A 55,972-nucleotide genomic window follows, 5' to 3' on the forward strand; every position below is an offset into this window, starting at 1 on the left:
CCGATTCCCAGCGTGCGCTGGACTGCCGACAGCCTCACGCTCGACACCACCGCCTTCGTCGCGGGCGACGGCGATGCATCGGCGCTGGTGCTGCGCTACACCCTCACTAACCGCACGCCGCAACCGCAGCGGCTGACCCTGGCCCTGCTCGCGCGCCCGTTCCAGGTGAACCCGCCGACGCAGTTCCTCAACACGCCCGGCGGCATCCATCGCATCCACGATCTGGCCTGGGACGGCAAGGCGCTGACCGTCAACGGCGACACGCAAGTGCATGCGCTGCAACCGGCCGACGCCTTCGTCGCCAGCAAGTACGAGGCCGGTTCGCTGCCCGAACTGTTGGCGCAGGGCGAACGACCGCGCGTGGAGCGGCTGCACAGCGCAGCCGGTTTCATGCAAGGCGCGTTGCTCTATGCGATCGACCTGCCGGCGCATGGCAGCCGCACCCTTGGACTGGCGATTCCACGATCGTCGCGGTCATGGTCCGCCCCGCACGACCCGGCGTCGTGGCTTCGCCAACAGCTGCAAGGCACGGCTGCCGCGTGGCGTGCCAAGCTCAACCGCGTGACGCTGCAACTGCCTGCCGCGCAGCGTGCCATCGCCGATACCGCGCGCAGCGCGCTGGCGCAGATGCTGATGTCGCGCGAGGGTCCTGCGCTGCAGCCGGGCACGCGCTCGTACGCGCGCAGCTGGGTCCGCGACGGCGCGATGATGACCGAAGGTCTCGCGCGCAGCGGTCATGCGGATGTCGCCGCGGAATTCGTGCGCTGGTATGTGCCGCACCAATTCAGCAACGGCAAGGTGCCGTGCTGCGTCGACGCGCGCGGTTCCGATCCGGTGCCCGAGAACGACAGCCATGGCGAGCTGATCTTCGCCATCGCCGAGCTGTGGCGGTACACGCACGATCGTGCCGCCCTGGAACGGCAATGGCCGGCCGTCCAGCGCGCCATCGCCTACATGGACAAGCTGCGCGAGCGCGAGCGCGGTCCCGCCAATCAGACCGCCGAACGTCGCGCGCTCTACGGCCTGATGCCGGCCTCGATCAGCCACGAGGGCTACTCGGCCAAGCCGATGCATTCGTATTGGGACGACTTCTGGGCACTGAAGGGCTACGACGATGCCGTGACGCTGGCCAAGGCACTGGGCCAGGATGCGGAAGCCGCGCGCATCGCCGCTTCGCGCGACGTGTTCCGCGGCGATCTCAAGGCCTCGATCGATGCGGCGGTGAAGCAGCACCGCATCGACTACCTGCCAGGCGCCGCCGAACTCGGCGATTTCGATGCCACGTCCACCACCATCGCGCTGTCGCCAGGCGACGGCCAGACCTGGCTGCCGCCCGCATTGCTCGAACGCACCTTCGAGCGCTATTGGGAAGGCTTCGTGGAACGGCGCGACGGCAAGCGCGAGTGGGACGACTACACCCCGTACGAACTGCGCACCATCGCCAGTTTCGTGCGCCTGGGCTGGCGCGACCGCGTCGGCGAGCTGCTGGCGTTCTTCTTCGCCGATCGGCGGCCGGCGGCCTGGAATCAGTGGGCCGAGGTCGTGGGCCGCGATCCGCGCAAGCCGCGTTTCGTGGGCGACATGCCGCACGCGTGGATCGCCTCCGACTACCTGCGCTCGGCCTACGACTTGTTCGCCTACGAACGCCCGCGCGACGAGGCATTGGTGCTGGCGGCGGGTATCCCGGCGGACTGGCTCAAGGGCGAGGGCGTGGGTATCCGCAGGCTGCGTACGCCGTATGGCGAGCTGAGCTACGGGTTGCGCGAGCGCGACGGCTCGCTGGTGCTGAGCGTGGAGAAGGGTCTCGACATCCCGCCCGGTGGTCTCGTGCTGCCCTGGCCTTATGCAGGCGAACCGACGGGCGATGCCATGGTGAATGGCAGGCCGCAGGCGTGGCGGGACGGCGAGCTGGTCATTCGCGTGCTGCCGGCAACCGTGAGCATGCAGACGATGCGCTGATCGATATCGGCGAAGGGATCACCAGGCCTTCCGAAGCAAGGGTCTGTTGCGCTCTGTAGATTCCCCTCGCCCCAACCCTCTCCCCGGAGGGGAGAGGGGGCAGGCGCTTAGAAATGGCCGGCGCGGAAATCCGCGATGGCCTGGTGGATCTCTTCCGGCGTGTTCATCACGAACGGCCCGTAGCGCGCCACGCTCTCGCCCAGCGGTTTGCCGGCCACCAGCAGCACGCGGGCGGGCGCCTCGCGGCCACCGATGCGCACCGTGTCGCCCTTGGACAGCACCGCCAGTTCACTGCGGCGAAGCACATCGCCCGCCACCTGCGCATCGCTGCCGTCGAACACGTAGGCGAACGCGCTGTGGCCTTCCGGCAACGGCACTTCCAGCTGCGCGCCCGGCTGCACGGCGATGTCCAGATACACCGGCTCGGTGGCGACACCGGCGACCGGGCCGCTCGCGCCGAACAGGTCGCCGGCCACGATCTTCACCTCCACGCCGTCCTGTGGACGGACGGTGGGGATGCGCTCCGGCGCGATGTCCTGGTAGCGCGGCGCGGTCATCTTGTCCTTGGCCGGCAGATTCACCCACAGCTGGAAACCCCACATCAGGCCGTTTTCCTGCTGCGGCATTTCCGAGTGCAGGATGCCGCGGCCAGCGGTCATCCACTGCACGCTGCCAGGACCGAGGTCGCCCCGGTTGCCGTGGTTGTCGCCGTGACGCATGTGGCCGGCGAGCATGTAGGTCACGGTCTCGAAGCCGCGGTGCGGATGCTCGGGGAAGCCGGCGAGGTAGTCATCGGCGCTGTCGGAACGGAACTCGTCCAGCAGCAGGAACGGATCGACCATGTCCAGGCCAGGCTGGCCGATGATGCGCTTGAGCTTGACGCCCGCGCCGTCGGAAGTGTCGGTGCCGCGGATGCGGCGGAGGATCCTGCGTTCGTTCATGGTCGGCTCCTTGGGGAGGAATGCGCTCCATGATGGTTGCCGCCCGCGCGGCCTCCAAGCCGCGCGCTGCGAACGGATTGTTTCCTTAGTCTGCCCTGCCCGAGGCTCGTTCAGTGCAGCCAGTGGCCGCTGCGATGCCTCGGCGGCTGCCCGCTGCTGTCCGCGTCGCCGTCGCTATGGCCGGTCTGCACCATCGCTTCGACCTCGGCTTCGGTCGCCGGATGCTGCTGCCAGTACTGGGCGAGCGCACTGAGCACCGCCGGAATCTGGGCCAGGCACTCGTCGTATTCCTCGTCGCTGAGCTTCTCGAAGTCGGCCTCGGCGCTGAGGATGCCTTCGTCCACAGCCAGCGCCATCACCGGACCGAGCTGCTCCATCAGCGACGGATCGTCGGCCAGGCGCTTTTCCCACAGGCCGGCGCGCAGGTCGATGGCGCGGCTGAAGCCCTCGCACCAGCCCGCCGCGGAGAGCACCGGGCCGGTCTCGGTATCGATCTCGCCGAGGATCGGCTCGTAGGCGTCCACCTCCAGCTCCGCGACGATGGAATCGTTGAGCTTGGCCAGCAGCGCCAGCACGCGGTTGCCTTCGTCCTCGTCGGCGAACGGCTCGTGCAGCACTTCCGGCAGCCATTCGTCCGGCAGCACCTGCAGCGGGCCGACGGCCAGCGCGGAAAGCATGCCGTGCACGCCGTCCAGCAGCAGGTCGCCGTCGCCGGCGTGGGCACGCAAGTAGCGGTCCAGTTCGTCGAGTTCTTCGTCGGTCAGCGAACTGGGCCAGTCGGTCTTCGAAGTATTCATCAGATATCCAGATCCAGCGTCACCGGGGTGTGATCCGAGGGCCTTTCCCAGCGACGCGGCGTGCGGTCGATGGCGGCCGCCTTCGCTGCGGATTTGAGCACGTCGCTGACCAGGATCAGATCGATGCGCAAACCCATGTTGCGCCGGAATGCGGCTTGACGGTAGTCCCACCAGCTGAAGTGTCCGCTCTCCTGCTCGAACAGACGGAAGCTGTCGTGCAGCCCCAGGTCGGTGATGGCCTTGAGCGCGGCGCGCTCGGGCGGCGAGCACAGCACGTCCTCGCCCCAGGCAACCGGGTCGTAGACGTCGCGGTCGTCCGGCGCAATGTTGAAATCGCCCAGCACCACCAGGCGCGGATAGCGCTTCATTTCCTCTTCGAGGAAGTCACGCACCTTGGCCAGCCAGTCGAGCTTGTAGGCGTACTTCTCATCGCCCACCGCCTTGCCGTTGACCACGTACAAGTCCACCACGCGCACGCCGCCGACCGTGGCGGCGAGAATGCGTCGCTGCGGATCGGCCAGGTTCGGGATGTCGGTGACCACGTCCGCCGGCTCCTCGCGCGCGAGGATGGCGACGCCGTTGTAAGTCTTCTGTCCCGAGTACACCGTGCGGTAGCCGGCGGCGGCCAGTTCGTCCACCGGAAATTTGGCGTCCTCCAGCTTGGTTTCCTGCAGGGCGACTACGTCCGGCCTGGCCTCGGCGACCCATTCCGTAAGCTGCGGCAGGCGGACCTTGAGCGAGTTGACGTTCCAGGAGGCGATTTTCATGGACGGCATTGTAGGGGCATGCCGCCGCTTCGGCACTCGGGTGTGCATGGGAGAGGCCGGTTTGCGACCGGCCTCCCGCTTCGTCCCGCCGATCCTTGCGACAGCGGAACGAAGCGGCCGATGTTCAGACCAGGCCGTGGCTGCGCAGCAGCGCTTCGGGTTCGGGCTTGCGCCCACGGAAAGCGACGAAGCTCTCGAGCGCCGGGCGGCTCGCGCCGACGGCGAGAACCTCCTGGCGGAAGCGCTCGCCGGTGGCGCGGTCGATCACGCTGCCGCCGGTCCTGGCGACATCTTCGAAGGCGCCGAACGCATCGGCGCTCAGCAGTTCCGCCCACAGATAGCTGTAGTAACCGGCGGCATAGCCGCCAGCAAAGATGTGCGTGAAGCTGTTGGGGAAGCGTTGCCAGATCGGCGGATGCAGCACCGCCACCTCGCGCCGTACCTGCTCGAGCATTGCCAGCGGGCGCGCGCCTTGCGCCGGGTCGTATTCCAGGTGCAGGCGGAAATCGAACATGGCGAATTCCAGCTGCCGCACCAGGAACAACCCGGCATGGAAGTGTCGCGCCGCCAGCATGCGCTGGAACAACTCCTCCGGCAGGCGCTCGCCGGTCTGCCAGTGACGCGCGAACAGATCCAGCGCTTCGCGGTTCCAGCCGAAGTTCTCCATGAACTGGCTGGGCAGCTCCACCGCATCCCATTCCACCCCATCGATGCCGCCGATGGACGGCAGCTCGATCCCGGTGAGCAGATGGTGCAGGCCGTGGCCGAATTCGTGGAACAAGGTCAGCACGTCGTCGTGCGTGAGCAGGGCAGGGCGGCCCTCGGTGGGCGGCGCGAAATTGCAGGTGAGGAAGGCCACCGGCAACTGCTCGCCGCTTCCATCGGCCGCGCTGACGTCACGGAAGCGCGCCTGGCATACGTCCATCCACGCGCCACCACGCTTGCCGGCGCGCGCGTAGAGATCGACGTAGGCGCCGGCGAACACGCGGCCATCGGCATCGCGCACGTCGTAATAGCGCACGTCCGGATGCCACACGTCCACGCCGTCGCGCGGCGCCACGGTGATGCCGTAAAGCTTCTGTACCAGGCCGAACAGGCCGTCGATCACCGCCGGCAGCGGGAAGTACGGCTTGAGCTGCTCCTCGTCGAGGTCGTAATTCTTCTGGCGCAGCTTTTCCGAGGCGTAGGCGACGTCCCACGACTCCAGGTTGTCCAGCTTCAGTTCCTTGGCGGCGAACTCACGCAACGTGGCCAGTTCCTCGCGCGCAACCGGGCGGGCGCGCTCGGCCAGGTCGTGCAGGAACTCCATCACTTCGGTGGGCGAGGCGGCCATCTTGGTGGCCAGCGATTCCTCCGCCATGTTGGCGAAACCCAGCAGCTGCGCCGCTTCGTGGCGCAAGGCCATGATGCGGTCGATGCGCGGGCCGTTGTCGAACTTGCCGGCATGCGGACCCTGGTCGGAGGCGCGGGTCTGGTAGGCCCAATACACGCGTTCGCGCAGGCCGCGGTTGTCGGCATAGCTCAGCACTGCCTGCACGCTGGGCTGCTTGAGCGTGACCAGGTAGCCATCGAGATTCTGCTCGCGCGCGTACTGGCGCAGCACGGCGCGACCGGATTCGGGAATGCCGGCCAGGTCGCGCTCGTCGGTGATGTGCTGGTGCCAGGCGTCGGTCGCATCGAGCACGGCGTTGGAGAACTCGGTGGACAGCTTGCTCAGCTCCACGCCGATCTCGCGGTAGCGCGAGCGCGCCGGCTCTTCCAGGGCCACGCCGGACAGCCGGAAATCGCGCAGGGCATGCTCGACCAGGGCACGCTCGGGACGCGGCAGCGCGCCGAATGAAGGCGCGTCGGCCAGCGCCTGCACCGCTTGGTACAAGGCGCGATTCTGGCCCAGCTCGATGGCGTGCTCGGTGAGTTTCTCTTCCGCCGGGCCGTAGGCCTCGCGCAGGGCCTCGCTGTCGGCCACCGAATGCAGATGGCTGACCGGCGCCCAGGCACGGGCGACGCGTTGTTCGAGTCGCTCCTGGCTGAGCATGACGCCGTTGAAGTCGCGCGGCCCACCCTCCGCGGTGAGCTTGTCGATGGCTTCGCGGTACTCCGCCAGCAGGGTATCGATGGCCGGGCCAACATGTTCCGGTCGGATGCGCGAGAACGCCGGTAGCGGGCCGGCGGCGAGCAAGGGGTTGTCTTGCGCCGGTTCGCGGCGCGCCTGGTCGTCCCGGGCGATGGTTTCGTGGGCCATGGTGTCTCTCCTTGGGAGCGCCAGCGTGGCGACGGGCCCGGGCGAAATCAAGCCAGTCGAGGCACCCGATTTACGCGGGAGTGTCATACAGCGCGCCCTACCATCACGTTTATGCGACAGCCCGATTTCACCGACCTGCTCCGTCAAAGCCACGTGTTCGGCCATCTCGGCGCCGAGGCGCTGACGGCGCTGGCGGAGCGGCTGGTCTGGTTCGGCCTGCCCGGCGGAAGGCCGCTGTACAAGGCGGGCGAGACGGCCGATGCGATGTACCTGCTGGTCAGCGGCAGCTTGGGCCTGTTCGAAGGATCGGCTCGCCTGCTGCACCTGATCTCGGCCGGCGACAGCGTGGGCGAGATCGGCCTGATCAGCGGCGAGGCTCGCCAGCTCACCGTGCGTGCCCTGCGCGATTGCGAACTGCTGCGGCTGGACCGCGCGGACTTCGAGCGGATGATCGGCCATCACCCGCAGGCCATGCTGGGCGTGGCGCGCGTGGCGGTCGAGCGGTTGCAACGGCGCCTGCGCGGCGAGGACACGCCAGGGTCCGCACGCACCTTCGCCCTGCTGCCGGTCACCGCGGATGTGCCGGCGCGCGCGCTCGCCATGCAGTTGGCCATGGCACTGGAGGCCTACGGCAGCTGCGCGGTGATCGACGGCGAACTGGGCGCCGGGCGCGGCAGCGACTGGTTCGCCGCACGCGAGGCGCAGGCGCGCTTCGTGATCTATCTGGATACGCAAGACGACCCGTTGTGGCGCCAGCGCTGCCTGCGCCAGGCCGACGTGCTGCTGCTGCCCGCCCAGGCGGCCCAGCCGGCACGCCCCTGGCCGGAAGCCGCGCCACTGCATCCCACACGCGCTGGTCACCGGCCGCGCCATCTCATCCTGCTGCACGCCGGGCGCCAGCCCAGCCTGGGGGCGGCGCAGCGCTGGCGCGCGCAGTTCAGCGGCGAACTCCAGCATCACCATATCGGTGGCCAGGCGGATATCGCCCGGCTGGCGCGACTGGTCAGCGGCCACGCACGTGGACTGGTGCTCGCCGGCGGCGGAGCGCGTGGACTGGCGCACCTCGGCGCGCTGCGCGCCTTCAAGGAGGCCGGTCACAGCTTCGATTGCGTGGGCGGCACCAGCATCGGCGCGATCATCGGCGCCGGTGTGGCAGCAGGCTGGGAGCTGGAGGAAATGACCGAGATCTACCGCCGTGCTTTCGTCGAAGGACGCCCGCTGTCGGACTGGACCCTGCCGGTAGTCGCGCTGACCCGAGGCCATCGCGCCGCCGCGATGCTGCGTCGCGCGTTCGGCGCGCTGGAGATCGAAGACCTGGAGCTGCCGTTCTTCTGCATCGCTACCTGCCTTTCCGGCGGCGGCATGACGGTACAGCGGCACGGCCCGTTATGGCTGTGGTTGCGCGCATCCAGCGCGATCCCCGGCGTGTTGCCGCCGGTGCTGCATCAAGGGCGCGTGTTCGTCGACGGTGCGCTGATGAACAACCTGCCCACGGACGTGATGGCGGCGGATGGCGTCGATCACATCACCGCGGTCGACATCCGCGCCGAGATCTCTTTGCTTACCACCGTCGAGGAACACGCCACGCCGCCGTGGTGGCAAGTATTGCTGCAGGAGCAGGCGATCCAGCGGCCGGGTCTGGTCTCTACGCTGGTGCGCGCAGGCATGGTCAATGGCGAAGCGCCGAGCCTGCATCGCCGCGACCGCGCCGACCTGCTGGTCACGCCGCCGCTGGAACACATCGGCATGCTCGACTGGAAAGGCTGGCAGCGTGCGATCGAAGCGGGCTACCGGCACACTGTGCAGGTGCTGGAAGGGCGGCGCGGATAAGCGCCGCTTTGTCTGCTTTACTCCGGCTTTGCGTGCGAGGCTTCGATCAGCGTTTTCAGGTAGGCCTCCCACTCCACGAAGCGGATCACCGAGTGATTTCGCTTCGTCGGATGCGGCCGCGATGCCGCTTTCACGCTTTCGGGCAGGTCGTCCCGCAACCACAGTTCCTCGATCTTCACGGTCGCGCACGGCTCGCTGTCCAAATCCTCGAGCCACATGTGTCCGCGCCACGGATATTCATTGAAGACGTCGGACCTCTTCCCGACGAAAAGCAGCGCGCGGTCTCCCGGCTCCAGACCGATGTTGCCCCAGGTCGTCGGCCCCCGATAGAACTCGATCGTCGCGCCGAGATGATCCGGCGTGATGCCTCTGCGGCACGAGTAAATGCGCTCGACCTTCGCGCGAAGGAGATGGGGCGATGGCGAGTCGATGACCGACACGATCACCAGGTCGTGCATGTTCGCCGCCACGGAAAAAAGGGGCTTGGGTGTCTCCATACGATCGATGCTCCTGAGTTCCTTCCCTGGCCGACGGCGCGCCAGACATCGCCGTCACTTTGCCGCGGAATCGAGCTGCTATTGAATCAGCTGCGGCGGACTGCAGCTAGTAAAAGAGATGCGGCAACCGGCATCCGTGGTTTCACATGCCTTTGTGCTCGCCTGAATAGCGTTTTCTTCCGTGCTGGCCCAATCCATATGGAATCCCTTGTCCCCCGTGACGATGGCGCTGCAGCTATTGGAGTAAGAGATCGCCAGCCGGCATTGGTTGCCGCCCCTGGCAACGCAACTTTCCAGAGCGGCGCGCTTCGCTTCGTCCCGATCCGTCATGCCGGTGGATGATCCGAAGATCTTCTTTATCTCGTCGGTGGCGATCGCACCCCAGCGTGATTCCCAGCACGGCCCGAGAGGAGTGGATGCGTGATGTCTTTGGGGATCTGCTTCGGCGTGAACGAGTTCGGCAAGTGTCGCCAAGCTCAGTAGAGCTGCGAGGAGATATAGCGGTCTCAAAAATGGTTCCTGTGCCGTGCGCAGTGTTGGATGAGGATGGTGTGCCGCAGCCGATTCACGCTTGGGCAGTCCGTACGCATGCTTTGAGATCGTCGTAGGTGATCCGGCGACGAAGCGATTTATCACTGAATGCGTTGCGCCGGACTGCAAGTCGTGAAGTACACGTGGCAATTGGTATCTTCCTTCTTGCAGGTTTTCATGCCAGCACTGATCGCCTCATCAAGCGTCGCGCCATCGGTTGAGTTATGGAGGTTGTCACCTGCAATGACGGCAGCGCAGCCGTTGGAGTAAGAAACTTCAAGCTTGCAGTTCTTTCCGCCCTTCGATGAACAGTCCTCAAGAGCGGATATCTCGGCTTGTCGTCGAGTGAGCATGCCGGTAACTATGCCAACACTCCCAACAATGCCATCAATGGCTATCGCTCCCCATCGGGATGCCCACTGGGGCGTTGGTAGTGAAGGAGTTTGTGATTGCTTTTGGTTGTATCCGGGAATGGGTGCACAACCAGATACTCCATTGCCGTTTAGGGGGTAGTAACCATTAGGACAACTACCACCTTCCGCATAAACGTCTCCCCCAATTATCGCCAAGCCAAGCAAACTAGCCGCTAAAGTAAGTTGCTTCATTTGTGCATCCTTCCTTCATGTCCCGGGCCGCTTGACGATATCTTTGTTTGCAGTATTCGTGGCTTGAGCGTGACTACCTTTGGCAGCTTGAACGCTGCCCAATACATTCCCGCCACCACTCTTGTTTCCACCAGTAGGCTGTCCGGTCTCATACCCTGTGGTGGAACGTCCACCGCCGTAAGTTCCTGGCGCTTGCCCATATGGCCCCTGTTGCGATGGCGCACCACCTGCACCCGCCAACTGCGAGAACGAATAGAAACTCCCCAGCGGTCCGTTGAAGAATGCCGCCGCCATCATTGGCGTAGTGATCAGAAGCATCGTCATCATTAGACCCACGCCACCCTGCTGGAACGCCATCGTGCTGAAGCCTTGCGAATCAACGCCGGTCATCTTATTGATCGCCGTGGTCGCCCATATCGCCGTGGCCACTCGTTCGGTCAAATCCAGCACGATCGATGTCATGCCGCTCAGCACCGCCAGCGAGAACATCGTGCCGATGCCGTAGGTGATCCAGCGGCGGAAGAAATCCTTGGTCTGGTCGAACAGCAAGCTGAGGATGAAGAGCGGGCCCAAGCCCACGGTCAAGGCAAGGCCCACCTGGTACATCAACAGCAAGACGCCCGCCGTCATGGCCGGGGCGGATATGCCGAGCCAGATCATCAATGACGAGCACGCTTTCTCATCAAGCAGCTCATCGGCTCCAATAGATATTTGCGCCGCCATCGGCATCTAGTTAGCAACGCAAAAATGAAGTTAGTTACTTCGCGCATGACATCTTCACAATGCGCGGACAAATCACTGGATGCGTACAGCAGGACTGCAGTTGGTGTAGTAGACATGACAATTCTTGTCCACCGCATTGCACGCTTTCGTCGTATTCTTAACAGCCTCGTCCAAAGTACGGCCGGTCTTGATGCTATAGCCGGCATCCCCTACTGACATGGCTACGCAGCTATTGTCGTAGGAGACGTCGATCTCGCATTGCTCTCCACCTCTTGCCTTGCAATCTTTCATCGCACCCTCTTGCGCACCTGGCTTATTGGGCATATTGGATGTCGCGCCAAGCACGCCTCGAGCACCGTCTGTCGCAATAGCTCCCCAACGCGACTCCCAGCGTGGCTGTATGGCAGATTCCGATAGCGACTTCTGTTGGTTATAGCCTGGAATCGGCCCGCAACTGCTGACGCTCGTCCCACTGTAGGGAACTTGACCTGGAGGGCACCCGTTTTCCGCGTGGACGCCGCCTAGAAACGCCATCAGGACTAATACGCGTGCGATCTGGATTCGTGATTTCATAAAGATGCTTGATTTCATACCCTGTACTGTTTGATCGAATCTTTATTGGCCTGATCCGCTTGAGCACCAACGGCTTGTGAACTGTGCACGCCACTTCCAAACCCAATTTGCGATTTATGACTAGGTCCGCTGTTATTTGGAGTACTGGATAACGGGCCATAGCTTCCTGGCGGCTGTCCTTGTGGACCTGCACTATTGCTGCTGCCGCCGCCATTCACCGCAGAAAAATGCATGAAGCTTCCAAGCGGTCCGTTGAAGAATGCTGCGGCCATGGCCGGGGTAGTAATCAACAGCAACGTCATCATCAGACCCACGCCCCCTTGCTGAAACGCCATCGTGCTGAAGCCCTGCGAATGGATGCCGGTCATCCGGCTGATCGCCGACGTGGCCCACATGGCCGTGGCTACACGCTCCGTCAGTTCCAGCACGATCGAGGTCATGCCGCTCAGTACTGCCAGCGAGAACATCGTGCCGATGCCGTAAGTGATCCCGCCCTGGACCAAATTTCAAGCATTCTTGAGAGTTAAGCCGGACCTCGATTTCTTCGAGATCATTTCGGACAATTACTGGATTCGCACCGGGTAGCTGCAGCTTGTGAAATAAACCCGGCAGTTCTTATCTTCCCTTTGACAAGTTCTCATGCCTATCTCTATCGCTTCTTGTTCTGTAGCAGCTCGATCGACATTAAATCGATTATCGCCAGCGATCATCGCACCGCAACCATTGGCATACGAAACAGCAAACCGACAGCTTTCACCCCCCTTTGATTTGCAGTCCGCAAGAGCAGCCTCTTTCGCATGGGCCTCCCTCGACAAACCTGACGATGATCCGACAACGCCGTTTACTTCGTCTGTCGCGATAGCGCCCCAGCGCGACCGCCATTGTGTTTGAGCCGAAGGTGGTGTTTGTAGTCTCTGGTTATAACCCGGGATCGGAGCGCATCCCGATACTCCGTAACCATTAACTGGGTAATAGCCGTTTGGGCAGCTCCCTCCCTCCGCGTATATCGATGCGCAATTAACGCTCAATGCAACCCACAAAGCTAACCTCTTCATTTACGTATACTCACGTTACGCCGCTTGATGGCATCTTTATTCTGAGATTCGGCAATCTGAGAATGATCAGGTCGGGTATGGCCCGCATGATTTCGAAATCCGCTCATACCGCCGCCACTACCGCTACCTGAGCTGCCACGATCTGTCTGTGGTGTGTGGCTCCCATCATAAGTTCCTGGCGCTTGCCCATATGGCCCCTGTTGCGATGACGCCCCACTCGCACCCGCCAACTGCGAGAACGAATAGAAACTCCCCAGCGGTCCGTTGAAGAATGCCGCCGCCATCATTGGCGTGGAGATCAACAGCAACGTCATCATCAGACCCACGCCCCCTTGCTGAAACGCCATCGTGCTGAAGCCCTGCGAATGGATGCCAGTCATCTGACTGATCGCCGACGTAGCCCACATGGCCGTGGCTACACGCTCCGTCAGTTCCAGCACGATCGAGGTCATGCCGCTCAGCACCGCCAGCGAGAACATCGTGCCGATGCCGTAGGTGATCCAGCGGCGGAAGAAATCCTTGGTCTGGTCGAACAGCAGGCTGAGGATGAAGAGCGGGCCCAAGCCCACGGTCAAGGCGAGGCCGACCTGGTACATCAACAGCAAAACGCCTGCCGTCATGGCCGGCGCAGAGATGCCTACCCTGGCCATCAGCGACGCGCGCGCTTTTTCATCAGCCAGCTCCGTATCGCCCTGGGGCACCTGCACCGCATCGATGGCGCTGCTCGCCAGCGAGACTTTGAGGAGATTGCGATCGATCTGCGCCGTGGGCGATGAATCCGAGCCCGTGACGATCTGGCTGATTTCCTGCGGGAGCTGTTTGTAGAGAAAGTCGTAAAGGTCGATGCCGCCGAGAGACATGGTCTTCGCGGCCACGACGATGAGGGCGATCCGCATCATATGGATCACGGCTTCCATCATCGAATCCTTCGATTGCCCGGTGACCATACGGTAGCCGCGAAACAGCACCCACAGCGTCATCATCAGATAGGCGATGTTGGTGACCCATTCGGTGGCGTGATGCATGCCCTGCACCCCGAATTGTTCGATCTTGTAGGTCAGGTATTTGTAGATCAGGGCGTAGTAGGCCGATTCCATGTCCATGGGGGTTCCTTGGCGGTCTGTGCGGCGATCCGGTCCTTCGCCGGGTTGAACGACAGACGAGGGCTGTCACTTGTCGATATTGAGCGCCGCACCAAAAGCAATGACGGACATCGCATCACCGACCAGCGACTGGCTGCCCTTCAACGCGACTTTTCCCAGCATGGACTGCTGCGCTTGCAAGGTAGCGATGGCGGCATCATTGGCACGCAGTTGCTGTTCGATGTTGCTCATTTCGATACGTAGCGTTGCCTGAAGCTGATCGGCTTGATACCTCACCATGTCGCGATTGCCGAGCGCGTGGGCCGCCTCCTTGGCGAGCTGGTCCGCTTTGCTCGTGACCTGCTGCAGGCCCGCGAAGTAGGTGTTCATGCGATTGAGCATGTTGACGACCTTGTTGTACTTGTCGATCTGCAACAGGGTGATGCGCTGGCAGATCTTCGTCTGCGCGGTTCGGATGTCTTCCTTCATCTCGGCAACGTTCAATCCCACCAGATTCGATGCCACACCCGGTACATCGGTCGCGCCAGAGCAAGCCTGCTGTACCAACGCAGAAGCATCGGTGATGGGCTGGAGCTGGTTGTTTATCGTTGCCACGTTGAGATTGAGGCTACGCAGATTGGTCAGCATGGCGGTGTACTGCTCCACCATCTGCGTGTACTGATCGACCATCTTTGCCAATTGCAGCGCCTGGTTCTTTTCGTTGCTGACGATGGCAGCAGTGTCGGTGACCAATACCTGCGCATCGACGGGCCCTGCCGCCAGGCCTGTGATCAGAAACAGAGAGCGCGCGACGGAATACAAACGATTAGGGATCATGATCGAATCCTTTCTTCAACATGAGATGGCGCATGCCCGGCTTGTCGGCGGGCCAAAATCGGTCTGTGACGTAAAGCGACGCACGATAGTGAGCGCAGGATTGCGGGAGAACGCAGCTCATCCGAGAAGTACTGACGCGGCGACGAAGGCACCTGTCCAGCCCGAGACCAGGTAGACACCGGTCACGGCGAAGTGCACCAGAGACTCCTTCAGAACCTTACTTAGTCGTCCGCGCACGTATCTGTACCGAGGCATGAATACGGCGTCATGGAGCAGCTGCCAGATCGGCGGCGATTCGCCGCGTTCCAATGCGTCCAGTCGCAGCCACCGATAGGTGAAGAAGCGGGTCCCTATGACCGCTCCTGCCAAAAGCGGCATCAGTGGATCGAACTGCTGAGCGATGAGCATGAACAAAGCCATCGCGCTGTCATCGCCCCGGACCGTCTCGCCGCCGAGGTAGCGCAGATAGATGACGCCGACGATGCCGACGACGAACCAGTAGCCCGCGCATGAGATCAGGATGGCCAACCTTCGGGAGCGCAGGGAGACCGGCGGCGGAGCCGTGAGGGATGGACGGCCGGCGAGAATGTGCTTCATCGCCGGGCTCCCGGGGTACGGGACGAGTCCTTGGCGCTGCGGCGTGGCGAGTGATGCATGACGACCCTTCCTTGTGGCGTTCCATCAATCCCGGTGGTGAGCCTGGTCCGGCCCTTTCGGCATCCGGCGTGCTGCCCTGCCTGTGCCACCCGTTTTGTGGCATCGACGCCCTCACAGGCGTCGATGCTTGGGCAGGGAGGTGCATGTCAGCATGCGGGTGACCGCCGATATACGGGAAAAAGTCGGAAAAGAAGGCTCACGAACCAACGATGTCGATGGGCAACGAAACGCAACCCATATGTGGCAAATCGGCGGGACCGCCGTCGCCCTTGCCTGACCCGGTGGCCGCGCGGCTACGGGGAGGGATAGCCCGCGCCTTGTATCTCAAAGCCCCTCGCGCTCCGGCTATCGGCAACCGTTACCATGCGCATATGAATCATCTCCGCACCTACCGGGGCATCGCCCCCACTCTCGGCCAGCGCGTCTACGTCGACCCCGCAGCGACCGTGATCGGCGCCGTGGAGCTGGCCGACGACGTCTCTATCTGGCCTGGCGCCGTACTTCGCGGCGACGTGCATCGCATCCGCATCGGCGCACGCAGTAATGTGCAGGACGGCGCGATCGTGCATGTCACCCACGACGGTCCCTATTCGCCGGGCGGGTTCCCCACGCTGGTAGGTGAAGGCGTCACCATCGGTCATGCCGCCGTGATCCACGCCTGCACCATCGAGGATTACTGCCTGATCGGCATGCATGCCACCGTGCTCGATGGCGCAACGGTAAAGAAGTACGGCTTCGTCGCCGCCGGTGCGGTGATCCCGCCGGGCAAGGTGGTGGGCGAGCGCGAGCTGTGGGTGGGTAATCCGGCGAAGTTCGTGCGTCTGCTCAGCGATCGGCAGATCGAGCAATTGCATTACTCCGCCGATCACTACGTGCGTCTGAAGGATGAGTACCTCACCGCCGGATGAGCGCGCTGCGCGTCCTGTTCCTGTGCAGCCGCAACCGCCTGCGCAGCCCGACCGCCGAAGCGGTCTTCCGCGCCTGGCCGCAGCTGGAAGTGGATTCGGCCGGCCTGGCGCCGGACGCGGAGACGCCGCTCTCGAGCGAACATCTCGCCTGGGCCGAATTGATCCTGGTGATGGAAAGCACACATAAGCGCCGACTTCAGCAGCGCTTCGCCGGCCAACTCAAAGGCAAGCGCGTCGCCGTGCTGGGGATTCCCGACGACTACGACTTCATGCAGCCCGAATTGATCGAGCTGCTGTTGCGCAAGGCCGGGCCGATGCTTCGCCAGGGGTAGATCGACCGGGGTGGATCGAGATGACCCCGGTCCTGTTGGCGCTTACGGTGTTGCGGATGACGACGACCCGGCCACCTTCTGCGACTGAATCGCCGCGGCGCGCGCTTCATCCTCGCGGACCTGCAGCTGACGCTGTGCGTCGAGCTTGCCCCCGAGCAAGGCGAGCTTGTAGTTGGTGCCGTCGAACTCGCGCAGCAAGGCTAGCTCGCGTTGCGCTTCGTCGAGGCTGTTGTCGTTGATCGCCCGCTCGACGTCGTCGGCGGCCGGCTCGAAGAGATCGCGCAGCCCGTCCGTCGCGGCCGCATTGTTCGGCTCCAGCTGCAGCGCACTGAGATAGAACTCGTAGGCATTGGCGCCGGCCGGCGCGACCAGGCGTTTTTCGTCCACGGCGGCCTTCGCCAAGCCCAGCATGATGCCGATGCCGCTGTCCTGTCCGCTGCTGCTGGACGTCGTCGCCGGTCCCGTAGCCGAGGTGCCCGTTCCATCCTTGGCGGGTGCGTGCAGCAGCGCGTAGGCCGCGATGGCTGCGGCCGCGAGCAGCACGATGGAAACGACGAGCGGACCGCGCCAGGACGACGCGGTAGAAAGCACACGGGACATGACACCTGGCCGATGGGATGGAGCGTCGCCGTACACGCGCGTTTCACGCGGTACGGCGGCGCGCCACGGTAGCCGTGGCAGATGTCAGTGATGTGACGTCGTTCGCAGACGCTTTGTGGCGATCAGCCGAAGCGACCGCCGACGATGCGTCCGTCCTTGTCCAGCTCCGCAAAGTAGCGGCTGTTGTTGCTGCGGAACTCCATGGTGGTGGGCGTACCGGGCATCACCAGCTGTACGTCCGGGTACTTCGCCTTGAATTGCTCGGGCGTGGGGCGCGTTGCGATGAACGCGTCGAAGCCGGCCATGTCGGTGACGAAACCGGCCACTGGCTTCGCATCCGATCGAGCCGTCTCGGTGCATGCCGAGGTGGCGACGGCGGCGGCGAGCAGGAACAGGGCGAGCGTAGCCTTGCGCATGACGGGTCTCCTCGATGGAACGGTCGGACGATTATGCGCCCCGCGCGCCCGAGTCACGATCAGAGCCGGAAATCGATGCGCTGGCGCACTTCCATCGATGCCGGCGTGCCGCTGCGCGTACCCGGCGTGAACTGCCAACGCTCCACCGCGCTCAGCGCGGCGCGGTCGAACACGTTGCGCGGATCCGCATCGATCACGCTGGCGTGGCTTACCGAGCCGTCCGCTTCCACCACGAAGCGCACGTCGACCCAGCCTTGTCGGCGGGTCCGTCGCGCATCCGCGGGATAGTACGGCTCGATGCGACGCGTGAGCACCGGCGCGGTGCTGGTGGTAGCGGTGGCCGAAGCGATGGGTGGTGCCGCATTCACATGCGGCGCCGCGGCTTGCGCATCGGCCGGAGCCGGTGGTCGGCTGGCTGGCGGTGGTGATGGCGGTGCCGGAACGTTGGCCACCGCAGCCGGTGGCGGAACCGCCGGCGTCTGATGCGGCTGCGCCTTTGCTCCTGCCTGCGCCAGCTGTGCCTCGCGACGCTGCTGGTCTTCGATGACCTGCACCTGCGCCTGTAGCTTCGCGCGCAAGATAGTGAGCGTGTAGTTGGTGGGGTCGGCGCGGGAGAGCAGGTCGATCTGCCGCTGCGCTTCGGTGGCGTTGCCTTGTCCGATGGTCTGTTCGGCCGCCGTGGCCGCGAATGGGAACAGCTCGCGCAGTGCATCCTGTGCGGCGCGGTTGTCCGGCTGTTGCTTGAGGACCTGCAGATACCATTCCACGGCATTGTCGTCAGCTGGCGCGAGCAGGCGTTGCTGCGCGACCGCGGCGCGCGCGCGCAGCAATAGTTGACTGGCGCCACCGGGCGCACCGTCGCGCTGAATCTCGCCGTTGTCGCTGACCACTGCCACGGCGCCCGCCGGCACGTCCCGGTTGGCCTTCAGTACCCTGGCGACCACGCCACCCGCGCCGGCCAGCAGCACGAGCAGGATCAGCAGGACATAACGGGTCGCACCTTCCGTGCGGCGGGTGGGCGGAGCTGGCATGGCGGCGTGGCGTGGGGTGTCGCGGGGCGCGCCAGCTTAGGGAGGCGATGTTGCGGAGATGTTGCTCGGAAGCCTGCCTTTGGCGAGGCCAGGCTTCCGAGCGCGGTGGCTTACCAGCCTACCTGCAGGTTGCGGCTGTCCGGCGAACCATCCGGATGCGCGATCCACAGCACGCGGTTCTGCCCGTTAGCACAACCGGTACCGGCGGCGTAGCTGGCGAGCGCGCCGGTGTCGGTCGTCAAGTCGACGCGATGGCAGCTGCCCAGACTGTCGCGGAAGCTGAAGCTCTGCGCGCTGTGCTGGCCGGTATGCCCGGTGACCGCGCCGCTGGCATTGAACTGCAGCGTGTCGCCGCTATCGATAGTGTTGCTCAGATCCGCCGCGTACACGGTCAGCCCCAGCCAGCGCTGATCGCCATGGCTGGTGTAGCCCTGATGCACGGTAGTGGCCACGTTGAAGCTGCCGTCGCTCTGCACCTGCTGGTTGTAGTCCACATGCAGCGGATAGGCCGCGCGCTGATTCACCTGCACGGTCAGCAGCGGCCCGATGCGACTCTGGCTGGCGCTGTCCACCTGGGTAAGCTGGTCGCTGATCTGGTGGAAGGTGCTCGCGTCGATCAAGAAGCTCTGCGTGTCGGCGAAGCCGACCGTCTGCGTCACCGTGCTCACGACGCGTCCTTTGGACGTGGTGGCATAACCCTCGATCACGAACTGGCGCTTCAGCTCGGTGGTGACGTCGCCGCTGACATTGCCGTTCGCATCGGTGACCAGCGTGCTGCCGATCGCTGGTGTCGGCGCCTGGCCGGCGAGCGTGTTGCGCGTGATGCCGCCGGTCACCTGCTGCGCGTGGCGATCGCGGTACACCAGCAGGGCCGCGGTGGCAGAGAAATAACCGTGTGCGCCGGCGACGTTGACCGCCACCTCGTGCGGCTTGCCGTCGCTCAGCACGCCGGCGAACGGCGTAAGGTCGACCCGGTACGGCATGAAGTTGAGCGTCTGCACACCGGGCGTGGGGCGCCACAGGTACGGATCGATGCCACCGGTGTAGATCCACGGGTACACCGGCGCGACACCCGCCGGCTGGCCGTCGATGCTCACTTCGGTTTCGCGGAAATTGCCGCCGCCGCATTCCTGCGTCTGCGCAGCGTACTGGTCGGGCACGCAGGTGTACCAGAATTCGTCGCCACCCTGGCTCTGCGCGAACACGTCCAGATAGGCGCGCACCACGTTGCGTGGCAGCGTCAACGTCTTCGCCAGCTTGTCGCTCGGGGTATTGAGTGTCGCCGTGCCACCGACCGGATCGGCGCCGAGTGGATAGACCGCATCCGGTACCGGCGCCGACGGCGCCACCAGCGAGGCGGGATAGAACAAGAGGCGCGCACTGCCGTGGATCACGCCGGTGTAGGTGCTGTTGACCACGTTGCCGATCACGGCCTGGCCCTGGCCGGCGCTACGCAGCAGCACGTCGTAGTCGGTCAGGTCGCGCTCGACGTGCCAGCTCGGCGAGACCGCGGCGGAAGGCTCCTGCGTGGTGCCAAAGTACAAATTCACGCCGCCCAGCCACAGCGTGGCGGTGCGGTCGTACTGGCGTCCGGCGGTCACCGAGAAATCGGCTTCCAGCACCACTTTCGACCAGCGGCCCTGGCAACCGGCCGGTGGCGCGTAACTGTAAGGCCGTGCATTGAAGTCGTCGAAGGTGACGTCATTGAACAGCTGCACGACGCATGGCGTGCCCGGCGGCCGCGGCACGGTGGGATCGGCCACCACGACGCCGCGCGCGCCGATCGGCGGATCGCCAGCGGCGGCATGCAACGGCACGGAAACAACGGCACAGCTCAATGCAGCGAACCACCCGGCGATAGCCGGGCCAAGACGCAAGAACCCCTTGGACGACATGATGCTCACTCCCCGCAAGATGTAGCCCCCCTGTGCCGCGAAAACTAGCACGGCGTAAAGGCGCAGGTACTTGCAGGAAGCGCACTTAGACGTCCAAATAGATTTAGACGTCTAAGGCGAAGGCGTGCCGCAAGGAACCGCTGTTTCAGGCCATGGCGGCCGCGGCGCGGATCACTCCGTCGGGATGACGGTGCTCGATACCTTCAGCGCCTTGCCGTTGATCAGGAAGGTGTCCGTCTCCCTGCTCACGCCGCCTGCGTCTCCGTAAGCGATGTGGAGCTGCACGACGTTCTTACCTGCCGCCACGCTGTGGCCCCGGATGTCGCTGTCGGCCACCGGCGTGCCGATCACTGGCGCCCAATACGGCGAGGGGTCGTCCGCCTGTCCGGCGCCGCCCATGACCGTCCGCATGAACGGGGACCACGTGGCCCGCTCCGTCGGATGCGCCGTATAGACGAAGGGCAAGCCCTTGATGCTGCGCAAATGCTCCGCCACGTCGCCGTCGTAATGGTATTTGGCGATAATGCCTTCGACCGTGAGCGGCTGCAGATCGCTTACTTCCAGGCAGCACAGCGCGGTCAGGCTGCTGCCTCCGTTGTCCTGCAACCCCGTGAAGCGGGTCGGTGCGGCCAGGCGGATGTTGGTGAAGATGAAATCCGGCTTGGCCACGACGGCGCCATCGACGTCACCCGGTGCGGTGGCGGCCAGTCGGTCCCAGAAACCGACCACTGGCGGACCATCGGCCTGGGCGATGCCCGCAATGGCGAGCAGGGTGCAAGACAGCAGCAGCTTGATGCGAAAAGACATGGTCACTCCGTGTGAATGGCAATAAGTGGGTTCCGATCCGCTAAGGCCGCGTCTGCCGCTCCAGCGCTTCCAGAAAACGCATCGCATGCCCGCGGCTCTCACCGCACATGGCGGGGCCCGGCCGCAGCGATGCGCATACCGCCGGTCGCTCCGGCTGTCCGAAGATCGCGCAGCGGTTGTCCGATGTCAGTTGCACGCAGCGCGTCCCCGCAGGCTTGCCGTCCGGCATGCCCGGGATCGGCGAACTGATCGAAGGCGCGATGCAGCATGCACCGCAGCCGGTACGGCAAATCAGGCTCATGCTTCAGTAACGCTGGCGCAGCTCGTCGTGCACCGGGTCGGTGTCCGGCCGCTTGCCATGCCACAGCTCGAACGCGTCGGCGGCGGTTTCCACCAGCATGCCGAGGCCATCGAAGGCGTAAAGCGCGTTGGCCGCGCGCGCCCAGGCGAGGAAGCCGACGGCGGCCTTGCCATACGAGAGGTCATAGCAGGTGGCGCGGTTGCCGACGAAGCCGAATGGAAGGTCCAGCGGCTTGCCCAGCACGCCGGCGGACGTGGCGTTGATGATCAGGTCGAAGCTGCCGATGTCGTCCAGATCTTCCCAGTAGCGGGTATGCGCGCGCGCCGGCTCGCCGATGGCGTCGGCCAGCGCATCGGCCGTTTCCGGCGTGCGATTGACGATGGTCAGCGACTTCACGCCGGCATCCAGCAGGGACCAGGCCACGCCGCGCGCCGCGCCGCCCGCGCCCAGCAGCAGCGCATCGTGGCCGCGCAGGTCCATGCTGTGGCGCTCGGTAAGGTCGCGCACGAGGCCGGCGCCGTCCGTGTTGTGCGCGGCGAGGCGCCCGCCCGGCAACGGCGTCAGCACGTTGGCGGTGCCGGCGCGCATAGCCGCTTCGCTGCGTTCATCCGCCATGGCGAAGGCTGCTGCCTTGTGCGGCAGAGTGACGTTGGCGCCGCGGCCGCCCTCGGCGAAGAAACGGTGGACGCTGGCCTCGAACTCGGCCGGTGCGGCGTCGATGGTGCGGTACTCGAGCGCGATGCCGAACTGGCGGCCGAACGCCTGATGGATCTGCGGGGACAGCGAATGGGCGATCGGATGGCCGAAAACGGCGAACAGCTCTGCGCTCATTAAAGACATGCTCCTTCGTGGATGACGCGCTGGGCGGAGGCCGGTGCGCGAGCACCCGCCATTTTAATGCGCCCGACCGGACGGTGCCGGCGAGGTCGCAGGTTTTGAGATGAGCCCCCGGCAAGCTGCACCCATCGACCTTCACCGACCCGATGGACGGATCTCCCATGCGCAAGCCAGCCCACGATCACACTCGCCATCACCGCCTGGTCGCGGGCGCCTTGCTGTGGCTGCTGGCCGGCGCTGCGCTGCTGCTGACCACCCTGGTGCCCGCGCACACCGACCTGCTCGGCTGGACGCCAGCGTTCTGGCTGCTGGGCGCCCCGCTCGCGCTGCTGCTGGTGCTGGAGCCGGGCCTGCCGCGCGAGCTGCTCGCGCTGGCGCGCCGCCGGCGGCCGCGTGCCAGCCAGGCCATCTGGCACTGAGTTCTTCGACGACTTCCGCTTGGCAGTGGAGCTTCAGCGCGCGGGATGCGCGTTCTAGGGGAGTCCCGATGGCGGCCAGGAAGGCCATGCATCCATCGGGCGGCGCCAGGGAAGGCGCGACGGGTTCCGGCCGGTCCAGCGGATGGACGGCCGGAATCGCCCGCCTTGGTCAGTCGGCGATGCCCAGCCGCCTGCGCTCCAGCCGTCGCAGGAACTCCTGCATGATGCGCAGGTACAGGTCCTCGCCCAGGTAGGCGTCCTCGACGCCGGCATCGATCGACGGGTTGTCGTTTACTTCGATCACCACCGGCCGACCGTCCACCTGCTTGATGTCCACGCCATAGAGGCCGTCGCCGATCGGTTGCGTGGCCTTGAGCGCAAGCTTGACCACGTCGCTGGGCGCATCGCGCACGGGGATGGTCTCGAAGCCGCCGGATTTGTCCGTGCCCTTGGCGCCATGGTTGTAGATCTGCCAGTGGCCACGCGACATGTAGTACTTGCAGGCGTACAGCGCCTCGCGGTTGAGCACGCCGATGCGCCAGTCGAACTCCGTGTAGAGGAACTCCTGCGCCAGCAGCAGCGCGCTGTGCTGGAACAGCTCGGCGGTCGCCTTCTCCAGCGCCGCCTCGCTCTCCACCTTGACCACGCCGCGCGAGAAGGAGCCGTCCGGAATCTTCAGCACCAGCGGGTAGCCCAGGCGCGCGGCGACTTCCTTCAGGCCCTTGCTGTCGTCGCGGTACAGGATCTCGGTCTTGGGCACCGCGAGCTTGCGCGACACCATCAGATCGTTGAGGTAGATCTTGTTGGTACAGCGCAGGATCGAACTGGGATCGTCGATCACCACCATCCCTTCCTTCTCCGCGCGGTGGGCGAAGCGGTAGGTGTGGTTGTCGCTGGCGGTGGTTTCGCGGATGAACAGGCCGTCGTACTCGGCCAGGCGCTGGTAATCGTTCTTGCCGATCGGGTCGACCTCGATGCCCAGTTCCTTGCCGGCGTTGATGAAGGACTTGAGCGCCTTCTTGTTCGACGGCGGCATCGTCTCGTTGGGATCGACCAGCATGGCGATGTCGTAGCGATAGCGCTTGCGCGCGCGCGGCTTGCGCCACAGCTTCTTGGAGAAGCGGTCCAGGGCCTCGGCGAAAGCGTCTTCCTGGGCGTCGTCCAGGGTATGCAGGCCCACCGGCTTGATCGAGCTGACCTGCCACACGCGGTCGCGCTCGAACTCGATGCGCAGCAGCGGGCAGGGGAACAGTTCGAACACTTGGCGCGCCAGGTCCTGCAGCGCCGTATAGGCCGTCTCGCCGAAGTAGACAAGGATGCCGAAATCGGTGGTGTCCCGTCCGCCCGCAGGCAAGAAGTGGGTGAGCTTCTGGTTGAGGTCCTCGATGTCCAGGCCGTACAGCGAGCGGCGGCGCAGGTCGTTCACCGTGCGCACCGATGGCATCACCTTGTGCCCGCGCGCCTCGCCCAGCAGGGACACGTAATAGCCGGTGCCGAGGTATTTGTAGTTGCGGCACAGGTTGATGACGTGCGTGCGTTCGTCGTCGCCGGAGATGGGCTCGCGCAGGTAGTCCATCGCCGTGACCACGTCCACGGAGGGGTAGTAGGAGCTCCAGTCGGAAGCTTTCTCGACGACGATGACGAGCCGGGTCATGGCACCAAATGAGGGGGATCGGACGGGACAAAGTGTCGTCTCGTCGAGGCAACGGGGCGGCACGCAGCGCGCAGTTTGGCACATGCAAGAAGCTGCACAAGGGAAAGGTCTTAAGCGGGATTAAACGTCGCCCGGGAAGGCGTGACGCTTCGGACGTTGCGGGCGGCCGCCAGCAGGACTACAGTGCCGCGCTTCGCGTTGTCCCACCCCTCGTATTCACCGCTGCCGCCGCGTTCCACGCCGCACCGGACTGCCGCCGATGACCCCCATGCCCGCGACCGCCGCCGTGCGTGTGCGCCGTGCCGAGCTATCCGACCTGGACGACCTGGTCGCGCTGGAGGAGCAGAGCTTCGCCGGCGACCGCCTCAGTCGTGCCCAGTACCGCCGCCACCTCGACAGCGAGAGCGCGCTGGTGCTGGTGGCCAGCGCCAACCATCGGCGCTTCCTGGGCACCGCGGTGGTGTTTTTCCGCAAGGGCAGCCAGGTGGCGCGTCTGTATTCCATCGCCACGCATGCCGAGGCGCGCGGCAAGGGCGTCGGTTCGGCGCTCATGGATGCGGCCGAACAGGCCGCGCGCCGTCGCCGCTGCACGTCGCTGCGCCTGGAAGTGCGCACCGACAACGAAGGCGCGATCCGCCTGTACGAGCGGTTGGGCTACGCCCGCATCGGCCGCTATGCGGGCTACTACGAAGACGGCGCTGACGCCTGGCGCTACGAGAAGGCCCTGGACTGACGCGCTCGCCGCTCAACCGCCGAACGGCTGCCCCATGCGTCGCTCGGTGGTTTCGTCCGGGCGCGCTACCAGGGCGCCGGTGCGCATCAGGCTGACGCTGTAGTGGCCTTCGTCCACCAGCGGCAGGAAGGCCCCGCTGCCGAAGACCGTGTCCACGCCGGGCAGCCACTGAGGGTGGTGCCGCTGCAGATCGCGCAGATCGTACGGGCCGGCCTCGTCGAAACTCACCACCGTGCGCGGCGCCTGCGCCTCCTGCTGCGCGTCGTCATAACGACCGGTCAGGCGGTCCAGGCGATACAGCGGCGGCAGGCCGGCCAGCAGTGCCGGGGTCTTCCACTTCAGCACGATGGCTTCGACGCGCCACGCGTCGCCCGCCAGTTCCACCCGGCGCGAACCGCCGTCCGGCCAATGCAGGGTGAGCGCCCAGCGCTGCGGCGAGAGGATTCGCGCGTCGATGTCGACCACCGGCGTCTCTTCCGACAGCAGGCGGTAGCCGCGCAGGCTCCAACCGGCGCCGGCGAGGAGCAGGGCGAGCGCGAATCCGACCAGCAGCAACACCGCCCGCAACGCAGCGGCGATGCGCTGCCCTGCCTGCAGCCGTCCGCGCAGCGCCACCAGCTGCACCAGGGTGAACATCAGCGCGATGACGGCAAGCGCCAGCAGGATCGTGCTGGGCAGGCGCAGCAGCGTGGTCCAGTCCATCGTCGTTCGGTCTCTCGATGCCGCGGCGCGGCCAATGTCCGCATGATAAGCGCTGGCGCGCGCTGGCCGGCGCGGCATGAAGCCGAGAGTCCGACGAAAGGCGGTGCGCCGTGAGCCTGACGCGGCTCGCTATACTGCGGCGGTCTCCGTAGGAAGCCATACCCATGCGCCGATCCATCCTGCTGCTTCCGCTGTGCGCCGCCATGGCCATGCTGGCCGGCTGCGGCAACAAGGGCCCGCTGTTCATGCCGCCCCCGAAGCCGACCACCCCGCCCGCCACCCTGCCTCCCGCGCCCGCGCCGGCCGCCACCGCGGCGGCGCCGGCCGCGCACTGAGGCGCATCTTTCGCATGACATTGCGCTTCTCCAAGATGCACGGCATCGGCAACGACTTCGCCATGCTCGATGCCCGCCCCGCGCGTCTCGCGCTGGAAGCGGACGCGATCCGCGCAATGGCCGACCGCCACCGTGGCATCGGCTTCGACCAGCTGATCAGCATCGAGCCGCCGCGCGACCCGTCCTGCCGCTTCTACTACGGCATCTGGAATGCCGACGGTTCGCCCTCCGGCCAGTGCGGTAATGGCGTGCGCTGCGTCGCCGCGTGGCTGCATCGCGCTGGCGCGCTGGCGCTGGGCGAGACCGTGAGGCTGGAGAGCCCATCAGGTCCGGTCACGGTCAGGCTGCTGGCCGCTGATCGCGTCACGGTGGACATGGGCGAGCCGGACTTCCTGCCGGCACACATCCCGCTCGAGGCGGAACAAGCGGCCAAGCTTTACCGCTTCGAGGCGGACGGCGCGACGGTGGAGCTCGGCGCAGTATCGATGGGCAATCCGCACGCGGTGGTGGTGGTCCCCGATCTGGCCGCGCCCGCGCTGGCGCGACTCGGCCCGCTGCTGACCACGCATGCACGCTTTCCGCAGGGCGCCAACGCCGGTTTCGCGCAGGTCATCGACCGCGGCCATCTGCGCCTGCGCGTGCACGAGCGCGGCAGCGGCTGGACCGAGGCCTGCGGCACCGGCGCCTGCGCCGCGATGGCGGTGCTGCGCCAGCGCGGCGATGTGGACGACCGCGTGCAGATCGACTTGCCCGGCGGCCGCCTGCAGATCGATTGGGCCGGCCCCGGCCACACGTTATGGATGACTGGACCGGCGGCGTTTGCGTACGAAGGCGAATGGCTGGGCGCGGCGCATTGAAGCGTCGCTTCCGTCATCGCACACTCCGGACCGGGCTCCGCTCCCGACCCCACGGTTGACGAGGTACCGCGCATGACCGACACCGCTCTGGACGACAACCTGCAAGCCAAGGACGTGGCCGCTTACCTGCGCCAGCATCCGGGCTTCCTCAACGAATTTCCGGAACTGGCCGCCCAACTGGAAGTGCCGCGCGAGCAAGGCCAAGTCGCTTCGCTGGCGGTGTACCAGCTGCAGAATCTGCGCGAGAAGAACGCCGAACTGGAGCGCCGCCTGGCCGAACTGGCGGTCGTCGCCGCGGACAACGAGCGGTTGATGCAGCGTATCCACGATCTCAACGTCGCCGTGCTGCGCGCCAATACGCCGGCCATCGCCGCGCGCAGCGTGGTCGCGCGGCTGGCCGAGGATTTCCAGACCGACCAGGTGCGCCTGCTCCTGTTCGGCTCGGTGGATCTGCCACCGGCCGATTGGCTGGTACGCGTGCCCGGCGGGCGCGACGAGCTGCCGGAGTTCGCGGAGTTCCTCGCCAAGCACGAGCCTTTGTCGGGAAGGCTTTCCGCTGAGCGGCTCTACCGGCTGTTCGGCGATCGTGCGCCGGAGGTCCAGTCCACCGCGCTGATGCCGCTGGGCGAACTGGGCGTGCTGGCAATCGGCAGCCGCGACGGCGACCGCTTTCAGCCGGGCATGGGCACCGTGTTTCTGAAGATGATCGCCGCGACCGTGACGGCCGCGCTGCAACGTTCGCGGGACGGCGCCTGAGCATGGACCCGCGCGGCCAGGTGCAAGCCTGGCTCGGCCGCCTCGCGGGCGAGCGCAAGGCCTCGCCGCATACGCTGGACGGCTATCGCCGCGACCTGGAGAAGCTGCTGCGCTGGATGGAGGCGCAGCAGGTGGACGGATTCCAGCGGCTCGACGCGCACCGCATGCGTGCCTTCGTCGCCGCCGAACATCGCGCCGGCCTGTCGCCCAAGAGCCTGCAACGCCTGCTTTCGTCGTGCCGCAGCCTGTTCCGCCAGCTGCGGCGCGAAGGATTGCTGGAACACGACCCCGTCGCGGGCGTGCGCGGCCCCAAGGTGCACCGCAAGCTTCCGCAGGTGCTGGACGTGGACGAGGCTGCCACGCTGGTCGAATCCGGCGGCGAGGGCGTCCTGGGTCTGCGCGATCGCGCGATGCTCGAACTGTTTTATTCCTCCGGCCTGCGCCTTTCCGAGCTGGTGGGCCTGCGCTGGATGGATCTGGATCTGGAAGCGGGTGAAGTGCGCGTGCTCGGCAAGGGCAGCAAGACGCGCATCGTGCCCGTGGGCCGGCATGCGGTGGATGCGCTGCGCGCCCTCGGCGAAACGGGTGGCAGGGAACCGGATGCGCCGGTGTTCCGCGGGCGGGGCGGGGCGCCGATCAGTCCGCGCACGGTACAGGCGCGGCTCAAGCAACTTGCGCTGGCGCAGGGTTTCGCCAAGCGCGTGCATCCGCATCTGCTGCGCCATACCTTCGCCAGTCACATGCTCGAATCCTCCGGCGACCTGCGCGCCGTGCAGGAGCTGCTCGGCCACGCCGACATCGCTACCACGCAGATCTATACGCACCTGGATTTCCAGCACCTGGCGAAGGTATATGACGCGGCGCATCCGCGCGCGAAGCGCAAGGGCTAGCCATCGCGAAGGTCTTCGTCATGCCGGCGGGCGCCGAATACGGCAGGCAAAAAAAAAGACCACCGGCAAGCGGTGGTCAATGGGGAGAGTCGCCACGGCGATCTTCCGCCGCCGTGGCACTCGCGGTAACGCTTACAGGCTGAAGTCGTAGCGGGCGCCGAACTGCACGTAGCGTGGCGTCTGGTACGAGAGCGGCTGGGTGTAGCTGAGGTTGGGCGCGCCGCTGCCGGTTTCACCCGACTCGTTGATGCTCTGCACCGTCTGCTTGTTGAACACGTTGACGACGGTGGCGGTGAACGTGAGGTTGTTGTTGGCGAAAGCGGGCGCGTACTGCACGCCCAGATCCAGGCGGTATGTCCACGGCAAGCGGCCCTGGCTGCCACGCGGGGTCGGCTGGCCCTTGCAGTAGAAGTACGAGGCGCCGTAGTTGATATCCGACGGGATGTCCCCCGGGTACACGCCGATGCAGTTCTTCGGACGGCCCGACTGGATCAGCACGTTGGCGCTCACCAGCCACTGCGGATCGATCTGGTAATAGCCGTACGCGCGGATCTGGTGCGTGCGGTCGTTGGCCTCGGGGCCGTTCGAACCGATCATCAGTTCCTTGTGGTCCCAGTCCTGCGTCACCGACGGATCGAGCTGGCCGATGTCGGACTTGAGCAGGCCTTCGGAGTTGCCGTAGCTGCGCGAGAACGTGTAGTCGAGGCGGCCATACCACTTGCCGTCGAAACGATGCTCCAGATACGCATCGAGCGCGTAGTACTTGCGCTTGGCATCCGGCAGGCCGATGTCCTTCTTGCTCAGGTTGATGTCCTCGAGCTTGCCGTCCCCGTCGAGGTCGATGGAGAAGCGGTTGGACGCACCCGGGTTGATGATGTAGCAGGTCGGCGACGGGTCGGCGTAGTTCACGCCGTGGTCGGCAGCCCACTTGATGAACGGGCGGTCGTCGCACCAATCGTCGATGATGCTACGCAGCTTGCGGTAGCGCACCTTGGCGCCGAAGGTCCAGTGGTCGGCGAACTGCTGGTCGAAGCCCAGGATGTACTCGTCCTGGTAATACGCCTTGAGGTTGCGCGCGGAGATCGAGCGCGGATCCGGCGGCGTGCCGTCGGCGCCATTGGCGTACACGACATTTTCGATCGGCTGCCAGTTCGGCGGCGTACCGTTGGTGTTGACCGCGCCGTCGTAGGTGCCCCACTGCGTCTCGTACAGCGAGCCGGATGCACCGCGCACCGCGACGTTGTTCGGGATCGCCAGATGGTAGCGGCCGGCGTTGGCGTAGATCTTCAGGCTCGAATCGCCCAGCACGTCCCACGACAGGCCCAGGCGCGGCGCCAGCTGGTGGCGCTGCTTGGCGAACACATCGTTGTCGGCATTGAGGTTCTCGAACTGCTCGTTGCGCAGGCCGATATACGCCAGCCAGCGGTCGGTGATCTGCCAGTGGTCTTCGAGGTACTGAGCTTCCTGCTTGACCTTGGCCTGGCCGATCGCGCGGAACACATAGCGCTCGACGATGCCGGTGTGGCCCGGCGGCACCACCAGGTTGCCACGCGATTCGATCACGCCGCTGGGCGGGTTGTCGTAGTAGAACCAGCCCACGCCGCCGGAGGTGTCCGAACCGTTGAGCGACGTCACGTTGTAATGATCGACGCCGGCGCGCAGATCATGGCTGCCGAGACGGTACTCCACGTTGAGATGCCAGCCATTGGTCTCGTCGTAGGCGCCTGGCGCGGCAATGCCGCTGGAGATGTTGCAGCCCTGAAGGCGCTGCGATGGCGGCACGCTGTCGCGGTTGTCCTGGAAATAGGTGCAGCTCGAACCGGAAGTCAGATCGACGTGGTCGGTGCGCTCCTTGCCGTACAGCGCGTCGACGGTGAGGTTGTCGGTGATGTAGCCGGTATAGCGGCCCACGTAGACCTGGCCACCGGGCGAGGAGCCGGCCGTGCCCTGGTTCTTCTGGCTGCGCCAGCCCTTCTTGGCGTACTGGATGTCGTTGACGCCGTCATAGACGTACTGGTCGGCGTAGGTCGACGCGGTATCGCTGAGGCCGGTCAGTTCGATGATGTGATTGTCGGTGATGTTCCAATCGACCTTGGCCAGCCAGCGGTCGGTCTTGTTGGTGTTGTACGAACGGGTGGTGTTCTTGCTGAGCGTATAGGTGTTGTTCTCGGACTTGATGCCCTCGGCCGCGCCGAAGAAGAACAGCTTGTCCTTGATGAGCGCCCCGCCGAGATACGCCGCATAGGTGGTTTCCCACAGCTTGGCCGAATGCTTGTCGCGCCCGGTGATCTGCGCGCCATCGCCGGGGCGATAGGTGGGTTGCTCGGTTTCGCGAAGCCCGGCAGGCGTGTACAGCACCTGCATGCCTCCCTTCCACTCATTGGTGCCACGCTTGGTCACGATGTTGACCACACCGCCGGTGGAGCGGCCGTACTCGGCACCGTAGCCGCCGGTGAATACCTGTTCCTGTTCGATGGAATTGAACGGCAAGGTGGTCGCGCCCAGGCCGGTGAGCGGATTGGTCACTGGAAAGCCGTTGACGTAGTACTGGTTCTCAGCCGCCGACGAACCGCCCAGCGAGACGGCATTGCCGTAGCGCGAATCCGCGTTGACCGCGCCTGGCGCCAGCAGCACGGCGGCGTTCACGGTCTGCGGCAGCGGCAGGCGGCGCAACTGTTCGGCGTTGAGCACCGTGCGCGTATCTACTGACGACACGTCGATGGCCGGTACGGCGCTGGCGACCACGCTGACGCCTTCGAGGTTCTTGGCCCCGGGCGCCGTCGCGGCGGCTACGAAGCTCACCTCGGTGCCGGTGCCGACGTTGACCTGGATGGTGTCGCGGCTGTCCACGGTCTGGCCGTTGCGCTGCACGCTCACCTTGTAGGTGCCTACCGGCAGCGAGCCGGCGCGGTAGCGGCCGTCCGCGTCCACGCCCACGTCGCGGCTGAAGCCGGTGGAAGGATTCTCGATATGCACCGTGGTACCCGGTGCAGCCTCGGTGCGGCCGAAGATGGCGCCCGACGCGTTGGACTGCGCTTGCGCGACCGTGGCGGCGAAACAGCCGCCCAGCGCCAGCGCCAGCGCGCTCAAGCGCAGTGCGCTGCCCGACGATCGCTTGCTCGAATTGCTCATCGACATTGCTAGTGGTCTCCCCGTGACGCCCCTTGCGGGGGCGGACCCGGTTCCGCCCAAGCGGACGCAACCGGCCAACGAGGGGCTGCGCTCATCGCGCCAGGCAGCCGCCTGGGCGGTCACAGCGCCGCATGGGCCATGCAATGCGCCCATGACCGGGATTTAGATCGATCCAAATTCCAAGGCGCGGAATATGAATCGATCCAAATTCACGGCAACAACTTCCCCGACGACGTGACAGCCCGGTTCAATGCGGCGTTGAAGGCGCTTCTCGCGATTCCCTATGGGATCGCTTCCCCGTGAAGCACCTCTCCCTCTCGCCCGCCACAAGTTCATGCGGCGGAACCCCTCTGCGCTGGAGTAAAAAGCGTGTGAAGACCGCTGTCAATCGGAAATTGTCACGGATCACAAGCTGTGCGACAGCATATTCCCGCGTCCCTGACAGCCGGAGGTCGGCGATCGCCCTTGGGTTTGGCGACCGCTCTCCCCACATCGGGTGATCCGTATCCGCAGGTAGCTTCCGCACATGGAATCGTTCCACGCCACCACTATCGTTTCCGTCCGCCGCAACGGCCGCGTCGTGATCGGCGGCGATGGCCAGGTCACTCTCGGCAACACGGTGATGAAGGCCAACGCGCGCAAGATCCGCCGCCTGGGCAAAGGTGACGTGCTGGCCGGTTTCGCCGGCGCCACCGCCGACGCCTTCACGTTGTTCGAGCTGTTCGAGGAGAAGCTGGCCAAGCACAGCGGCAACCTCACGCGCGCCGCGGTAGAGATGGCGAAGGAATGGCGCACCGACCGCCGCCTCGGCCGCCTGGAAGCCATGCTCGCGGTCGCCGACAAGGATGCCTCGCTGCTGATCTCCGGCAACGGCGATGTGCTCGAGCCCGAGCACGGCCTGATCGCGATCGGTTCCGGCGGGCCCTATGCGCAGTCCGCCGCGCTGGCCCTGATGGAGAACACTGAGCTGGATGCGCGGCAGATCGTCGAACGGGCGCTGAAAATCGCCGGCGACATCTGCATCTATACGAATCACAACACGACGATCGAAGAGCTCTGACCTGGCGCGAACGGCGATCCGTTCGCGCCCGCGTCGTCCCCGTCCCAGCTCCCGATTTCACCGTTTCCCCCGAGCCGAGCCATGTCCGAACTCACCCCCCGCGAAATCGTCAACGAACTCGACCGCTACATCATCGGCCAGCACGACGCCAAGCGCGCCGTGGCGATCGCGCTGCGCAACCGCTGGCGCCGCATGCAGCTGGAGCCAGGCCTGCGCGACGAAGTGACGCCGAAGAACATCCTCATGATCGGCCCCACCGGCGTGGGCAAGACCGAGATCGCCCGCCGCCTGGCCACGCTGGCCAATGCGCCGTTCGTCAAGGTGGAGGCGACCAAGTTCACCGAGGTCGGCTATGTGGGCAAGGACGTGGAGTCCATCGTCCGCGACCTCGCCGACGTGGCCTACAAGCTCACCCGCGAACAGGCGGTCAAGCGCGTGCGCTCGCAGGCGGAAGACCGCGCCGAGGACCGCATCCTCGACGCCTTGCTGCCGCGCCGCCAGGCACCCACCGACTGGACCCACGACGCAGCGCCGGCGATCGATAACGACACGCGCCAGAAGCTGCGCAAGCAGCTGCGCGAAGGTGCGCTGGACGAGCGCGAGATCGAGCTGGATTTCGCCATGAATGTCGGCGTGGAGATCATGTCGCCGCCCGGCATGGAGGAGATGGGCCAGCAGTTGCGCCAGATGTTCCAGAACCTTGGCGGCGCCAAATCGCAGAAGCGCAAGCTGGCGATCAAGCACGCGCGGCCGCTGCTGATCGACGAAGAAGCCGGCAAGCTGCTCAACGATGAAGAGATCCGCGCGCAGGCGGTGTACACCGCCGAACAGAATGGCATTGTCTTCATCGACGAGATCGACAAGATCGCCCAGCGTTCCGAATGGGGCGGCGCCGGCGTCAGCCGCGAGGGCGTGCAGCGCGACCTGCTGCCGCTGGTGGAAGGCTCCACGGTGTCCACCAAGTACGGTCCGATCAAGACCGACCACATGCTGTTCATCGCCTCAGGCGCCTTCTCGCTGGCCAAGCCTTCGGATCTGATCCCGGAGTTGCAGGGCCGCCTGCCGATCCGAGTAGAGCTGTCCGCGCTGTCGGTGGACGACTTCCAGCGCATCCTGAGCGAGCCGCACAGCGCGCTGACCAAGCAGTATGTCGCCTTGCTGGGCACGGAGGGCGTGGCCATCGAATTCACTGCGTCGGGGATCGGCCGGCTGGCCGAAGTGGCATTTCAGGTGAACGAACGGACCGAGAACATCGGCGCCCGTCGCCTGCATACGGTGATGGAGCGCCTGCTGGAGAAGATCTCCTTCGAAGCGGCGGACAAATCCGGCGAAAAATACGTTATCGACGCCGAATATGTCGATAAAAACCTGTCCAGCCTAGTCAAGGACGAGGATTTGAGCCGTTACATCCTGTAAACATGGGGAAAGAGGCCCGCTGTTAAAATTATTCGCGTATGGGAAAGGTGATTGAACTCAAGACGACGGGCCAGCGAGCACAGCTGCGCGAAGCGCAGCAGCAGCAGCAGCTGATCCGTCTATGGCGCGGCGAACTCGAACACGGCAGCTTCTGCGGCTATGTCGGTGGCGTGGGCCGCGAATTCTTCCTGCTCTGGGTCGTCGGTGACAGCATCACCTACGACGGCATGTACGTCATGCGCCATCGGGACATTTCCGAGCTGGAGGCGCCCGACAAGCACGCTATCTTCATGGAGAAGGCCCTGGCGATGAAGCATCTCCTGCCGCGTCCGCCGCGGGGCTTTCCGCTGGACGACATCCGCGAGGTTGTGCAGGCGGCGGCCAAGCAGGCGCCGGTGATCGGCGTGCATGTCGACAGCGAGGACGAATCCGAGGTCTGCTACATCGGCAAGCTGGTCTCCGTCGAGGATGACGGCTTCTACATGCAGGAGATCAGCCCGGACGCCGAATGGCTGCGCGAAGCTTCGTTCTTCTCCTGGGATGAGGTTTCCACCGTCAGCATCGAAGACGGCTACGCGCAGGCCCTGCTGGCCGTGGCCGGTAATCCGCCGCCGCTGGAGCAGGGCGACTCGGGCGTCGGCGGCCACGCGCAGTGACCGCCGCGGCGGCTTCCCATCGCGCGAAGATGACGCCATGCCGAGCCGCCGCACGCTGTTGTACTTTCCGCTGTTGATCCTGATCGGCGCGGGCGTCGCCTGCGCGCATACCCAAGGGAGTTCCACCGTCATGGCCGACACCAACACTTCCGCTTCGCCGCGCCCATCCACCCGGGTACAGCTCATCATCAGCTTCGAGGACGGCACGTCGCCCGAATCGATGCATCGCGTCTGCGATGCCGCGGGCGCCACCTACGTACGCAGTCTCGGCTGGGCGCCGGCCATTGTCGTGCTGCTGCCGGAAGGCATGACGGCCGAGGAGGGCATGGCACGCTTCAAGGCACAGCCCGGTGTCGTGAGTGTCGAAGTGGATCGCCAAGTGCGCGCCGAACCGGTGCGTGGCCCGAACATCGGCAAGTAAGCGCGCGCCTGCCTGCACGAAAAACGCCCGCCGGAGACGGCGGGCGTTTCGCTTTCAGGGTGCCGCAGAGGCGGCGGCCGCGGGCCGCGCGGGTGACGGCATCGCCGCGCCCTTGATCTCGCGATCGAAGAAGTTGGCGATCAGGTGGTACACGTGGCTGCGTTGTCCCGGCAGGTTGAGACCATGCTTCGCGCCGGGATAGGCCATGAACTGGAATTGCGTGCCGCGCTTCTGCAGCTCGGCCATCAGCTTGGTCGAGTTGACGAATAGCACGTTGTCATCCGCCATGCCATGCACCAGGTACAGCTTGCTGGTGAGGCCATCCAGCCAGGCGAACGGGCTGCTGCGCATATAGCCCGCTTCGTTCTCCTGCGGACGATTGAGATAGCGCTCGGTATAGAAGGTGTCGTACAGGCGCCAATCCGTCACCGGCGCCACTGCCACGCCACCGGCGATTTCGTTCGAGGCCTTGGCCAGCAGCATGGTGGTCATGTAGCCGCCGTAGCTCCAGCCGAACACGCCGATGCGCCGGCCATCCACCCAGGGCTGCGCCTTCAGCCACTGGATGCCGGCGAGCTGATCCTCGACCTCGGCATTGCCCAGCTGCTGGTAGATCGCGTCCTCGAACTTGCGTCCGCGCCGCGCCATGCCGCGGTTGTCCAGGGTGAACACCACATAGCCCTGGCCGGCCATGTACTGGTTGAAGTAATCGCCCCAGGTATCGCTCACGAGCTGCGCGTGCGGACCACCGTAGTAGGTGTCGAACACCGGGTATTTCTTCGCAGGGTCGAAGCCGGCGGGCTTGTACAAGCGGTAATACAACGTCTGCCCGTCGGCCGCCTTCAGCGTGCCGAACTCAGGCTTGATCAGGCTGGCACGGTAAGGCCAGAACGGATGCTTCTCGTCGAGCTTGTTCTGCTCGATCCAGCTGACGAAGCTGCCGTCGGCCTTGTGCACGCTGACCTGGGGCGGCGTGTCGGCGCTCGCGTAGGTGTCCAGGTAGAACTCGCCGCTCGGCGCGAACTCGGCCATGTGCGTGCCTGCGCCCTGGCTGACGCGCGCCGGTGCGCCGGCCGTGCTCCCGTCGAGTTTGAGCGCATAGATCTGGCGGTCCGGCACGAAGTCGCGGTTCGAGCTGACGAAGACCCTGCCAGCCTGTTCCTCCACCGCCAGCACGCCATCGATCTGCCAGTCGCCTTGGCTTACCGGGTGCTTGAGCTTGCCGTCGAGCCCGTACAGATAAAGATGATGGAAACCACTGCGCTCGCTGCCCCACAGGAAGCTCCTGCCGTCCTTGAGAAAACGCAGATCGTCGTTGAGGTTGATCCAGGTGTCGCTGGTCTCGGTAAGCAGGGTGCGCTGCGCCAGCGTCTTCGCATCTACGAGGCGCAGCTCCAGCTTCTGCTGGCTGCGCGGCATGCGCTGGTAGCTCACATGCTTGCCGTCCGGCAGCCAGTTCACGCGCACCAGATAGATGTCCGCGTCCTTGCCCAAATCGATCCAGCGAGGCTGGCCGCCAGCCGGCGAGACCAAGCCGAGCTTCACCGCAACGTTGGGGTCGCCCGCCGCCGGATAGCGCTGCTCGATCACGTCGGTGCGGTCGGCATAGACCTCGGTGCGCTTGACCACCGGCACCTTGGCCTCGTCGTAGCGCTCGAACGCGATCGCGCTGTCGTCGGGGGCCCACCAGTAACCCGCGCTGCGGTCCATTTCCTCCTGCGCGACGAACTCGGCCTCGCCGTTGTGCACGGTGCCGCCGCCATCGCGAGTGAGCTGTCGTGCTTCGCCGCTTTCCAGATCGATCACCCACAGGTTCTGGTCACGCACGTAAGACACGTAGCGTCCCTTGGGCGAGATCTTCGGATCGATCGCATCACCGCCGGTATCGAGCAGGCGCGGCGCCGGCTTGGCGGCGGAGAGGTCGTACAGGTAAAGCTTGCCGCCAATGGGAAACAGCAGGCGCTTGCCGTCCGGCGACCACTGGTAGCTCAGGATGCCGCGCAGGCCCGCGGTACGCGCGCGCTCGCGGCGCGCCTTCTCCGCATCCGACAACTGCTCGCCCTGCGGTTCGAGCTTGCGCGAATCGACCAGCAGCTTCGTGCTGTTGTCCTTGGGCCGGTACTCCCACAGATCCAGCTGGAACTGATCGTCCGGCCGCGCCCGCAGAAAGGTGATGCGGCTGCCGTCGGGCGAGATCTTGAGGCCGCGCGGCGCGGGGCCAGCAAGGCTGCCGCCGTCGAAGATGCGTTCAATGGTGAGTTTTTCGGCCATGGTCGGCAAGGTCACCGTCATCAGGGCGGCGAAGAGGAGGGCGCGCATGGGTACTTCCTTGGACTGCAGGGCGGAGCGCAAGAACAAGCGCGGATTAAAACCCGTCGCGCCGCGCGAAGCCAGCTTTCCAGGGAAAAGCGGCGCATCCGAAGGACTCACCGCTGGATCGTCAGCGTTTCGCGCCCTGGCCGAACAGCACCTTGCGCGCTTCCTCGTCGGTGCTGAGGTCGAAACGATCCTTGATGGACTCGCCGATCTCGTAGGCCCTGCGCGTCGCCGGACGCTCGCGGATCGCCTGGAACCACGCGTTCAGATGCGGGAAATCGTCCAGCGACATGCCTTGCGCCTCGTGCGGCACGATCCACGGATAGCAGGCCATGTCGGCGATCGAATAGTCCTTGCCCGCGATGAAGGCCCGGCCATCCAGCTGCTTGTCGAGCACGCCATACAAGCGGCGCGTCTCGTTGACATAGCGGTCGATCGCGTAGGGGATCTTTTCCGGCGCATAGCGATTGAAATGATGGTTCTGCCCCAGCATCGGGCCCAGCCCGCCCACCTGCCAGAACAGCCACTGCAGCACCTTGAAGCGCTCGCGCGTGTCGGCAGGCAGGAAGCGGCCGGTCTTCTCGGCCAGGTACTGCAGGATCGCGCCGGATTCGAAGATGCTCAGCGGCTCGCCGCCGCCGGCCGGAGAGGTGTCCACGATCGCCGGCATCCGGTTGTTGGGAGCAATCGCAAGGAAAGCCGGCTTGAACTGGTCGCCCTTGCCGATGTTCACAGGCTTGATGTCGTAGGGCAGACCGGCCTCTTCCAGGAAAAGCGTGATCTTGTGGCCGTTGGGTGTGGGCCAGTAGTGCAGTTCGATCATGGGGGATGTCCTTGGGCGGCAATGCTACGGATGTTCGGCTCCCGCCCGTGCCTTTCAAGTCAACGCGCATGGCCCGGAGGCCGTTTTCGGGCGCACCTCCGGAGGAGTCACGCTCATGAAGACCCGCCTGTGCCTGATCGCTCTCGCCCTTGCCGCCGCCTGCGGTGTCCATGCGCAAGACAGCGCCCATCCCGCGCCCGCCAGCCAGGCCATGCACGGCCAGCGGCGTCCGCCGGATCCGCAGGAACGCGCTCAACGGCTGGCCAGGCACCTGCAACTCAATGATCAGCAACAAGCCCAGGTCGCCTCCATCCTCGGAGCTCAGCAGCAGAAACTGCAGGCGCTGCGCAGCGGCGGCGCGAAGGGCCAGAATCGCCGCGATCAGGCGCGCGCCATCATGGAAGACGGCGACCGCCAGCTTCAGTCCGTGCTTACCGACAGCCAGCGCCAGCGCTATCTGGCCATGAAGGAACGCATGATCGAGAAGCGCCAGGAAAAGCAGGGCACGCCCGAACCCTCCAAGCCCATGCCCGACGCAAGCCACTGAGCGCACTCCACGCCGGCGCTTGCCTTCCCGTATGCTCGGCGGCTTTCACCGTCGGGTTTCGGAGCAGGTATGGCGCGCGTCGTCGTGGTCGGCAGCATCAACATGGACCTGGTCACGCTGGCGCCACGCTTCGCCGGGCCGGGCGAGACGATCCTGGGCGAGCGTTTTCTCACCATCCCCGGCGGCAAGGGTGCGAATCAGGCGGTCGCCGCGGCTCGGCTCGGCGCCGACGTCCTTCTGATCGGCGCGCTGGGCGACGACGCCTTCGGGCAGCAATTGCACGACGGCCTGGCGCGGGAGGGCATCGCGCTGGACCATGTGCGGCGCATCGCCGATTGCGGCAGCGGCAGCGCATCGATCACCGTCGCCGGCGGCGAGAACGAAATCATCGTGGTGCCGGCGGCTAATCTCCATGTGACGCCGGCGCAGATCGAGGCAGCCGGCACGGCCATCGCCGGCGCCGATGCCATGCTGGTGCAGATGGAGATCCCGCTGGAAAGCGTCGAGGCGACGCTGCGGCTGGGTCAGCGGCTCGGCGTGCCGGTCATCCTCAATCCCGCGCCCGCGCAGCAGCTGCCGGTCGAATGGCTGAAGCTCGCTCGCTATGTCACCCCCAACCAGCACGAGTTGGCGACCCTGCTCGGTGCCGACGCGCGGCAAGATTTCCGCGAGCTGATGCGCCAGGCGCCGAGCCCTGTCGTGCTTACCCGCGGCGGCGAAGGTGCGTGGTATCGCGAAACGGGCGAACCGGTGCATCAGCCGGGATTCGCCGTGGACGTGGTCGACACCACGGGCGCCGGCGACACCTTCAACGGAGCATTGGCCGTGTTCCTGCACGAAGGCCTTCCGCACGCGGTACGCAAGGCCTGCGCCGCCGCCGCCTTGTCGGTGACGCGCCTCGGCGCGCAAGGCGGGATGCCAACATTGACTGAACTGGATGGGTGGCTCGCCGCGCGCGGCTGAGATCCCCGGCTTACTCCACCGGCCCCGGCGCGAGCACGTCGCGCTGGCCGTTGATGCCCATCGGCGAAACCAGGCCCGCGGCCTCCATCGCCTCGACCAGACGTGCGGCGCGGTTGTAGCCGATGCGGAACTGGCGCTGCACGAAGGAGATCGAGGCACGCCGCGTACGCAGCACGAACGCGGCGGCTTCGTCGTAGAGCGGATCGAGTTCCGCATCGCCGCCGCCCTCCTCCGAGAACAGCTCGCCGTTGCCGCCTTCACCGGGTGGGCCGGCAAGGATCTCATCCTTGTAATCGGGCTCGCCGTACTGCTTGAGATGCGCGACGACGCGATGCACTTCCTCATCGGCGACAAAGGCGCCGTGGATGCGCTGTGGATAACCGGTGCCCGGCGGCAGGAACAGCATGTCGCCCTGGCCGAGCAGGCTTTCGGCGCCCATCTGGTCGAGAATCGTGCGCGAGTCGATCTTCGAAGACACCTGGAAGGCCACGCGCGTAGGAATGTTGGCCTTGATCAGCCCGGTGATCACGTCCACCGATGGCCGCTGCGTGGCGAGGATCAGATGGATACCCGCCGCGCGCGCCTTCTGCGCCAGACGCGCGATCAGCTCTTCGATCTTCTTGCCGGCGACCATCATCAGGTCGGCCAGCTCGTCGATCACGACCACGATCATCGGCAGCGTATCGAGCGTCTCTGGGATTTCCGGATGCGCGGGAAACGGATTGAGCAGCGGGCGGCCCGCCGCGCGCGCCTCGCGCACCTTGTGGTTATAGCCGGCCAGGTTGCGCACGCGCAGATCGGACATCAGGCGGTAGCGGTTCTCCATCTCGCCCACGCACCAGGCCAGCGCGTTGGCGGCGAGCTTCATGTCGGTGACCACCGGTGCGAGCAGGTGAGGGATGCCTTCGTAGACCGACAGCTCCAGCATCTTCGGGTCGATCATGATCAGGCGCACGTCATCCGGCGTGGCCTTGTAGAGCATGGACAGGATCATCGCGTTCACCGCGACGGATTTGCCCGAGCCGGTGGTGCCGGCGACCAGCATGTGCGGCGCCTTGGCAAGGTCGGCCACCACCGGTTCGCCGGTGATGCCCTTGCCCATGGCCAGCGTGAGCAGCGAATCGGAGCCACGGTATTCGTGCGAGTCAAGGATCTCCGACAGCGCGATCATCTGGCGCTGCTCGTTCGGCAACTCCAGGCCCATGCAGGTCTTGCCGGGAATCGTTTCGACCACGCGGATCGACGTGCGGCCGAGGCCGCGCGCCAGATCCTTCATCAACGCGACGATCTGGTTGCCGCGCACGCCTACCGCCGGCTCCACTTCGAAGCGCGTGATCACAGGACCGGCGGAAGCGCCCACTACGGTGACCGGCACCTTGAATTCGCGCAGGCGCTGCTCGATCAGCTCGCCGGTCTCGGCCAGCTGCGCTTCGCCGACCGCGTCCGAAGATGGCAACGGCGGCGCGAGCAGGGACAACGGCGGCAGCAAGATGCCACTGCATGCGCGCGAAAGCGGCGCCACCGGCGCCGACGGAGTCGGGACAGCAGCGGGTTCGTCGTCATTGGCGGCCAGACGCCGACCCTGCGGCATGGCGCGGGCTGGCGCCGGCGCGGCGGCGAGGGCGGGAAGCGTGTCGTCGAGATGATCTTCAGAACGGAGAGGTACGGGTGCAGGCAACGCCGCCTCTGGCTCGCCGAAAGCGGTATCGACCGATGGTGCGTAGTCGACTGGCTCTAGGGTCTCGTTCGTATCGCGCACTGGCAAGGGAGATGGCGCTTCACCCAGCGGCTCGACGCGCAGCGGTATCGACGCATGCGCTTCTTCCGGCGTCGAACGCTCCGCGGCGGCGGCCATGGCCGCCGCGATGCGAGCGGTGGAGACACGCGGAGGCGCCGGAGGCATCGGCACGTTGCGCGGTTGCATCCATGGCTCGCGGATGACCTGCTCTCGCACCGGCACGGCAGCATTCCGGCGTGCCGGCGGAGCAGGATCGGCTGGCGGAACGACGATTGGGACGCGTTCCATCACCACGGCGGCACTGGCCGGTGCGGATGCGGTCCGGCGCGCGGCAGTCTGGGCCGGTCGCCTCGCGGCAGGCCTAGCCCCGGCGCGACGCACCGCGCCACGTGGCCGCGCGCCGATGCGCACACCGCGCGAGGCAAGCAAACCCTCCAGCCATGCGGCCAGCGCATCGACTTTGGCCGACGTGTGGGCAAACGTGTCGCGCCAGGACGCACCCGGGTACCAACGCAATCCGACCACCATCAACACGAGCATGAGCAGAGCGGCGAGCGTCGTGCCGAACACCGAACCGAAGCCGCCTGCCAGTGCGCGGCACACCACGCCGCCCGCGTGCGGATCGTCCGTGTAGTGCGCAACCACCAAGCCTTCCAGCGTCGCGCTGGCCAGCAACACCAGCAGCCCGCCAAGGCAAAAGCGAATCGTGCCCTGTCCGCCGACCGATTGTTTGCGCGATCTCAGCAGCAGCGCGCGAACGGCGCGCCAAAACAAAGGAACAAGCCAGAGAGTGGACAGCCCGAAGGCGCCGAAGAAGAAGGTGAGCATGCCAGGGTGTGGTCCGGAAACAGCGCCCGCAAACTCAGCATGTTAGCGCCATTGTGTCAGGAACGGCAGCGGATTGTTCTGTAAGGCGCTGTTATTACGTGGCTCACCCCACGTCACCCTCACTTTCCAATGCAGAACGAGCTGAAGATGGCGCCCAGGAGGTCGTCGCTCGTGTAGGTGCCCGTGATTTCTCCCAGCGCGTGCTGCGCCTGGCGCAGTTCCTCGGCCGCCAGTTCGCCCGCACGAACATCTCGCAGGACGTCAGCAGTGCGTTCCAAATGGTCGGCCACCTGTTCCAGTGCCAGCACGTGGCGTCGCCGCGCGCTGAACGCGCCTTCGCCACCACCCGCACCGGCGAGCTGCCTTAGATGTGCACGCAACATGTCCAGGCCACGGCCGGTTTTGGCCGACGCCCAGAGCCACCACGCGTCGCCACGCGGCTCCGCATGTGGCTCGATGTCGGCAAGATCGATCTTGTTCACCAGCACGATACGCTCGACGTCCGCTTGAACGTCGGCGAACAGGCTCAGGTCCGCTTCGACGTACGTGGCTTCGGTCACCAGCAGGGCGACGTCGGCGCGGGTGAGTTCGTGGCGCGCGCGGCGCACGCCTTCGCGCTCCACCGGATCGTCCGTGTCGCGCAGGCCGGCGGTATCGACCAGATCCAGCGCCACGCCGTCGAGATCCAGCGTTTCGCGCAGCACGTCGCGCGTGGTGCCGGCGATATCGGTGACGATGGCGCGATCGCTGCCAGCCAGCGCATTGAGCAGACTGGATTTGCCGGCGTTGGGACGACCGATGATCGCCACGCGCAACCCGTCGGTGAGGCGCACGCCGCGCCGGGCTTCACGCAACAGCTCGCCGAGCTGGGCGCGCAAATCTTCGAGCTGCCGCTCGATCGCCGGGTCGGCGAGGAAATCGATCTCCTCCTCCGGAAAGTCGATAGCCGCCTCGATATGCACGCGCAACGCAATCAGCGCATGCAGCAAGGTTTCGACCCGGCGCGAGAACACGCCTTCCATCGAACGCAGCGCCGCACGCGCACCGGCCTGCGAACCGGCCGCGATGAGGTCGGCCACCGCTTCGGCCTGGGCCAGATCGAGCTTGCCGTTGAGGAACGCCCGCTCGGTGAATTCGCCTGGGCGCGCGAGGCGCGCGCCCAGCTCGCACAGGCGGCGGAGCAGGGCGTCGAGCAATACCGCGTTGCCGTGGCCTTGCAGTTCCAGTACGTGCTCGCCGGTGTAAGACGCTGGAGCTGGGAAGTACAACAGCAGACCGCGATCGATCAGCTCGCCGGCCGCATCGCGGAACGCTGCGAAATGCGCATGGCGCGACTCCGGCATACGCCCCAGCATCGCGTGCGCAATGCCTGGCGCGCCGGGCCCGGAGACGCGCAGGACGCCGACGCCGGCGGCGCCGGGTGCGCTGGCGATGGCCGCGATGGTGTCGGGCGTGTGGCTCATGGTCGAGGGCGATCCGGAAAGCGACATTATCTTCGCGCGGCGCGTCTGGCGACGCCGCAAAAGGAAAAGGCCGCTTGCGCGGCCTTTTCGGTCAGGCGGTCTTGGCCTTGTGATCGGCCCGGTCCACCTGTCGAGTAATGAACCACTGCTGCGCGAGGCTGGTCGCGCCGTTGACCACCCAGTACAGCACCAGGCCAGCCGGGAAGAAGGCGAACATCACCGCGAACAGGATCGGCATCACCTTCATCATCTTGGCCTGGGTCGGATCCATGCCGGTGGTAGGCGTGAGCCACTGCGTGGCCAGCATCACCAGCACGTAGATCGCCGGCAGCACGAAGAATGGATCGGGCGCGGACAGGTCGTGAATCCACGCGAAGAACGGCGCCTGGCGCAGCTCCACGCTTTCCATCAATACGCGGTACAGGCCAAGGAACACGGGGAAGGTGACCAGGATCGGCAGGCAGCCGGCCATCGGGTTCACCTTCTCCTTCTTGTACAGCTCCATCATGGCCTGCTGCATCTTCATCTTGTCGTCGCCATAGCGCTCCTTGAGCGCGGTGACGCGAGGCTGCAGCTTGCGCATCTTCGCGCCGGAGCGGAACTGAGCGGCGGTGAGCTTCCACAGCGCCGCCTTCAACAGCAGCACGAGCAGGATGATGGCCACGCCCCAGTTGCCGCTGATCGCATGCAGCTTGGACAGGAGCCAGTGCAGCGGCTGCGCGATGACGGTCAGCCAACCGTAGTTGGTCGACAACTCCAGGCCTGGCGCGACCTGGTCCAGCGTGCCCTGCAGCTTCGGACCCAGGTACAGGCGCGCGGTGCTGGTGGAACTCTGGCCCGGCGCCACGGAGAGCGAAGGACCTACGGTGCGGATCAGGTAATAGGGCTGCGCGGTGTCAGGATTGACCACGCTCGTCGAGAAACCGTTGGTTTCCTGCGCCGGCGGAATCCACGCCACCACGAAGTAGTGCTGCAGCATCGCAGCCCAGCCACCGGTGATCGGGTGATTGAGCGGCTTCTTCTGGAAGTCGGCGAACGGCAGCAGTTCGAGCTTGTCCTGCGGGCTGTACCACGCCGCGCCGAAGAAGCTGTGCGCCGAAGGATCCGTGAAGTTCTGGAACCAGCTGCGGTTGTTCGGCTGCGCCGCGCGCTGCAGCTGCTCGTAGGCGTTGCCTTGCCAGGCCGCGGACGAGCCGTTCTCGATCTTCTGGTCCACCGATACGGTGTAGCTGCCGCGCTTGAGCGCATAGGTCTTGGTGACCTTCAGGCCCGCGGCGTCCTGCCAGGTGAGATCGACCTTCAGCTCGTCCTGCCCTTCGGCGATCTGGTAGCTGGTCTGCGCACTCTGGAACACCGACAGATGCGTCGGCGCGACGGAAGCGCCATTGCCCTGTGCGGTAGCCAGGCCACTCTGCGCAACGAAGAAATGCGCGGGCTCTTCATCGAGCAGGCGCACCGGCGGCGGGGCCGGCTCTTTCTTGGTTACGGGTACCGACGGGTAGTGCAGCAGTTCCGAACGCACCACGCTGCCGCCGCGAGTATCGACGGTCAGACGCAGGACGTCGGTGCTGATGGTGATGAGCTGAGCCTTCGCCTCGGTCGCCCCGCCAGTCGCCGGCACGGCGGCCGTGGCGCTGGACGTCGCCCCCGGAACGCTGCCGTTTTCGGCCGAAGGCACCGTCGCGCTGCTGGCGCTTGCTGCCGGGGCAGTCACAGGTTTCGGGCCGTAGTCTTTTTCCCAACCCATCCACAGCAGGTACGCCACGGCCAGAAGGGCGAAGATGAGGAACGTGCGCGTTTGATTCATCGCGTGGCAGATCCGGTGGTAGGCGCCGCGGCGCGGCGCCGCGGAGAAAGAGGCGGAAGAAAGGTCAACGCGCGATTGTGCCGGCCGAGTCGTCCGGCTTCAATGTGAGGGCGGGTTGGCGCGACACCAGCTTCTTCCACAGCAGATCGATCTCGGCCAGCAATTCCGGGCCACGCAGGCCTGCGGCCTGGTCGCGCGCCATCACCAGCAAGTCGACAGCGGGCAGCTGCGTCCGGATGCGGCGGAAGGATTCGCGTACGAGGCGCTTGATGCGATTGCGCTCGACGGCGCGCTTGGACACACGCTTGGAAATGGCCAAGCCCAGGCGGGCATGATCGAGTCCGTTGTCCCGATAACGCACAGAAAAACAGCGGCCGCCGAGGCGGCCGCTGGCGTTGCGCATCGCGGCGAAGTCGCCGGCGCGACGGATCCGCGCCTCGCGCGGCAGTCCGGCACGCACGGGGGGGCTCCGCTTACGGGATCAGGCGCTTGCGGCCCTTGGCGCGACGGGCGTTGAGCACCTTGCGACCGTCGGCCGTGGCCATGCGGGCACGAAAGCCGTGCGTGCGGGCGCGCTTGAGCTTGCTGGGCTGGAAGGTCCGCTTCGACATGGCTTCCTCCTCTGTGTATGTGGATAAAAAGGTTGGAAATTATGCGGGGCAATCGAAGGGAATGTCAAACCCCTGCCAAAACAGGCCGTTCCATGGCCTGTGGATAATCGTGTGGATATGCTCTGGCGGAGAACCGGTAACCTCCTGTTAGACTTTGCGGTCCACCCCGCGCGCAAGCGCCCCTGCTGTGGCTGAAGAATACCCATGAGTGATCTGTGGCGGCGCTGTCTCGAGCGTCTCGAAGGCGAATTGAGCGCCGAGGACGTGCATACCTGGCTGATGCCGCTGCAGGCCCGCGACGACACCATGGGGCTGCAGCTGTTTGCGCCCAATCCGTACACCCTCGACACGGTGCGCGAGCGCTACCTGCCGCGGATCGAGGCAATGGTCACCCAGCTGACCGGACACGAGCTGTCCGTGCGCCTGGAAGTCGGCTCCAGCGCTGCGCGCGTGCCGGCGCGGCCGGCATCGTCCGTGCAGCGCCCGACGGCGACACCTGCTGTCGCCGAGCCAGCCCCCGCACCAGCGCCGCCGCCGTTCAGCCATAACCTGGACCCGCATTACACCTTCGAAACCTTCGTCGAAGGCAAGTCCAACCAGCTGGGCAAGGCCGCCGCCATGCAGGTGGCGATGAATCCGGGCCGTGCCTACAACCCGCTGCTGCTCTACGGCGGCACCGGCCTGGGTAAGACCCATCTGATGCATGCCGCCGGCAATCTGATGCGCGAGCGCAATCCGGAGTTCAAGGTGCTGTACTTGCGCTCCGAGCAGTTCGTCGGCGCGATGATCGAAGCCCTTCGCACCAAGAGCATGGACGAGTTCAAGCGGCGCTTCCGCTCGGTAGACGCATTGCTGATCGACGACATCCAGTTCTTCGCCGGCAAGGACACCACGCAGGAAGAGTTCTTCCACACCTTCAATGCGCTGTTCGAATCCAAGCAGCAGATCATCCTGACCTGCGACCGCTATCCCAAGGAAGTGGACAAGCTCGAGCCGCGCCTGAAGTCCCGCCTCGGCTGGGGCTTGTCGGTCGCGATCGAGCCGCCGGATTTCGAGACCCGCGCGGCGATCCTGCTGGCCAAGGCGCACGAGAAGGGCGTCGATGTGAGCGAGAACGTGGCGATGCTGCTGGCCAAGCGCATCCGTTCCAACGTTCGCGACCTGGAAGGCGCGCTCAACACCCTCGCGGCACGCGCCAATTTCTACGGCAAGCCCATCACGACCGAGTTCGCGGAGGAGACGCTGCGCGACCTGTTGGCGACCCATGCGCAGGCCGTGACGGTGCCCAACATTCAGAAGACAGTCGCCGATTACTACCAGGTTCGCCTGCAGGATCTGTTGTCCAAGCGACGCGTGCGCTCCCTGGCACGGCCGCGGCAGATCGCGATGGCACTGTCGAAGGAACTGACCGAGCACAGCCTTCCGGAGATCGGCGAGGCGTTCGGCGGACGCGATCACACCACCGTGCTACATGCCTGCCGCACCATCAGGAAGCTGTGCGAAACCGATACGCGCATGCGACAGGACTGGGAACAACTGATCCGCATCCTCACCGGCTGACGGCACGGGACTTGGATAAGCGCTTGAAAAGGGAGGGTAGAAGCTGTGGATAATAGGTGGACGTTCTTGGGCTCCCCAGTTATCCACAAGCGACCCACAATCTGCGGGCCAGTTCGATCACACCGAAGTACTAGCTTAAACATTTGATTTTTAAGCGAAAAGGTAGGTTTTCAAGTTATCCACGGCACCTACCACCACCACAGAACTTCTTTTAAAAACAGAAAAGCAGGTTTAGGGGAAGCGCCTACATGCAATTCAGCATCCAACGAGAAGCTCTGCTCAAGCCGCTGCAGCAGGTCGTGGGCGTCGTCGAACGCCGTCAGACGCTGCCGGTTCTCGCGAACCTTTTGGTCAAGGTCGTCGACGGCAGGCTTTCGCTGACAGGTACCGACCTGGAAGTCGAGATGGTCGCCACCTCCGACGCCGACAAGCTGGTCGAAGGCGAAACCACCATTCCCGCACGCAAGCTGTTCGACATCGTGCGCGCGCTTCCGGACGGTGCGCAGATAGAGTTGAAGCTCAATGGGGATCGCGCTGCGCTCAACGCAGGACGCAGCCGTTTCACGCTGGCCACCTTGCCGGCAACCGAGTTCCCTACGATCGACGAGATCGAACTGGTCGAACGCGTGACCCTTCCCGAAGAAGTGCTGCGCGACCTCATGGAGCGCACCGCCTTCGCGATGGCGAATCAGGACGTGCGCTACTACTTGAACGGTATGCTGCTGGATCTGCAGGAGCACACGCTGCGCTGCGTGGCTACCGATGGACATCGCCTTGCGCTCAAGGAAACGAAGCTGGACAGCAAGGTTTCGACGCGTCGCCAGATCATCATTCCTCGCAAGGGCGTGAATGAACTGGTTGGCCTTTTCGAAACGGGTGATGGTCAGGTCGAGCTGGAATTTGGCCGCAACCACCTGCGCGTGCGCCGCGGCGACGTGGTGTTTACGTCCAAGCTGATCGACGGGCGTTTTCCGGATTACGAAGCGGTCATTCCGCTTGGCGCTGACAAGACGGCTTCCCTCGATCGCGAAGTGCTGCGCAGCGCCCTGCAGCGTGCTGCCATTCTGTCCAATGAAAAGTATCGCGGCGTGAAGCTTGAGCTTTCGCCCGGTAAGCTCCGCATCGTGGCTCACAATCCCGAGCAGGAAGAGGCGGTGGAGGAGCTGGAGGCCGAAACGGTGGTGTCGGATCTGGCCGTGGGCTTCAACGTCGGTTATCTGCTGGACGCCTTGTCGGCCCTGCGGGGTGATCGGGCGCGCCTGAATCTGCGTGATGCGCAGTCCAGCTGCCTGGTACAGGAAGACGAGAACGAAGAAGCGCGGCACGTGATCATGCCGCTGCGTCTCTGACGAAGGCGAGCATGCTGACCTGTCTGGTCGGTTTGGATAGAACGTTCAACGCCGGAGCTGTCGCAAGACGCTCCGGCGTTCTTGCTTTTGGACGGGCGCGGTGAAACTGGAACGACTGCGGATTCAAGGTCTGCGCTGTCTATCGGGGGCCGATATTCCCCTAGGTAGCGGAATCCATGCGTTTATCGGCGCGAACGGCGCCGGAAAGACCAGCGTGCTCGAGGCGGCATTCCTGCTTTCCCATGGGAGGTCTTTTCGAAGCGGCGCGAAAGATGCCTTGCTGCAACGTGGGGCGGCAGCCGTTTCCGTTTTTGGGGAAATCGCGCGCGAGGACGGCCGCACGGTCAGGGTAGGGCTCGGGCGCGAAGGCTCGCGCTGGGAAGCCAGAGTGGATGGACAGTCGGCAAGCCTGGGCCAGGTGGTGAGCGAATGCGCCGTGGTGTGCTTTGAGCCAGGCTCACACGCGTTGATTGCCGGCGGGGCAGAAGAACGAAGACGTTACCTGGATTGGGGCGTGTTCCACGTGGAACACGCCTTTCTCGTTGCATGGCGGCGCTATCAACGAGCGCTCAAGCAGCGAAACAGCCTGCTTCGATCCGGCGCGATCTCTGGTCAGTCCTTGTTCGTACCCTGGGAGATGGAACTCAGTCAGACCGCTGAGCATATTCATGACATGCGGGTGCGATACCTGGACCGGTTGCGTCCGCATCTAGAGCGAAGCCTCTTGGGACTGTTACCCGAACTGGGCTCCCTGCAACTGAGGTACCGGAAGGGGTGGGCCGATGACCGTGATCTGCTGTCCCAGCTGAGCGAGCAGCGGGACCGGGATATCTCCCGTGGTCACACCACTTTGGGTGTTCATCGCGCAGATTGGTCGATTGCCTACGAAGCTGCTCCTCAAAAGGAGCATCTTTCCCGAGGTCAGGAGAAGCTGACGGCCCTTGGCTGTGTGCTTGCACAGGCGGGGCTGTACGCGGAACACCGGGCCGAATGGCCGGTGGTCTGCCTCGATGATCTCGCGTCAGAACTGGATCAACCGCATCAGAGGGCCGTGGTGGACCAGCTCGTCGAGGCCGGTGCGCAGGTGCTGATCACCGGCACCGAGCTTCCTGAGCCCTTACAGACCGTTTCAGCGCATGTGTTCCACGTGGAACAGGGTCAGGTCTCCGCGCCTGCTATAATTACGCATTAGTGTCCCTGATCCGGCTTAAAGGCGCCGTGCCGGGCAGGGCCGAAGGCGCCAGGAAACGATCAAGGCATGAACGCATCCTACGATTCGAGCAACATCAAGGTACTCAAAGGCCTGGAAGCGGTGCGCAAGCGCCCGGGCATGTACATCGGCGATACCGATGACGGCACCGGCCTCCACCACATGGTGTTCGAAGTCGTCGATAACTCCATCGACGAAGCCCTTGCCGGCTATTGCGACCATGTCATCGTCACCATCCACGAGGATGGCTCGGTCAGTGTGTCCGACAACGGTCGTGGTATCCCGGTGGATATCCATCCGGAAGAGGGGCGCTCCACGGCGGAGGTCGTGATGACCGTGCTGCACGCCGGCGGCAAGTTCGACGCCAATTCGTACAAGGTGTCAGGCGGCCTCCACGGCGTGGGTGTTTCGGTGGTCAACGCCCTCAGTTCGCATCTGTGGCTCACCATCTACCGCGAAGGCCAGGAACATCAGCAGGAATACGCCATGGGCGAGCCGCTGTATCCGGTCAAGGTGGTTGGCCCTTCGAGCAAGCGGGGTACCACGGTTCGGTTCCTGCCGAGCCCGGCGACCTTCTCCAACATCGAGTTTCATTACGAGATCCTGGCCAAGCGCCTGCGCGAGCTGGCGTTCCTCAACTCCGGCGTCACCATCGAACTGAAGGATGAGCGTGGGGAAGGGCGTCACGACACGTTCGCGTACGAAGGCGGCATTCGCTCTTTCGTACAGCATCTGGCCCAGCTGAAGACCGCGTTGCATCCGAACGTGATCAGCTTGAGCGCGCAGCAGGATGGCATCAGTGTAGAACTGGCGATGCAGTGGACCGACTCCTACCAGGAGACGATGTTCTGCTTCACCAACAATATTCCCCAGCGCGACGGCGGCACGCATTTGACGGGTTTCCGTGCCGCGCTGACCCGTTCGCTGCAGGGTTACATCGAGAAGGAAGGTCTGGCCAAGAACGCCAAGGTCACCCTGTCCGGCGACGACATGCGCGAAGGCTTGATTGCCGTGCTCTCGGTCAAGGTGCCGGACCCGAAGTTCTCTTCGCAGACCAAGGACAAGCTGGTTTCATCCGAGGTGAAGACCGCGGTGGAGCAGGCGGTCAACGAGAAGTTGGGCGAATTCCTGCTCGAGCATCCGAACGAAGCCAAGGCCATCGCCTCGAAGGTGGTGGATGCGGCTCGTGCTCGCGAGGCAGCGCGCAAGGCGCGCGAGATGACTCGTCGCAAGGGCGCGCTCGACATTGCCGGCTTGCCGGGCAAGCTCGCCGACTGCCAGGAGAAGGATCCAGCGCTGTGCGAACTGTTCCTGGTGGAGGGTGACTCCGCAGGCGGCTCCGCCAAGCAGGGCCGCAACCGCAAGACCCAGGCCGTGCTGCCCCTGAAGGGCAAGATCCTCAACGTCGAGAAGGCGCGGTTCGACAAGATGCTGTCCTCCGCCGAGGTGGGCACGCTGATCACCGCCCTGGGCACCGGCATCGGCAAGGAGGAGTACAACCCGGACAAGCTGCGCTACCACCGCATCGTCATCATGACCGACGCGGACGTGGACGGCTCGCACATCCGCACCCTCTTGCTGACCTTCTTCTATCGCCAGATGCCCGAGCTGATCGAGCGCGGTCACGTCTACATCGGCCTGCCGCCGCTGTACAAAGTGAAGCAGGGCAAGCAAGAGCTCTATCTGAAGGATGATGCCGCGCTCAATGCGTATCTGATCTCCAGCGCGGTCGATAATGCGGAGCTGACCTATAGCGCGGACGCGCCGCCGATCACTGGCGAAGCGCTCGAAAAGCTGTTGCGCGACTATCAGGCGGCACTCGATCAGATCGAGCGGCTGGGTCATCGCTTCGACGCCAATGTGCTGACCGCGCTGCTCGAGCACACCCCGATCGAAGCGGCGCTGTGGAATGACGCGACCGCCATGCAGGCCTGGTTGGACGGCGCCGCCCAACGCTTGGCCGCCAGCGGCCTCGGCAAGCCGCGCTACCGCCTTTCGCTGCGCCCGGCTGTCGAAGACCAGCCGGCCGCGATCGAAGTCGTACGCGACCAGCACGGCTTGAGCCACACCTGGCTGCTGCCGCAGCCGTTCTTTGCGAGCTCGGAATTCCGACCCATTCTCCACATCAGCCAGCAGGTAGCGGCTCTCATCCAGCAGAACGCCGTAGTTCGCCGTGGCAATGGTTCGCGTGGCGTGCTCACCTTCGCCGAGGTGCGCAGCTGGCTTCTGGACGAAGCGAAGAAGGGACGCACCATCCAGCGCTTCAAGGGCCTTGGTGAAATGAATCCCGAGCAGCTGTGGGAAACCACGGTGAATCCGGAGACTCGTCGTATGCTGCAAGTGGGCATTGAAGATGCCTTCGCGGCCGACCAGATGTTCTCCATGCTGATGGGCGAGGCAGTGGAACCGCGGCGCGAGTTCATCGAGGCCAATGCGCTGAAGGTCGCCAATCTCGATATCTGAAGAACGAGCGTCGCCTCGCGTGAGCGGGCGGCGCTTCTTTTTGTATGCGTGTGCTAGCGCATTAATACAAAAGAACAAGTGACAAAATCGTCGTGCTCAAGTACGCGCGCTGCGTGCCGACAAAGCTGTCCTGATGGGCATCAGGCGTGCCGTAAGAGCAGTCCATAAGGCCTGTACGTGAAGTCCTACATGACATTCGGCAGGTGCTTTCGCCAAAGATTCGCTAGTGAATGTTGCAACTTATTGATTTTTAACAAACTTTGTTGCGGCACTGCGACTTGTTTCCTAGCGCCCGCTCGGGTTACGCTCAACGATCCCCCGCGTACGAATGTGCGTGAAACCTTACATGAGGACTGCCATGAAGCACGTTCCCCTGATCAAGATGCTCGCCGGAGCGGCGCTTGCACTGACCCTGGCGAGCAGCCCGGTGATCGCGAAGGACAGCAATTCCAAGGACAAGAAGGAAGCGCTGTACCCGAACGCGACCCGCACCGAGCCGAAGCTGGACCTCACCAGCGAAAAAGATCAGAAGGCTTTGAACGAAGGCCTCGACGCAGTCAACTCGCAGGACAAGGCGAAGGCTGAGCAGATCCTCCAGCCGATCGTCGACAGCAGCAAGAGCAAATACGCCCAGTCGCTGGCCCTGCAGGGCCTGGCCAACCTGCATTACAACGAGCAGGACGTGAAAGGCGCGATCGAGCTTCTGAAGCGCTCGCTCGACATCGGCGTCATGCCGAACGACACCTACTTCCAGCTGCAGTACATGCTCGCGCAGTTCTATCTGGCCGATGAGCAGTACCAGCCGGCGATCGACACCATCGAGAAGTGGCGTACCGAAGGCAAGAAGGAGACCGCCGAGTCCTACGCGCTCGAAGGCAATGCCTACTACCGCCTCGAGAAGTACCCGCAGGCTATCGCCGCGATCAAGAAGGCACAGTCTCTCACCGACAAGCCGAACGACAGCTGGAATCAGATCCTGATGGCCAGCTACGCCGAGTCCGGCCAGGGCGACCAGGCCGCCCAGCTGGCGCAGCAGCAGCTCGCCGCCAACCCGAACGATTCGACCGCCCTCAACAACGCTGTCGCGGTGCTGATGCAGTCGCAGAAGTATCCGGAAGCCATCCAGTTGATGGAGAAGTCCAAGGCGGCCGGCGGCTTCAAGACCGAGAAGGATTACGTCAACCTCGCCAAGCTTTACCTGGTCACCGGCCAGGAAAGCTCGGATCCCAAGGCCAATGCAGTCAAGGCGGTCGCTACCCTCAGCGAAGGCATGAGCAAGGGCGTGGTGACGGACAGCTACGACAACCTCAAGCTGCAGGGCGACGCGGCCTATGTGGCCGACAAGCCGGCCGACGCCATCGCCGCTTACAAGAAGGCGATGACCAAGGCGAGCGATGGCGAGGCCGCCATCCGCGCCGGTCAGCTGCTCATCAGCGAGGGCAAGAACAGCGAGGCGAAGACGCTGATCCAGCAGGGCATCGACAAGGGCGTACAGCATAAGGGCACGGCCTACATGCTGCTGGCCGAAGCGTGCCGTGGACTGAAGGACAAGCAGGGAGCGATTGCGGCCATGCAGAAGGCCGCCCAGGACCCCGCCACGGCCGACAAAGCGAAGGCCTGGCTAAAAACGGCAGGAGCCGGCAAGTAAGGCTAGCCAAAGCGTTTTCAAGTGTTGCTGGACGGGGCGAATAGACGTCCATTTATCTGCCCCTCAGCCGCTATACAAACGCCATGTGCTGGTGTACCGTTGAAACCTTCCCGTGTTCGTGTCCAGTGGCAAATGTCATCCTTCGTGGAGGCAACTTGCCGCCAAGTGTCGTGACCACGTCTCACCGATTGTCTAGCTTCAGATTAGTGACAGATGGCCTCAAGTAACGAAGCAACCGGCCAAGGGCCGTTCAATTGGAGGCGTACCTGGGCGCTGGCTGTTGCCATCGCGCTGCACGCGTTCGCGTTCCTGTTGCTGGTGGCGCCGATGGCTCCGCCGAAGCAGGAGCAGAAGCAGAAAGAGCGCATCGTCCAGGTGAACTTCATCGAGCCGCCGCCGCCTCCCCCGCCGCCGCCGCCGCCGCCGCCGGAACCGCCGAAGCAGCCGCCGCCGAAGATCATCCAGCAGGTCAAGCCGCCGCCGACACCGCCGCCGCCGGCTCCGCCGCCGGCCGTCGAGGAAGCGACGAGCAATCCGATCCCGGCACCGCCGCCGGCTCCGCCTGCGCCCCCGGCTCCGCCTGCGGACATCACGGCCAGCCAGGACATCAGCTACAACAGCCGTATCCAGCCCAAGTACCCGCCGCAGGCGATCCGCCAGCGTCACGAAGGCACGGTTACGCTGATGATCCTCGTCGGTGTCGATGGCTCGCCCAAGGACATCAAGGTGGAAACGTCCAGCGGTTACCGTGAGCTGGATCAGGCCGCGATTGAAACGGCGCGCAAGTGGCGCTTCAATCCGAACATCAGAAACGGACAGAAGACCGAGGGTTACGTCCGCGTTCCGGTCAACTTCAATCTCAATCAGCTGTAACCAAAAGTTACGGTCGCCAGTTCACGCTTGACTTTCCAAGGGTAGCGTTATGTTCCAACAGACTCCTTCTCCGACCCCCGGCGCGGGTGGTACCTCCAACGCCGAAGCCATGAAGTCGATGGGCTTCGACCACCTCATCCATAACTTCGATCCGCTTGGCTGGATCGTCTTTATCGTGCTGGTGGTGATGTCCTTCTCCTCCTGGTACTTCATCATCGCCAATGCGATCCGCAACGGCATGGTCCGTGGCCGCGCCGACAAGGTGATCAACGGCTTCTGGAACAACGGCTCCACGCAGGACGCCATCCGCGAGCTGGAAGCCCAGCCCAAGGGCGAACCCTTCTCGAAGATCGCTCTGGACGCCGCTTCGGCAGTGGCCCATCACCAGCAGGCTTCGGCCGGCGGTGGCCGTCTGGCCGAGTCGCTGAGCCGTTCCGAGTTCATCGACCGCGCCCTGCGCCAGGCCGTGGCTCGCGAGAGCCTGCGCCTCGAAGGCGGCCTGACGCTGCTCGCCACGGT

The 55,972-nt window shown here is 64.9% G+C and carries 53 protein-coding genes and 2 pseudogenes (2 of these 55 cut by a window edge); 23 read left to right on the plus strand and 32 right to left on the minus strand.

What is annotated here, in order from left to right:
* On the plus strand, positions 1-1,959 hold the 3' portion of the coding sequence (locus ACNR9O_RS20675) for a discoidin domain-containing protein (RefSeq protein WP_473685243.1). It extends 1,203 nt beyond the left edge of the window; the window shows 1,959 of its 3,162 coding nt (coding positions 1,204-3,162); its start codon lies off the left edge, out of view; its stop codon occupies positions 1,957-1,959.
* Positions 1,960-2,066: 107 nt separating this feature from the next.
* Here ACNR9O_RS20675 and ACNR9O_RS20680 read toward each other — a convergent pair whose 3' ends face one another.
* The 4 genes from ACNR9O_RS20680 to ACNR9O_RS20695 all read right to left on the minus strand — a co-directional run bounded on the left by ACNR9O_RS20680 (position 2,067) and on the right by ACNR9O_RS20695 (position 6,706).
* Positions 2,067-2,900 (minus strand): pirin family protein, encoded by an 834-nt coding sequence (locus tag ACNR9O_RS20680; RefSeq protein ID WP_473685241.1) that lies wholly within the window; start codon positions 2,898-2,900, stop codon positions 2,067-2,069.
* Between the two features lie 110 nt (positions 2,901-3,010).
* The gene (locus ACNR9O_RS20685; RefSeq protein ID WP_473685239.1) at positions 3,011-3,697 is read right to left on the minus strand and encodes a YecA/YgfB family protein; all 687 of its coding nucleotides are present in this window, start codon (positions 3,695-3,697) and stop codon (positions 3,011-3,013) included.
* Positions 3,697-4,464 carry an exodeoxyribonuclease III gene (gene xth / locus ACNR9O_RS20690; RefSeq protein WP_473685237.1) on the minus strand — a complete coding sequence of 256 codons (768 nt, stop codon included), beginning with the start codon at positions 4,462-4,464 and terminating at the stop codon, positions 3,697-3,699. The genes ACNR9O_RS20685 and xth overlap by 1 nt, the downstream gene beginning before the upstream one ends.
* 124 nt (positions 4,465-4,588) lie before the next feature.
* Positions 4,589-6,706, minus strand: coding sequence for a M3 family metallopeptidase (locus ACNR9O_RS20695; RefSeq protein WP_473685235.1), 2,118 nt, complete (start codon positions 6,704-6,706; stop codon positions 4,589-4,591).
* 111 nt (positions 6,707-6,817) lie between these two features.
* Here ACNR9O_RS20695 and ACNR9O_RS20700 point away from each other — a divergent pair, with 111 nt between their 5' ends.
* Positions 6,818-8,536 (plus strand): patatin-like phospholipase family protein, encoded by a 1,719-nt coding sequence (locus ACNR9O_RS20700; RefSeq protein ID WP_473685233.1) that lies wholly within the window; start codon positions 6,818-6,820, stop codon positions 8,534-8,536.
* Between the two features lie 17 nt (positions 8,537-8,553).
* Here the strand turns inward: ACNR9O_RS20700 and ACNR9O_RS20705 are convergent, their stop codons facing one another.
* From ACNR9O_RS20705 to ACNR9O_RS20750, 10 genes are all read right to left on the minus strand, one after another.
* The gene (locus tag ACNR9O_RS20705) at positions 8,554-9,033 is read right to left on the minus strand and encodes a hypothetical protein (RefSeq protein WP_473685231.1); all 480 of its coding nucleotides are present in this window, start codon (positions 9,031-9,033) and stop codon (positions 8,554-8,556) included.
* A gap of 78 nt (positions 9,034-9,111) precedes the next feature.
* Positions 9,112-9,714, minus strand: a complete 603-nt coding sequence (locus ACNR9O_RS20710; protein ID WP_473685229.1) for a DUF4189 domain-containing protein — start codon at positions 9,712-9,714, stop codon at positions 9,112-9,114.
* Positions 9,666-10,169 (minus strand): DUF4189 domain-containing protein, encoded by a 504-nt coding sequence (locus ACNR9O_RS20715; protein ID WP_473685227.1) that lies wholly within the window; start codon positions 10,167-10,169, stop codon positions 9,666-9,668. The genes ACNR9O_RS20710 and ACNR9O_RS20715 overlap by 49 nt, the downstream gene beginning before the upstream one ends.
* Before the next feature lie 15 nt (positions 10,170-10,184).
* Positions 10,185-10,892 (minus strand): type IV secretion system protein, encoded by a 708-nt coding sequence (locus tag ACNR9O_RS20720; RefSeq protein WP_473685225.1) that lies wholly within the window; start codon positions 10,890-10,892, stop codon positions 10,185-10,187.
* A gap of 72 nt (positions 10,893-10,964) precedes the next feature.
* A complete protein-coding gene (locus ACNR9O_RS20725) occupies positions 10,965-11,483 on the minus strand; it encodes a DUF4189 domain-containing protein (RefSeq protein ID WP_473685223.1) in 519 nt (172 codons plus the stop codon).
* Positions 11,480-11,932 carry a hypothetical protein gene (locus tag ACNR9O_RS20730; RefSeq protein ID WP_473685221.1) on the minus strand — a complete coding sequence of 151 codons (453 nt, stop codon included), beginning with the start codon at positions 11,930-11,932 and terminating at the stop codon, positions 11,480-11,482. The genes ACNR9O_RS20725 and ACNR9O_RS20730 overlap by 4 nt, the downstream gene beginning before the upstream one ends.
* Positions 11,933-12,028: 96 nt before the next feature.
* Positions 12,029-12,520, minus strand: a complete 492-nt coding sequence (locus ACNR9O_RS20735) for a DUF4189 domain-containing protein (RefSeq protein ID WP_473685219.1) — start codon at positions 12,518-12,520, stop codon at positions 12,029-12,031.
* Entirely contained in the window at positions 12,517-13,623 is a 1,107-nt protein-coding gene (locus ACNR9O_RS20740) for a TrbL/VirB6 family protein (RefSeq protein WP_473685217.1), read from the minus strand. Before ACNR9O_RS20740 ends, ACNR9O_RS20735 begins: the two co-directional genes overlap by 4 nt.
* Before the next feature lie 66 nt (positions 13,624-13,689).
* On the minus strand, positions 13,690-14,439 hold the full coding sequence (locus tag ACNR9O_RS20745) for a hypothetical protein (RefSeq protein WP_473685215.1): 750 nt from the start codon (positions 14,437-14,439) through the stop codon (positions 13,690-13,692).
* Between the two features lie 117 nt (positions 14,440-14,556).
* Entirely contained in the window at positions 14,557-15,036 is a 480-nt protein-coding gene (locus ACNR9O_RS20750; protein WP_473685209.1) for a hypothetical protein, read from the minus strand.
* Positions 15,037-15,467: 431 nt separating this feature from the next.
* Between ACNR9O_RS20750 and ACNR9O_RS20755 the strand changes: the two genes are divergently transcribed.
* Together ACNR9O_RS20755 and ACNR9O_RS20760 are read left to right on the plus strand one after the other, a co-directional pair.
* Positions 15,468-16,004 carry a gamma carbonic anhydrase family protein gene (locus tag ACNR9O_RS20755; protein ID WP_473685207.1) on the plus strand — a complete coding sequence of 179 codons (537 nt, stop codon included), beginning with the start codon at positions 15,468-15,470 and terminating at the stop codon, positions 16,002-16,004.
* Positions 16,001-16,336, plus strand: coding sequence for a low molecular weight protein tyrosine phosphatase family protein (locus ACNR9O_RS20760; RefSeq protein ID WP_473685205.1), 336 nt, complete (start codon positions 16,001-16,003; stop codon positions 16,334-16,336). The genes ACNR9O_RS20755 and ACNR9O_RS20760 overlap by 4 nt, the downstream gene beginning before the upstream one ends.
* Before the next feature lie 42 nt (positions 16,337-16,378).
* On the opposite strand, the gene ACNR9O_RS20765 is transcribed toward ACNR9O_RS20760, so the two are convergent.
* The 7 genes from ACNR9O_RS20765 to aroE all read right to left on the minus strand — a co-directional run bounded on the left by ACNR9O_RS20765 (position 16,379) and on the right by aroE (position 22,217).
* Complete coding sequence (locus tag ACNR9O_RS20765; RefSeq protein ID WP_473685203.1) at positions 16,379-16,936, minus strand: hypothetical protein; 558 nt, start codon at positions 16,934-16,936, stop codon at positions 16,379-16,381.
* A gap of 122 nt (positions 16,937-17,058) precedes the next feature.
* Entirely contained in the window at positions 17,059-17,352 is a 294-nt protein-coding gene (locus ACNR9O_RS20770) for a hypothetical protein (RefSeq protein WP_473685201.1), read from the minus strand.
* A gap of 59 nt (positions 17,353-17,411) precedes the next feature.
* The gene (locus ACNR9O_RS20775) at positions 17,412-18,383 is read right to left on the minus strand and encodes an energy transducer TonB (protein ID WP_473685199.1); all 972 of its coding nucleotides are present in this window, start codon (positions 18,381-18,383) and stop codon (positions 17,412-17,414) included.
* 110 nt (positions 18,384-18,493) lie between these two features.
* Positions 18,494-20,278 (minus strand): peptide-N4-asparagine amidase, encoded by a 1,785-nt coding sequence (locus tag ACNR9O_RS20780; protein ID WP_473685197.1) that lies wholly within the window; start codon positions 20,276-20,278, stop codon positions 18,494-18,496.
* Between the two features lie 171 nt (positions 20,279-20,449).
* Positions 20,450-21,085 (minus strand): hypothetical protein, encoded by a 636-nt coding sequence (locus tag ACNR9O_RS20785; protein ID WP_473685195.1) that lies wholly within the window; start codon positions 21,083-21,085, stop codon positions 20,450-20,452.
* A gap of 40 nt (positions 21,086-21,125) precedes the next feature.
* Positions 21,126-21,386: a YkgJ family cysteine cluster protein gene (locus ACNR9O_RS20790; protein WP_473685193.1), complete on the minus strand. Its 261-nt coding sequence runs from the start codon at positions 21,384-21,386 to the stop codon at positions 21,126-21,128.
* A 3-nt stretch (positions 21,387-21,389) separates the two neighbouring features.
* Complete coding sequence (gene aroE / locus ACNR9O_RS20795) at positions 21,390-22,217, minus strand: shikimate dehydrogenase (RefSeq protein WP_473685191.1); 828 nt, start codon at positions 22,215-22,217, stop codon at positions 21,390-21,392.
* Positions 22,218-22,384: 167 nt separating this feature from the next.
* Here aroE and ACNR9O_RS20800 point away from each other — a divergent pair, with 167 nt between their 5' ends.
* Positions 22,385-22,642 carry a hypothetical protein gene (locus ACNR9O_RS20800; RefSeq protein WP_473685189.1) on the plus strand — a complete coding sequence of 86 codons (258 nt, stop codon included), beginning with the start codon at positions 22,385-22,387 and terminating at the stop codon, positions 22,640-22,642.
* 169 nt (positions 22,643-22,811) lie between these two features.
* Here ACNR9O_RS20800 and ACNR9O_RS20805 read toward each other — a convergent pair whose 3' ends face one another.
* The gene (locus ACNR9O_RS20805; RefSeq protein WP_473685187.1) at positions 22,812-24,296 is read right to left on the minus strand and encodes a RimK family protein; all 1,485 of its coding nucleotides are present in this window, start codon (positions 24,294-24,296) and stop codon (positions 22,812-22,814) included.
* 259 nt (positions 24,297-24,555) lie between these two features.
* Here ACNR9O_RS20805 and ACNR9O_RS20810 point away from each other — a divergent pair, with 259 nt between their 5' ends.
* A complete protein-coding gene (locus tag ACNR9O_RS20810) occupies positions 24,556-25,029 on the plus strand; it encodes a GNAT family N-acetyltransferase (RefSeq protein WP_473700682.1) in 474 nt (157 codons plus the stop codon).
* A gap of 12 nt (positions 25,030-25,041) precedes the next feature.
* Here ACNR9O_RS20810 and ACNR9O_RS20815 read toward each other — a convergent pair whose 3' ends face one another.
* A complete protein-coding gene (locus ACNR9O_RS20815; RefSeq protein ID WP_473685183.1) occupies positions 25,042-25,731 on the minus strand; it encodes a hypothetical protein in 690 nt (229 codons plus the stop codon).
* Positions 25,732-25,895: 164 nt separating this feature from the next.
* Between ACNR9O_RS20815 and lptM the strand changes: the two genes are divergently transcribed.
* The 4 genes from lptM (at position 25,896) to xerC (ending at position 28,569) form a co-directional block, all read left to right on the plus strand.
* Positions 25,896-26,066 carry an LPS translocon maturation chaperone LptM gene (lptM, locus tag ACNR9O_RS20820; RefSeq protein ID WP_473685181.1) on the plus strand — a complete coding sequence of 57 codons (171 nt, stop codon included), beginning with the start codon at positions 25,896-25,898 and terminating at the stop codon, positions 26,064-26,066.
* Positions 26,067-26,080: 14 nt separating this feature from the next.
* Positions 26,081-26,923, plus strand: a complete 843-nt coding sequence (gene dapF / locus ACNR9O_RS20825) for a diaminopimelate epimerase (RefSeq protein ID WP_473685179.1) — start codon at positions 26,081-26,083, stop codon at positions 26,921-26,923.
* A gap of 72 nt (positions 26,924-26,995) precedes the next feature.
* Positions 26,996-27,679 (plus strand): DUF484 family protein, encoded by a 684-nt coding sequence (locus tag ACNR9O_RS20830; protein ID WP_473685177.1) that lies wholly within the window; start codon positions 26,996-26,998, stop codon positions 27,677-27,679.
* A 2-nt stretch (positions 27,680-27,681) separates the two neighbouring features.
* Entirely contained in the window at positions 27,682-28,569 is an 888-nt protein-coding gene (gene xerC / locus ACNR9O_RS20835; protein WP_473685175.1) for a tyrosine recombinase XerC, read from the plus strand.
* 132 nt (positions 28,570-28,701) lie between these two features.
* Here the strand turns inward: xerC and ACNR9O_RS20840 are convergent, their stop codons facing one another.
* Complete coding sequence (locus tag ACNR9O_RS20840) at positions 28,702-31,701, minus strand: TonB-dependent receptor (RefSeq protein WP_473685173.1); 3,000 nt, start codon at positions 31,699-31,701, stop codon at positions 28,702-28,704.
* Between the two features lie 526 nt (positions 31,702-32,227).
* Here ACNR9O_RS20840 and hslV point away from each other — a divergent pair.
* The 4 genes from hslV (at position 32,228) to ACNR9O_RS20860 (ending at position 35,254) form a co-directional block, all read left to right on the plus strand.
* A complete protein-coding gene (hslV, locus tag ACNR9O_RS20845) occupies positions 32,228-32,761 on the plus strand; it encodes an ATP-dependent protease subunit HslV (RefSeq protein WP_473685171.1) in 534 nt (177 codons plus the stop codon).
* An 81-nt stretch (positions 32,762-32,842) separates the two neighbouring features.
* Positions 32,843-34,177: an ATP-dependent protease ATPase subunit HslU gene (gene hslU / locus ACNR9O_RS20850; protein WP_473685169.1), complete on the plus strand. Its 1,335-nt coding sequence runs from the start codon at positions 32,843-32,845 to the stop codon at positions 34,175-34,177.
* A 38-nt stretch (positions 34,178-34,215) separates the two neighbouring features.
* Positions 34,216-34,833 carry a hypothetical protein gene (locus ACNR9O_RS20855; protein WP_473685167.1) on the plus strand — a complete coding sequence of 206 codons (618 nt, stop codon included), beginning with the start codon at positions 34,216-34,218 and terminating at the stop codon, positions 34,831-34,833.
* Between the two features lie 37 nt (positions 34,834-34,870).
* On the plus strand, positions 34,871-35,254 hold the full coding sequence (locus tag ACNR9O_RS20860; protein WP_473685165.1) for a S8 family serine peptidase: 384 nt from the start codon (positions 34,871-34,873) through the stop codon (positions 35,252-35,254).
* A gap of 54 nt (positions 35,255-35,308) precedes the next feature.
* Here the strand turns inward: ACNR9O_RS20860 and ACNR9O_RS20865 are convergent, their stop codons facing one another.
* Positions 35,309-37,573, minus strand: coding sequence for a S9 family peptidase (locus tag ACNR9O_RS20865; protein WP_473685163.1), 2,265 nt, complete (start codon positions 37,571-37,573; stop codon positions 35,309-35,311).
* Positions 37,574-37,694: 121 nt separating this feature from the next.
* Positions 37,695-38,393 (minus strand): glutathione binding-like protein, encoded by a 699-nt coding sequence (locus tag ACNR9O_RS20870; protein WP_473685161.1) that lies wholly within the window; start codon positions 38,391-38,393, stop codon positions 37,695-37,697.
* A 115-nt stretch (positions 38,394-38,508) separates the two neighbouring features.
* Between ACNR9O_RS20870 and ACNR9O_RS20875 the strand changes: the two genes are divergently transcribed.
* Together ACNR9O_RS20875 and rbsK are read left to right on the plus strand one after the other, a co-directional pair.
* Positions 38,509-38,940, plus strand: coding sequence for a hypothetical protein (locus ACNR9O_RS20875; RefSeq protein ID WP_473685159.1), 432 nt, complete (start codon positions 38,509-38,511; stop codon positions 38,938-38,940).
* Between the two features lie 69 nt (positions 38,941-39,009).
* A complete protein-coding gene (rbsK, locus tag ACNR9O_RS20880) occupies positions 39,010-39,903 on the plus strand; it encodes a ribokinase (protein ID WP_473685157.1) in 894 nt (297 codons plus the stop codon).
* Positions 39,904-39,913: 10 nt separating this feature from the next.
* Here the strand turns inward: rbsK and ACNR9O_RS20885 are convergent.
* The 6 genes and pseudogenes from ACNR9O_RS20885 to rpmH form a co-directional block, all read right to left on the minus strand.
* Positions 39,914-41,458, minus strand: a pseudogene (locus ACNR9O_RS20885) (DNA translocase FtsK); the annotation flags it as partial.
* Between the two features lie 672 nt (positions 41,459-42,130).
* Positions 42,131-42,469, minus strand: a pseudogene (locus ACNR9O_RS20890) (DNA translocase FtsK 4TM domain-containing protein); the annotation flags it as partial.
* A gap of 119 nt (positions 42,470-42,588) precedes the next feature.
* The gene (gene mnmE / locus ACNR9O_RS20895; protein WP_473685153.1) at positions 42,589-43,932 is read right to left on the minus strand and encodes a tRNA uridine-5-carboxymethylaminomethyl(34) synthesis GTPase MnmE; all 1,344 of its coding nucleotides are present in this window, start codon (positions 43,930-43,932) and stop codon (positions 42,589-42,591) included.
* A 91-nt stretch (positions 43,933-44,023) separates the two neighbouring features.
* A complete protein-coding gene (gene yidC, locus ACNR9O_RS20900) occupies positions 44,024-45,739 on the minus strand; it encodes a membrane protein insertase YidC (protein ID WP_473685151.1) in 1,716 nt (571 codons plus the stop codon).
* A gap of 64 nt (positions 45,740-45,803) precedes the next feature.
* Positions 45,804-46,199 carry a ribonuclease P protein component gene (rnpA, locus tag ACNR9O_RS20905; RefSeq protein ID WP_473685149.1) on the minus strand — a complete coding sequence of 132 codons (396 nt, stop codon included), beginning with the start codon at positions 46,197-46,199 and terminating at the stop codon, positions 45,804-45,806.
* A 13-nt stretch (positions 46,200-46,212) separates the two neighbouring features.
* Positions 46,213-46,350, minus strand: coding sequence for a 50S ribosomal protein L34 (gene rpmH, locus ACNR9O_RS20910; protein WP_038622724.1), 138 nt, complete (start codon positions 46,348-46,350; stop codon positions 46,213-46,215).
* A gap of 204 nt (positions 46,351-46,554) precedes the next feature.
* Here rpmH and dnaA point away from each other — a divergent pair, with 204 nt between their 5' ends.
* The 7 genes from dnaA to ACNR9O_RS20945 all read left to right on the plus strand — a co-directional run.
* Positions 46,555-47,910, plus strand: a complete 1,356-nt coding sequence (gene dnaA / locus ACNR9O_RS20915) for a chromosomal replication initiator protein DnaA (protein ID WP_473685147.1) — start codon at positions 46,555-46,557, stop codon at positions 47,908-47,910.
* Between the two features lie 248 nt (positions 47,911-48,158).
* Positions 48,159-49,259 carry a DNA polymerase III subunit beta gene (gene dnaN, locus ACNR9O_RS20920; protein ID WP_473685145.1) on the plus strand — a complete coding sequence of 367 codons (1,101 nt, stop codon included), beginning with the start codon at positions 48,159-48,161 and terminating at the stop codon, positions 49,257-49,259.
* A 100-nt stretch (positions 49,260-49,359) separates the two neighbouring features.
* Positions 49,360-50,451 (plus strand): DNA replication/repair protein RecF, encoded by a 1,092-nt coding sequence (recF, locus tag ACNR9O_RS20925; protein WP_473685143.1) that lies wholly within the window; start codon positions 49,360-49,362, stop codon positions 50,449-50,451.
* 66 nt (positions 50,452-50,517) lie between these two features.
* Positions 50,518-52,932: a DNA topoisomerase (ATP-hydrolyzing) subunit B gene (gene gyrB, locus ACNR9O_RS20930; RefSeq protein ID WP_473685141.1), complete on the plus strand. Its 2,415-nt coding sequence runs from the start codon at positions 50,518-50,520 to the stop codon at positions 52,930-52,932.
* Between the two features lie 358 nt (positions 52,933-53,290).
* The gene (locus ACNR9O_RS20935; RefSeq protein WP_473685139.1) at positions 53,291-54,580 is read left to right on the plus strand and encodes a tetratricopeptide repeat protein; all 1,290 of its coding nucleotides are present in this window, start codon (positions 53,291-53,293) and stop codon (positions 54,578-54,580) included.
* Positions 54,581-54,793: 213 nt separating this feature from the next.
* Positions 54,794-55,453 (plus strand): energy transducer TonB, encoded by a 660-nt coding sequence (locus ACNR9O_RS20940; protein ID WP_473685137.1) that lies wholly within the window; start codon positions 54,794-54,796, stop codon positions 55,451-55,453.
* Positions 55,454-55,502: 49 nt separating this feature from the next.
* On the plus strand, positions 55,503-55,972 hold the 5' portion of the coding sequence (locus ACNR9O_RS20945) for a MotA/TolQ/ExbB proton channel family protein (RefSeq protein WP_473685135.1). Its footprint extends 283 nt past the window's final position; 470 of the gene's 753 nt are visible here — the first part of the coding sequence; the start codon lies at positions 55,503-55,505; the stop codon falls past the right edge of the window.

This window comes from Dyella sp. CR10 (assembly GCF_055814425.1).

Coding starts and splice junctions, on each gene's coding strand:
- ACNR9O_RS20940 (WP_473685137.1), top strand. CDS start 54,794: ATGGCCTCAAGTAACGAAGCAACCGGCCAAGGGCCGTTCAATTGGAGG.
- yidC (WP_473685151.1), bottom strand. CDS start 45,739: ATGAATCAAACGCGCACGTTCCTCATCTTCGCCCTTCTGGCCGTGGCG.
- rpmH (WP_038622724.1), bottom strand. CDS start 46,350: ATGTCGAAGCGGACCTTCCAGCCCAGCAAGCTCAAGCGCGCCCGCACG.
- ACNR9O_RS20695 (WP_473685235.1), bottom strand. CDS start 6,706: ATGGCCCACGAAACCATCGCCCGGGACGACCAGGCGCGCCGCGAACCG.
- ACNR9O_RS20800 (WP_473685189.1), top strand. CDS start 22,385: ATGCGCAAGCCAGCCCACGATCACACTCGCCATCACCGCCTGGTCGCG.
- hslV (WP_473685171.1), top strand. CDS start 32,228: ATGGAATCGTTCCACGCCACCACTATCGTTTCCGTCCGCCGCAACGGC.
- ACNR9O_RS20715 (WP_473685227.1), bottom strand. CDS start 10,169: ATGAAGCAACTTACTTTAGCGGCTAGTTTGCTTGGCTTGGCGATAATT.
- ACNR9O_RS20755 (WP_473685207.1), top strand. CDS start 15,468: ATGAATCATCTCCGCACCTACCGGGGCATCGCCCCCACTCTCGGCCAG.
- lptM (WP_473685181.1), top strand. CDS start 25,896: ATGCGCCGATCCATCCTGCTGCTTCCGCTGTGCGCCGCCATGGCCATG.
- ACNR9O_RS20705 (WP_473685231.1), bottom strand. CDS start 9,033: ATGGAGACACCCAAGCCCCTTTTTTCCGTGGCGGCGAACATGCACGAC.
- xerC (WP_473685175.1), top strand. CDS start 27,682: ATGGACCCGCGCGGCCAGGTGCAAGCCTGGCTCGGCCGCCTCGCGGGC.
- ACNR9O_RS20740 (WP_473685217.1), bottom strand. CDS start 13,623: ATGGACATGGAATCGGCCTACTACGCCCTGATCTACAAATACCTGACC.
- ACNR9O_RS20815 (WP_473685183.1), bottom strand. CDS start 25,731: ATGGACTGGACCACGCTGCTGCGCCTGCCCAGCACGATCCTGCTGGCG.
- hslU (WP_473685169.1), top strand. CDS start 32,843: ATGTCCGAACTCACCCCCCGCGAAATCGTCAACGAACTCGACCGCTAC.
- ACNR9O_RS20785 (WP_473685195.1), bottom strand. CDS start 21,085: ATGTCTTTTCGCATCAAGCTGCTGCTGTCTTGCACCCTGCTCGCCATT.
- aroE (WP_473685191.1), bottom strand. CDS start 22,217: ATGAGCGCAGAGCTGTTCGCCGTTTTCGGCCATCCGATCGCCCATTCG.
- ACNR9O_RS20680 (WP_473685241.1), bottom strand. CDS start 2,900: ATGAACGAACGCAGGATCCTCCGCCGCATCCGCGGCACCGACACTTCC.
- ACNR9O_RS20790 (WP_473685193.1), bottom strand. CDS start 21,386: ATGAGCCTGATTTGCCGTACCGGCTGCGGTGCATGCTGCATCGCGCCT.
- ACNR9O_RS20735 (WP_473685219.1), bottom strand. CDS start 12,520: ATGAAGAGGTTAGCTTTGTGGGTTGCATTGAGCGTTAATTGCGCATCG.
- ACNR9O_RS20775 (WP_473685199.1), bottom strand. CDS start 18,383: ATGCCAGCTCCGCCCACCCGCCGCACGGAAGGTGCGACCCGTTATGTC.
- ACNR9O_RS20870 (WP_473685161.1), bottom strand. CDS start 38,393: ATGATCGAACTGCACTACTGGCCCACACCCAACGGCCACAAGATCACG.
- ACNR9O_RS20855 (WP_473685167.1), top strand. CDS start 34,216: ATGGGAAAGGTGATTGAACTCAAGACGACGGGCCAGCGAGCACAGCTG.
- dnaN (WP_473685145.1), top strand. CDS start 48,159: ATGCAATTCAGCATCCAACGAGAAGCTCTGCTCAAGCCGCTGCAGCAG.
- ACNR9O_RS20760 (WP_473685205.1), top strand. CDS start 16,001: ATGAGCGCGCTGCGCGTCCTGTTCCTGTGCAGCCGCAACCGCCTGCGC.
- dnaA (WP_473685147.1), top strand. CDS start 46,555: ATGAGTGATCTGTGGCGGCGCTGTCTCGAGCGTCTCGAAGGCGAATTG.
- ACNR9O_RS20745 (WP_473685215.1), bottom strand. CDS start 14,439: ATGATCCCTAATCGTTTGTATTCCGTCGCGCGCTCTCTGTTTCTGATC.
- ACNR9O_RS20700 (WP_473685233.1), top strand. CDS start 6,818: ATGCGACAGCCCGATTTCACCGACCTGCTCCGTCAAAGCCACGTGTTC.
- rbsK (WP_473685157.1), top strand. CDS start 39,010: ATGGCGCGCGTCGTCGTGGTCGGCAGCATCAACATGGACCTGGTCACG.
- ACNR9O_RS20865 (WP_473685163.1), bottom strand. CDS start 37,573: ATGCGCGCCCTCCTCTTCGCCGCCCTGATGACGGTGACCTTGCCGACC.
- ACNR9O_RS20810 (WP_473700682.1), top strand. CDS start 24,556: ATGACCCCCATGCCCGCGACCGCCGCCGTGCGTGTGCGCCGTGCCGAG.
- mnmE (WP_473685153.1), bottom strand. CDS start 43,932: ATGAGCCACACGCCCGACACCATCGCGGCCATCGCCAGCGCACCCGGC.
- ACNR9O_RS20805 (WP_473685187.1), bottom strand. CDS start 24,296: ATGACCCGGCTCGTCATCGTCGTCGAGAAAGCTTCCGACTGGAGCTCC.
- ACNR9O_RS20750 (WP_473685209.1), bottom strand. CDS start 15,036: ATGAAGCACATTCTCGCCGGCCGTCCATCCCTCACGGCTCCGCCGCCG.
- ACNR9O_RS20875 (WP_473685159.1), top strand. CDS start 38,509: ATGAAGACCCGCCTGTGCCTGATCGCTCTCGCCCTTGCCGCCGCCTGC.
- ACNR9O_RS20765 (WP_473685203.1), bottom strand. CDS start 16,936: ATGTCCCGTGTGCTTTCTACCGCGTCGTCCTGGCGCGGTCCGCTCGTC.
- ACNR9O_RS20730 (WP_473685221.1), bottom strand. CDS start 11,932: ATGTTCTCGCTGGCAGTACTGAGCGGCATGACCTCGATCGTGCTGGAA.
- ACNR9O_RS20860 (WP_473685165.1), top strand. CDS start 34,871: ATGCCGAGCCGCCGCACGCTGTTGTACTTTCCGCTGTTGATCCTGATC.
- gyrB (WP_473685141.1), top strand. CDS start 50,518: ATGAACGCATCCTACGATTCGAGCAACATCAAGGTACTCAAAGGCCTG.
- ACNR9O_RS20935 (WP_473685139.1), top strand. CDS start 53,291: ATGAAGCACGTTCCCCTGATCAAGATGCTCGCCGGAGCGGCGCTTGCA.
- ACNR9O_RS20770 (WP_473685201.1), bottom strand. CDS start 17,352: ATGCGCAAGGCTACGCTCGCCCTGTTCCTGCTCGCCGCCGCCGTCGCC.
- ACNR9O_RS20830 (WP_473685177.1), top strand. CDS start 26,996: ATGACCGACACCGCTCTGGACGACAACCTGCAAGCCAAGGACGTGGCC.
- ACNR9O_RS20685 (WP_473685239.1), bottom strand. CDS start 3,697: ATGAATACTTCGAAGACCGACTGGCCCAGTTCGCTGACCGACGAAGAA.
- dapF (WP_473685179.1), top strand. CDS start 26,081: ATGACATTGCGCTTCTCCAAGATGCACGGCATCGGCAACGACTTCGCC.
- ACNR9O_RS20780 (WP_473685197.1), bottom strand. CDS start 20,278: ATGTCGTCCAAGGGGTTCTTGCGTCTTGGCCCGGCTATCGCCGGGTGG.
- ACNR9O_RS20725 (WP_473685223.1), bottom strand. CDS start 11,483: ATGAAATCAAGCATCTTTATGAAATCACGAATCCAGATCGCACGCGTA.
- xth (WP_473685237.1), bottom strand. CDS start 4,464: ATGAAAATCGCCTCCTGGAACGTCAACTCGCTCAAGGTCCGCCTGCCG.
- ACNR9O_RS20840 (WP_473685173.1), bottom strand. CDS start 31,701: ATGAGCAATTCGAGCAAGCGATCGTCGGGCAGCGCACTGCGCTTGAGC.
- ACNR9O_RS20720 (WP_473685225.1), bottom strand. CDS start 10,892: ATGGCGGCGCAAATATCTATTGGAGCCGATGAGCTGCTTGATGAGAAA.